Source organism: Facklamia sp. 7083-14-GEN3 (genome assembly GCF_024742075.1).
Classification (GTDB): domain Bacteria; phylum Bacillota; class Bacilli; order Lactobacillales; family Aerococcaceae; genus Facklamia.
On the sequence record NZ_JANSGD010000001.1, the window covers coordinates 230469 to 288139 of the forward strand.

General features: G+C 35.0%; 54 protein-coding genes (2 of these 54 cut by a window edge). 44 read left to right on the top strand and 10 right to left on the bottom strand.

The window, feature by feature from the left end:
* From nrdE to NW240_RS01095, 8 genes are all read left to right on the top strand, one after another.
* Positions 1–526: the final stretch of a class 1b ribonucleoside-diphosphate reductase subunit alpha gene (gene nrdE / locus NW240_RS01060; RefSeq protein ID WP_258435578.1), read on the top strand. Its footprint begins 1670 nt before the window's first position; the window shows 526 of its 2196 coding nt (coding positions 1671–2196); the start codon falls outside the window, past its left edge; its stop codon occupies positions 524–526.
* A 9-nt stretch (positions 527–535) separates the two neighbouring features.
* Positions 536–1531, top strand: coding sequence for a class 1b ribonucleoside-diphosphate reductase subunit beta (gene nrdF, locus NW240_RS01065; protein WP_258435579.1), 996 nt, complete (start codon positions 536–538; stop codon positions 1529–1531).
* Positions 1532–1550: 19 nt separating this feature from the next.
* Positions 1551–3716, top strand: coding sequence for an anaerobic ribonucleoside-triphosphate reductase (nrdD, locus tag NW240_RS01070; protein WP_258435580.1), 2166 nt, complete (start codon positions 1551–1553; stop codon positions 3714–3716).
* On the top strand, positions 3716–4288 hold the full coding sequence (nrdG, locus tag NW240_RS01075; protein WP_258436257.1) for an anaerobic ribonucleoside-triphosphate reductase activating protein: 573 nt from the start codon (positions 3716–3718) through the stop codon (positions 4286–4288). Before nrdD ends, nrdG begins: the two co-directional genes overlap by 1 nt.
* Before the next feature lie 198 nt (positions 4289–4486).
* Positions 4487–5551 carry a DUF871 domain-containing protein gene (locus NW240_RS01080; protein WP_258435581.1) on the top strand — a complete coding sequence of 355 codons (1065 nt, stop codon included), beginning with the start codon at positions 4487–4489 and terminating at the stop codon, positions 5549–5551.
* Between the two features lies 1 nt (position 5552).
* Positions 5553–6455, top strand: a complete 903-nt coding sequence (gene murQ / locus NW240_RS01085) for an N-acetylmuramic acid 6-phosphate etherase (RefSeq protein ID WP_258435582.1) — start codon at positions 5553–5555, stop codon at positions 6453–6455.
* The gene (locus NW240_RS01090; protein WP_258435583.1) at positions 6455–7951 is read left to right on the top strand and encodes a PTS transporter subunit EIIC; all 1497 of its coding nucleotides are present in this window, start codon (positions 6455–6457) and stop codon (positions 7949–7951) included. The genes murQ and NW240_RS01090 overlap by 1 nt, the downstream gene beginning before the upstream one ends.
* Positions 7952–8010: 59 nt before the next feature.
* The gene (locus NW240_RS01095; protein WP_258435584.1) at positions 8011–8865 is read left to right on the top strand and encodes a MurR/RpiR family transcriptional regulator; all 855 of its coding nucleotides are present in this window, start codon (positions 8011–8013) and stop codon (positions 8863–8865) included.
* 67 nt (positions 8866–8932) lie between these two features.
* On the opposite strand, the gene NW240_RS01100 is transcribed toward NW240_RS01095, so the two are convergent.
* Positions 8933–9112, bottom strand: a complete 180-nt coding sequence (locus NW240_RS01100) for a hypothetical protein (RefSeq protein WP_258435585.1) — start codon at positions 9110–9112, stop codon at positions 8933–8935.
* Positions 9113–9718: a methyltransferase domain-containing protein gene (locus NW240_RS01105; RefSeq protein WP_258435586.1), complete on the bottom strand. Its 606-nt coding sequence runs from the start codon at positions 9716–9718 to the stop codon at positions 9113–9115. It lies immediately after the preceding gene.
* 164 nt (positions 9719–9882) lie between these two features.
* Between NW240_RS01105 and NW240_RS01110 the strand changes: the two genes are divergently transcribed.
* The 5 genes from NW240_RS01110 to selA all read left to right on the top strand — a co-directional run bounded on the left by NW240_RS01110 (position 9883) and on the right by selA (position 15252).
* Positions 9883–10389, top strand: a complete 507-nt coding sequence (locus tag NW240_RS01110; protein ID WP_258435587.1) for a hypothetical protein — start codon at positions 9883–9885, stop codon at positions 10387–10389.
* A 199-nt stretch (positions 10390–10588) separates the two neighbouring features.
* Entirely contained in the window at positions 10589–11566 is a 978-nt protein-coding gene (gene selD, locus NW240_RS01115; RefSeq protein WP_258436258.1) for a selenide, water dikinase SelD, read from the top strand.
* 22 nt (positions 11567–11588) lie between these two features.
* Positions 11589–11927 carry a sulfurtransferase-like selenium metabolism protein YedF gene (gene yedF, locus NW240_RS01120; RefSeq protein ID WP_258435588.1) on the top strand — a complete coding sequence of 113 codons (339 nt, stop codon included), beginning with the start codon at positions 11589–11591 and terminating at the stop codon, positions 11925–11927.
* A 26-nt stretch (positions 11928–11953) separates the two neighbouring features.
* Positions 11954–13867 carry a selenocysteine-specific translation elongation factor gene (gene selB / locus NW240_RS01125; RefSeq protein ID WP_258435589.1) on the top strand — a complete coding sequence of 638 codons (1914 nt, stop codon included), beginning with the start codon at positions 11954–11956 and terminating at the stop codon, positions 13865–13867.
* Positions 13867–15252, top strand: coding sequence for an L-seryl-tRNA(Sec) selenium transferase (gene selA / locus NW240_RS01130; protein ID WP_258435590.1), 1386 nt, complete (start codon positions 13867–13869; stop codon positions 15250–15252). The genes selB and selA overlap by 1 nt, the downstream gene beginning before the upstream one ends.
* A gap of 13 nt (positions 15253–15265) precedes the next feature.
* Here the strand turns inward: selA and NW240_RS01135 are convergent, their stop codons facing one another.
* Positions 15266–16513 (bottom strand): glycosyltransferase, encoded by a 1248-nt coding sequence (locus NW240_RS01135; protein WP_258435591.1) that lies wholly within the window; start codon positions 16511–16513, stop codon positions 15266–15268.
* A 267-nt stretch (positions 16514–16780) separates the two neighbouring features.
* On the opposite strand from NW240_RS01135, the gene grdA reads away from it, so the two are divergent.
* From grdA to grdD, 3 genes are all read left to right on the top strand, one after another.
* A complete protein-coding gene (gene grdA / locus NW240_RS01140; RefSeq protein WP_258435592.1) occupies positions 16781–17254 on the top strand; it encodes a glycine/sarcosine/betaine reductase complex selenoprotein A in 474 nt (157 codons plus the stop codon).
* 145 nt (positions 17255–17399) lie between these two features.
* Positions 17400–18947 carry a glycine/sarcosine/betaine reductase complex component C subunit beta gene (gene grdC / locus NW240_RS01145; RefSeq protein WP_258435593.1) on the top strand — a complete coding sequence of 516 codons (1548 nt, stop codon included), beginning with the start codon at positions 17400–17402 and terminating at the stop codon, positions 18945–18947.
* 15 nt (positions 18948–18962) lie between these two features.
* Positions 18963–20117, top strand: a complete 1155-nt coding sequence (grdD, locus tag NW240_RS01150; protein WP_258435594.1) for a glycine/sarcosine/betaine reductase complex component C subunit alpha — start codon at positions 18963–18965, stop codon at positions 20115–20117.
* 57 nt (positions 20118–20174) lie between these two features.
* Here the strand turns inward: grdD and NW240_RS01155 are convergent, their stop codons facing one another.
* Positions 20175–20705 carry a hypothetical protein gene (locus NW240_RS01155; RefSeq protein ID WP_258435596.1) on the bottom strand — a complete coding sequence of 177 codons (531 nt, stop codon included), beginning with the start codon at positions 20703–20705 and terminating at the stop codon, positions 20175–20177.
* A gap of 112 nt (positions 20706–20817) precedes the next feature.
* Positions 20818–21045, bottom strand: coding sequence for a DUF3343 domain-containing protein (locus NW240_RS01160; protein ID WP_258435597.1), 228 nt, complete (start codon positions 21043–21045; stop codon positions 20818–20820).
* A gap of 218 nt (positions 21046–21263) precedes the next feature.
* On the opposite strand from NW240_RS01160, the gene NW240_RS01165 reads away from it, so the two are divergent.
* From NW240_RS01165 to nagE, 9 genes are all read left to right on the top strand, one after another.
* The gene (locus tag NW240_RS01165; protein ID WP_258435598.1) at positions 21264–21782 is read left to right on the top strand and encodes a GDSL-type esterase/lipase family protein; all 519 of its coding nucleotides are present in this window, start codon (positions 21264–21266) and stop codon (positions 21780–21782) included.
* Positions 21783–22078: 296 nt separating this feature from the next.
* Positions 22079–22477, top strand: a complete 399-nt coding sequence (locus tag NW240_RS01170; protein ID WP_258435599.1) for a GrdX family protein — start codon at positions 22079–22081, stop codon at positions 22475–22477.
* Positions 22478–22513: 36 nt separating this feature from the next.
* Positions 22514–23800 carry a glycine/sarcosine/betaine reductase component B subunit gene (locus tag NW240_RS01175; RefSeq protein WP_258435600.1) on the top strand — a complete coding sequence of 429 codons (1287 nt, stop codon included), beginning with the start codon at positions 22514–22516 and terminating at the stop codon, positions 23798–23800.
* A 23-nt stretch (positions 23801–23823) separates the two neighbouring features.
* A complete protein-coding gene (gene grdB / locus NW240_RS01180) occupies positions 23824–25125 on the top strand; it encodes a glycine reductase complex selenoprotein B (protein ID WP_258435601.1) in 1302 nt (433 codons plus the stop codon).
* Between the two features lie 96 nt (positions 25126–25221).
* Positions 25222–25671 carry a YaiI/YqxD family protein gene (locus NW240_RS01185; protein WP_258435602.1) on the top strand — a complete coding sequence of 150 codons (450 nt, stop codon included), beginning with the start codon at positions 25222–25224 and terminating at the stop codon, positions 25669–25671.
* A gap of 50 nt (positions 25672–25721) precedes the next feature.
* Complete coding sequence (locus tag NW240_RS01190) at positions 25722–26576, top strand: glutathione S-transferase C-terminal domain-containing protein (RefSeq protein ID WP_258435603.1); 855 nt, start codon at positions 25722–25724, stop codon at positions 26574–26576.
* Between the two features lie 114 nt (positions 26577–26690).
* Entirely contained in the window at positions 26691–27221 is a 531-nt protein-coding gene (locus NW240_RS01195) for an NADPH-dependent FMN reductase (RefSeq protein WP_258435604.1), read from the top strand.
* Between the two features lie 173 nt (positions 27222–27394).
* Positions 27395–27598 (top strand): cold-shock protein, encoded by a 204-nt coding sequence (locus NW240_RS01200; RefSeq protein WP_258435605.1) that lies wholly within the window; start codon positions 27395–27397, stop codon positions 27596–27598.
* A 143-nt stretch (positions 27599–27741) separates the two neighbouring features.
* Entirely contained in the window at positions 27742–29241 is a 1500-nt protein-coding gene (nagE, locus tag NW240_RS01205) for an N-acetylglucosamine-specific PTS transporter subunit IIBC (protein WP_258435606.1), read from the top strand.
* Between the two features lie 54 nt (positions 29242–29295).
* Here nagE and NW240_RS01210 read toward each other — a convergent pair whose 3' ends face one another.
* Both NW240_RS01210 and NW240_RS01215 read right to left on the bottom strand, forming a co-directional pair.
* Positions 29296–29931 (bottom strand): response regulator, encoded by a 636-nt coding sequence (locus NW240_RS01210; protein ID WP_258435607.1) that lies wholly within the window; start codon positions 29929–29931, stop codon positions 29296–29298.
* Positions 29912–31048 (bottom strand): sensor histidine kinase, encoded by a 1137-nt coding sequence (locus NW240_RS01215; RefSeq protein ID WP_258435608.1) that lies wholly within the window; start codon positions 31046–31048, stop codon positions 29912–29914. Before NW240_RS01215 ends, NW240_RS01210 begins: the two co-directional genes overlap by 20 nt.
* 150 nt (positions 31049–31198) lie before the next feature.
* Here NW240_RS01215 and NW240_RS01220 point away from each other — a divergent pair, with 150 nt between their 5' ends.
* The 5 genes from NW240_RS01220 (at position 31199) to NW240_RS01240 (ending at position 36294) form a co-directional block, all read left to right on the top strand.
* Positions 31199–32137, top strand: coding sequence for an ABC transporter ATP-binding protein (locus NW240_RS01220; protein ID WP_258435609.1), 939 nt, complete (start codon positions 31199–31201; stop codon positions 32135–32137).
* Positions 32130–33359: an ABC transporter permease gene (locus tag NW240_RS01225; RefSeq protein ID WP_258435610.1), complete on the top strand. Its 1230-nt coding sequence runs from the start codon at positions 32130–32132 to the stop codon at positions 33357–33359. Before NW240_RS01220 ends, NW240_RS01225 begins: the two co-directional genes overlap by 8 nt.
* Positions 33346–34551, top strand: coding sequence for an ABC transporter permease (locus tag NW240_RS01230; protein ID WP_258435611.1), 1206 nt, complete (start codon positions 33346–33348; stop codon positions 34549–34551). Before NW240_RS01225 ends, NW240_RS01230 begins: the two co-directional genes overlap by 14 nt.
* Before the next feature lie 134 nt (positions 34552–34685).
* The gene (locus tag NW240_RS01235; protein WP_258435612.1) at positions 34686–35636 is read left to right on the top strand and encodes an AEC family transporter; all 951 of its coding nucleotides are present in this window, start codon (positions 34686–34688) and stop codon (positions 35634–35636) included.
* On the top strand, positions 35629–36294 hold the full coding sequence (locus tag NW240_RS01240; protein WP_258435613.1) for a YggS family pyridoxal phosphate-dependent enzyme: 666 nt from the start codon (positions 35629–35631) through the stop codon (positions 36292–36294). The genes NW240_RS01235 and NW240_RS01240 overlap by 8 nt, the downstream gene beginning before the upstream one ends.
* Positions 36295–36376: 82 nt before the next feature.
* Here the strand turns inward: NW240_RS01240 and lepB are convergent, their stop codons facing one another.
* The 3 genes from lepB to NW240_RS01255 all read right to left on the bottom strand — a co-directional run bounded on the left by lepB (position 36377) and on the right by NW240_RS01255 (position 40432).
* Positions 36377–36883 (bottom strand): signal peptidase I, encoded by a 507-nt coding sequence (gene lepB / locus NW240_RS01245; RefSeq protein ID WP_258435614.1) that lies wholly within the window; start codon positions 36881–36883, stop codon positions 36377–36379.
* A gap of 245 nt (positions 36884–37128) precedes the next feature.
* Positions 37129–39414: a glycogen/starch/alpha-glucan family phosphorylase gene (gene glgP, locus NW240_RS01250; RefSeq protein WP_258435615.1), complete on the bottom strand. Its 2286-nt coding sequence runs from the start codon at positions 39412–39414 to the stop codon at positions 37129–37131.
* Positions 39415–39598: 184 nt separating this feature from the next.
* Positions 39599–40432: a DUF368 domain-containing protein gene (locus NW240_RS01255; protein ID WP_258435616.1), complete on the bottom strand. Its 834-nt coding sequence runs from the start codon at positions 40430–40432 to the stop codon at positions 39599–39601.
* A 139-nt stretch (positions 40433–40571) separates the two neighbouring features.
* On the opposite strand from NW240_RS01255, the gene NW240_RS01260 reads away from it, so the two are divergent.
* From NW240_RS01260 to NW240_RS01325, 14 genes are all read left to right on the top strand, one after another.
* Entirely contained in the window at positions 40572–40820 is a 249-nt protein-coding gene (locus tag NW240_RS01260; RefSeq protein WP_258435617.1) for a hypothetical protein, read from the top strand.
* Positions 40810–42099 (top strand): hypothetical protein, encoded by a 1290-nt coding sequence (locus tag NW240_RS01265; RefSeq protein WP_258435618.1) that lies wholly within the window; start codon positions 40810–40812, stop codon positions 42097–42099. Before NW240_RS01260 ends, NW240_RS01265 begins: the two co-directional genes overlap by 11 nt.
* Before the next feature lie 27 nt (positions 42100–42126).
* Positions 42127–42534, top strand: coding sequence for a cytidine deaminase (locus tag NW240_RS01270; protein WP_258435619.1), 408 nt, complete (start codon positions 42127–42129; stop codon positions 42532–42534).
* 21 nt (positions 42535–42555) lie between these two features.
* The gene (locus NW240_RS01275; protein WP_258435620.1) at positions 42556–42948 is read left to right on the top strand and encodes a VOC family protein; all 393 of its coding nucleotides are present in this window, start codon (positions 42556–42558) and stop codon (positions 42946–42948) included.
* Positions 42949–43426: 478 nt separating this feature from the next.
* Positions 43427–45310: a 1,4-alpha-glucan branching protein GlgB gene (gene glgB / locus NW240_RS01280; protein WP_258435621.1), complete on the top strand. Its 1884-nt coding sequence runs from the start codon at positions 43427–43429 to the stop codon at positions 45308–45310.
* Positions 45311–45362: 52 nt separating this feature from the next.
* Positions 45363–46499: a glucose-1-phosphate adenylyltransferase gene (locus NW240_RS01285; RefSeq protein WP_258435622.1), complete on the top strand. Its 1137-nt coding sequence runs from the start codon at positions 45363–45365 to the stop codon at positions 46497–46499.
* Positions 46500–47654 (top strand): glucose-1-phosphate adenylyltransferase subunit GlgD, encoded by a 1155-nt coding sequence (glgD, locus tag NW240_RS01290; RefSeq protein WP_258435623.1) that lies wholly within the window; start codon positions 46500–46502, stop codon positions 47652–47654.
* A gap of 10 nt (positions 47655–47664) precedes the next feature.
* Positions 47665–49113, top strand: coding sequence for a glycogen synthase GlgA (glgA, locus tag NW240_RS01295; protein WP_258435624.1), 1449 nt, complete (start codon positions 47665–47667; stop codon positions 49111–49113).
* A 223-nt stretch (positions 49114–49336) separates the two neighbouring features.
* Positions 49337–51460: a PBP1A family penicillin-binding protein gene (locus NW240_RS01300; RefSeq protein WP_258435625.1), complete on the top strand. Its 2124-nt coding sequence runs from the start codon at positions 49337–49339 to the stop codon at positions 51458–51460.
* Between the two features lie 92 nt (positions 51461–51552).
* Entirely contained in the window at positions 51553–51897 is a 345-nt protein-coding gene (locus tag NW240_RS01305) for a YlbF family regulator (protein ID WP_258435626.1), read from the top strand.
* A 96-nt stretch (positions 51898–51993) separates the two neighbouring features.
* Positions 51994–53262 carry a DNA repair exonuclease gene (locus NW240_RS01310; RefSeq protein WP_258435627.1) on the top strand — a complete coding sequence of 423 codons (1269 nt, stop codon included), beginning with the start codon at positions 51994–51996 and terminating at the stop codon, positions 53260–53262.
* Positions 53252–56071 carry an AAA family ATPase gene (locus NW240_RS01315; RefSeq protein WP_258435628.1) on the top strand — a complete coding sequence of 940 codons (2820 nt, stop codon included), beginning with the start codon at positions 53252–53254 and terminating at the stop codon, positions 56069–56071. Before NW240_RS01310 ends, NW240_RS01315 begins: the two co-directional genes overlap by 11 nt.
* A complete protein-coding gene (locus NW240_RS01320) occupies positions 56072–57019 on the top strand; it encodes a 3'-5' exoribonuclease YhaM family protein (RefSeq protein WP_258435629.1) in 948 nt (315 codons plus the stop codon).
* Between the two features lie 8 nt (positions 57020–57027).
* Positions 57028–57671, top strand: partial view of an SRPBCC domain-containing protein gene (locus NW240_RS01325; RefSeq protein WP_258435630.1) — the 5' portion only. The gene runs 22 nt beyond the window's last position; 644 of the gene's 666 nt are visible here — the first part of the coding sequence; it begins with the start codon at positions 57028–57030; its stop codon lies beyond the right edge, outside the window.

The following is a 57671-nucleotide window of genomic DNA, read 5'->3' on the forward strand; positions in this document are numbered from 1 at the left end:
TAAAGCTATAAAATTACCCACTCCTAAAGATTGGCAAGACTTGGCAGCTAAGGTTAAAGAATATGGCCTTTATCATCGCAATCGTTTAGCGGTTGCACCGAATGGGTCAATCTCTTACCTTAACGAAACCTCTGCCTCCTTACATCCGATTACTCATCGGATGGAATTAAGGCAAGAACAAAAGAATGGTGCCATTTATTATCCAGCTCCAGGGCTTTCAAATGAAACCCTACCTTATTATCAAACGGCTTATGAGATGGATCAAAGGAAAATTATCGATGTTTATGCTGCCGCACAAAAGCATATTGATCAGGGTATGTCGTTAACTTTATTTATGTTATCTGAGATTCCTGAAGGTCTCTATGAGTGGAAAAAAGCAGGATTTAATCAAATGACCACTCGTGATTTGAATATTTTAAGGCACTACGCCTTCTCTAAGGGTATTAAATCACTCTACTATGTACGTACACATAGTTTAGACGGCGAGGTTATTGGGGCTAATCAGTGTGAGTCATGTATGATTTAGGAGGAAATTATGACTAATTTTTTACATTATCAAGCCATTGATTGGAATCGCATTGAAGACATCGTAGATAAAATGACCTGGGAAAAATTAACTTCTCAGTTTTGGTTAGATACGCGTATTCCAGTCTCCAACGATTTAAAGGATTGGCGTTCACTGAGTGAAGTTGAAAAAGATGTGGTTAATAAAGCTTTTGTTGGATTAACCCTTTTAGATACTTTGCAGTCAGAAGAAGGAGCTAATGTCATGCGAAATGATATTCGCTCCGCTCACGAAGAAGCAGTTCTTAACAATATTTTATTTATGGAATCAGTCCATGCTAAATCTTATTCGACCATTTTTATTTCTTTAAACGATTCAGCTACCATTGATGAAATCTTTGAGTGGGGCAATAATCATCCCTCTTTGCAGTATAAAGCCAAAGTGATTGAAGATATTTATCTTTTACCTTCTGGAAAAGAGTCTAAAGAACAAGTAATTAACGGTTTAAAGAAAAAGGTAGCTAGTGTCTTTCTAGAATCTTTTCTCTTTTACAGTGGTTTCTATACTCCTTTGTACTATTTAGGGAATAATAAACTAGCTAATGTGGCTGAAATTATCAAACTAATTATTCGTGATGAGTCGGTTCATGGGACTTATTTAGGCTATAAATTTCAATTAGGTTATCAAGAGTTAAATGATCAAGAACAGGCTCAACTTAAAGAATGGGCTTATAACTTAGTATTTGATCTCTATATGAATGAATCTCAATATACCCAGGAGGTATACGCAGAGATTGGTTGGGTAGAAGAAGTGGACTGTTTTGTTAAATATAATGCCAACAAGGCATTACAAAATCTAGGATTTGAAGCAGTATTTGATGGAGCGAGTGCGCAAGATATTAATCCAATAGTCTATAACGGTTTGTCGACTGAAACAACGAATCATGACTTTTTCTCTCAAGTAGGTTCAGGTTATTTAATGGGTCAGGTAGAAGCGATGGAGGACGAAGATTACCATTATTTATAAAGGAGTGACGATTAGGCAAATGGATCATACAGCAGTGTTGAAGCAAAAAAAAGAGAATATAGTCAGCTTTAAAATAAAAAAAAGAGATGGCAGTATTGAAAAATTTATTTTGGGAAAATTAAAAAGTTCCATTGAAAAAGCTATGGATATTAAAGACTATTCATTAATTGAAGCTATAAGTAATGAGATAGAAAATCAAGTCGTTCACTTAATGAATAGCTCTGACATCAAGCGGATTGTTATAGAACAATTAAGCAAGCGAGGCTTGGAAACAGCCGCTAGCAAATATGTCGCTTTTGCTGAAGCTAAATTAGCAGACTATCAATCGCAGATGCAATTAGAAGACCGTATGGATCAATTGATTAAACGTAATCCTAGTTTGGTCAATGAGAATGCCAATAAGGATAGTCGTGTATTTAATACTTTGAGGGACCTTACCTGTGGGGTTACAGCTAAAGCCATTGGTTTAAATATGTTGCCCAAACAAGTGGCCAATGGTCACTTAAAGGGAAGCCTACATTTTCATGATTTGGATTATTCACCTTATAGTCCTATGACTAATTGCTGTTTGATTGATATTGAGAATATGCTGAAGCATGGTTTTCACATAGGGAATGCTGAGGTAGAAAGTCCGCGATCCATCAATACAGCTACTGCACAAATTGCTCAAATTATTGCCAATGTTTCTTCTTGTCAATATGGAGGATGCTCGATTGATCGAATCGATGAAGTACTAGCGCCTTATGCGGATTTAAATTTCAAAAAGAATCTTGCCTTAGCTGAAGAATTGACAGATGATCAAGAACAGGCTGAAAAATTTGCCAAGAATAAAACGCAAAAAGATATTTACGATGCTATGCAGAGTTTGGAGTATGAAATCAATACGCTTTATTCATCAAATGGTCAAACCCCATTCACTACACTTGGTTTTGGTCTAGGTACTTCTTGGTATGCACGCGAAATTCAAAAAGCTATTTTGAAAATTCGCTTAAATGGATTAGGTAAAGAACACCGCACAGCTATTTTTCCTAAATTGGTTTTCAGTTTACGCAAGGGAACTAATCTTTTGATGGAAGATCCTAACTATGACGTTAAACAATTAGCGCTTCAGTGCGCTTGTCATCGGATGTATCCAGATGTTTTGATGTATGACAAGATTAAAGAACTTACCGGAAGTTTTAAAGTGCCAATGGGATGTCGGTCTTTTCTTCAAGGTTGGAAAGATGAAAAAGGGCAGGAAGTAAACAGTGGACGAATGAATTTAGGAGTTGTAACTATAAATCTTCCACGTATCGCGATGGAATCAGATCATTCTTTTGATAACTTTTGGGAATTACTTAATGACCGCTTAGAAATTGTTGGACAAGCACTTGTCTATCGAGTAAAGCGAGTCAAACAAGCTAAGACCGAAAATGCTCCAATTTTATACCGTGAGGGGGCTTTTGGTCACTATTTGAAAGCTGAGGAGGATGTTGACCAATTATTTAAAAATAAGCGCGCGACCTTATCACTAGGTTATATTGGTCTGTATGAGATTACGGCTTATTTCTTTGGTTCAAATTGGGAACAGGATGAAGCTGCTAAAGCTTTCTCGCTAAAAGTTATCCAACGACTTAAAAAGAAGGCCGATCAATTAGCCCAACAATATGACTACCATTTCTCAGTTTATTCGACTCCGAGTGAGTCCTTAACGGATCGTTTTTGTCGCTTAGATCAAGCCAAATTTGGTGCTGTTAAAGATTTAACTGACAAAGATTATTACACCAATTCCTTTCATTATGATGTTCGTAAAAATCCCAATCCTTTTGAAAAAATTGATTTTGAAAAAGATTATGCTCCCTATACATCGGGTGGCTTTATTCATTACTGCGAGTATCCTAATCTCAGACAAAATCCTAAAGCTTTAGAAGCAGTTTGGGATTATGCTTATGATAAAATTGGCTATTTAGGCACTAATACACCCATCGATCATTGCTATGAATGTGGCTTCCAGGGAGAATTTGAGCCGACGGAAAAAGGTTTTGCGTGTCCACAATGTGATAATCGTAATCCTGAAACTTGTGATGTAGTCAAGAGGACCTGCGGTTACCTCGGTAATCCGAATATCAGACCGATGGTTAAAGGACGTCACAAGGAGATCCAGTCACGCCAAAAACATTTAAGTGAGAGAATGTGTGACCAGTGATTGAAAAATTTAAAAATCCCAAATCACAAGAGTGGTTAGCCCAAGAGTATTGTTTAGGAAAGATCGCAGACTATAAACCTTTCAATTTTGTGGACGGAGAAGGAGTACGTAATAGTCTTTACGTTAGCGGCTGTCTCTTTAATTGTAAGGGCTGTTTTAATCGTAGGGTTCAAAACTTTAATTATGGTGTGCCATATACTAAAGAACTCGAAAATCAGATTATTGAAGATTTAGCCCACGATTATGTTCAAGGCTTAACCCTTTTGGGTGGTGAACCCTTTCTTTCTACGCCAATTTTAATTCCATTAGTCAAGAAAGTGCGCTCCATATATGGAGACCGTAAAGATATATGGTCTTGGTCGGGTTATTATTGGGAAGAGCTATTAAAAGAGTCTGATGATAAGCTAGAACTCTTATCATTAGTCGATGTTCTTGTCGACGGACGGTTCGATAATGAGAAGAAAGACTTAAGTTTGCAATTTAGAGGAAGTAGCAATCAAAGAATTATTGATGTTTCTCAATCATTACGAGAAGGACATGTTAGCTTATGGAAACAAGGTTCTTATCATTAATAACGATTATTATAATTAACAAATAATTAAAACCTTCTAAGCGTTATCTTAGAAGGTTTTTTTATATGGGGTTTTAAGAAAACTTAAAAAATTGAAATTTATTTTTAGAATAAAACAAAATATGCAAATCAGATTGAAATCATATTTTAAAATTGATATACTTTCATTAAAGATAACGTTTACATTGGGGGTGGTTATTTGTTAGGCGTTTCGGTTTTTTTAGACCCAAATCAGCATCAGGAAAACTTGACTTATATAAAGGAAATGAAAAATTTGGGCATTGAAGGTGTCTTTACTTCCTTACATATTCCTGAAGACGATGCAAGTCAGTATCCTTCCTTATTAAAGGAAGTAGGTCAACTGTGCAAAGAACTTCAATTAAACTTATCTATAGATATTTCGGCAAAATCGTTAGAAAAGATTGGTTACAGTCTGCATAGAGTGGAGCAATTAAGTCGTTTAGGGGTTAGCTGTATTAGACCGGATTACGGAATTGATAATCAATTAATTGCGTCATTAACCCACAAAATCGACGTCGCTTTAAATGCTTCTACAATAGATTTGGAAGATATTATTCAACTGAAAAATTTTGGTGCAAATTTTGAGAAGTTAGAAGCTTGGCATAATTATTATCCAAGACCTGAGACAGGTTTGAATGAAGTGTTTTTTGATAATAAAAATAAATTTCTAAGAAATCAGGGTTTTAAAGTGATGGCTTTTATTCCAGGCGATAATCAGATGCGTGGCCCTATATTTGAATCATTACCCACTTTAGAAAAACATCGTAAAAAGAATCCTTTTTATGCTTTTTTGGATTTAAAAAACACATATTCTATAGATAAAATTTATCTTGGCGATCCGGGCTTATCTCCGATTGCAAAAGCTCAATTTGTTAAGTATCTGAGTGAGAATGTCATCATACTAAGGGCATTAAAAACAAATCAATCAGAAATACCCATAAGAATTAGACACACTAACCGAATGGACCCCGGAGCTTTTGCGATTCGGAGTCAAGAATCACGGATTGATTTCAAAGGGATTAAAGTAAAAGCTCAAGCTACAAGGCAACGTAAGAGGGGGGTAATCACATTAGATAATTATAAGTATCAACGTTATCAAGGTGAGTTACAAATCGTCGTTAATTCTTTGCCAGCAGACCCAAAAGTTAATGTGATTGGTGAAGTCATTGAGCAGGATATTGATTTATTAGACTTTATCAATCCAGGTCAAGAATTTGAAATTAAATGGAAAGAAGGCAGATAGTTTGGATCTTGATCGATTATCAACTGAAACACGAAACAAAGAGACTTTAAATTTAGATCAAATGGATCCCCTTGAAATCATACAAAAAATGAATCAAGAGGATAAAAATATTCCTTCAGCTATCGAAAAGCAATTACCTCAAATTGCTAAAGTTATTGAAGCTGTAATAAACTCTTTTAGACAAGGAGGGCGATTAATTTATTTTGGAGCGGGAACTAGCGGTCGATTAGGAGTGTTAGATGCAGCAGAATGTGTCCCCACTTTTGGTGTTCCAGCTGAAATGGTTGTAGGTTTAATAGCAGGAGGCGATAAAGCCATGCTTAAGGCCGTTGAAGGTGCAGAAGATTCCAAAACTCTAGCGAAGGAAGATTTACAAGCACTGAAATTGACAGCTAAAGATACCGTGGTAGGAATTGCTGCCAGTGGTAGGACGCCATATGTGATTGGTGGCTTAGAGTATGCGCGTCAAGTCGGAGCCTATCGTGCTAGTTTAGCATGTAATGAAGGAGCAGAGATTTCGAAATATAGCCAAACTGCAATCGAGGTTGTTGTAGGTCCAGAAATTTTAACAGGATCCACTCGCTTGAAGGCGGGAACCGCTCAAAAATTAATTCTAAATATGATTTCAACCGCATCAATGGTGGGGATTGGTAAAGTTTATCAAAATTTAATGGTTGATGTTCAGCCTACGAATCAAAAATTAATCGAGCGAGCTAAACGTATTATTATGCAAGCAACAGAAGTAGATTATAAAACCGCTGACCACTTCTTAAACTTATCTAATTTTAATGTAAAAACAGCAATTGTAATGATTTTAACTGACAATGACAAAGAAACAGCCGAAAAGTTACTAAAAAGTAATCAAGGTTTTGTGCGACAAGCTATATTAAAGGAGGAAAAATAATGTCTAAAGAACAGCTTATGGCGAAAAAAATCGCCTCTAAAATAGGAGGAGTGGGTAACGCCAGTAAAATTTATAATTGTATGACGCGAGTGAGGATTGACTTATTAGATTCTGATAAAGTCGAAGTAGATTCATTGAAGTCGATCGAAGGTGTCATGGGTGTGGTTGAAGATGGAAATAATCTTCAAGTAATTGTTGGTCCGGGTGCATCTAATAAAGTAGCAGCAGAGTTAAATGCTCTGGCTGGGGTTCAGCATACAGAACAAATTAATGAAAATTTAGACCCGAATTTAACCAACGGCCAAGCAGATGTTAAACAAAAAGCAGCTAGCAATAAGGCGGCTTTTAAACAACAACAAAAAGATAATCAATTTAAACGTTTTACACGAGTAATTGCTAGTATCTTTGTACCTTTGATTCCAGCTTTTGTAGGTGCTGGTATTATTGGGGGTATTGCCTCAATTCTCAATAACCTTATTGTAGCCGGGGAAATTAGTGAAGCTAACTGGGGACAAATTCTAACAGTTCTTAACATTCTAAAAAATGGACTTTTCGCTTATCTAAATATCTACGTAGGTATAAATGCCGCAAAAGTTTTTGGAGCAACAGAAGGACTTGGTGGGGTCGTGGCCGGAGTTATCTACTTAAATGGTATGAGCGCGGAAGCTCCTCTTATGAACATCTTCTCAGGTCAACCTTTATCACCTGGTCAAGGTGGAATGATTGGAGTCATTCTGGCAGTATATCTTTTAAGTATCATGGAGAAGCAGTTGCGTAAAGTAATACCTAATTCTCTGGATATTATATTAACAACATCACTCTCTCTCTTAGCAACAGGATTGATAACTATTTTCTTAATAATGCCATTAGCTGGAGTTGTTTCATCAAGTCTAGTAGGTAGTATAAATTGGGTTTTAGAAGTTGGAGGGGCCTTCGCCGGCTTTGTTTTAGGAGCTACCTTCTTGCCGTTAGTAATGTTTGGTTTGCATCAAGTATTAACTCCTGTTCATGTTGAAATGATCAGTTCAAGTGGTGCCACATATTTACTACCGATTTTAGCTATGGCGGGAGCTGGTCAAGTAGGTGCTGCACTTGCCTTATGGTTAAAAGCTCGTAAGAATAAACAATTAACTTCAATGATAAAAGGTGCTTTACCTGTTGGAATTCTTGGAATTGGTGAACCATTAATTTATGCAGTTACGTTACCTTTGGGCCGACCATTTATTACAGCTTGTCTTGGTGGTGGTGTCGGAGGTGCAGTAATTGGAGCGCTTGGTAATATTGGAGCGACAGCCATCGGTCCAAGTGGTGTAACTTTAATACCATTAATTACAGAAGGACATAGGATGGGATATATTTACGGTTTATTAGCTGCATATGCGGGTGGCTTTATTTTAACTTATCTATTTGGCGTTCCGCATGAAGCAACTCTTCCAACTGAAATTCACGGATCTTCAAGTAACCTAGATGTGAATGAAATGTTAAATAATTTATAATTATTAAGAACCAGGCTAGGCTTCGGCCTAGCTCTTTTTATTAGAAAGTGGTGGGAAACTTGCATAATATATTGTTAACTTTAAGGGATAGTTTAGACCGTCTAGCTAGTTCTGAGCGGAAGGTAGCAGACTATATTATTGCTCATCCTCATAAAGTGGTTTCAATGAGCACACAAGAACTTGGTAAATCAAGTGGGGCTTCATCTTCAGCTGTTATTCGCTTGGCTAAGACTCTCAATTTTTCTGGCTTCATCGATTTCAAAGTACAATTATCTGGTCAACTCGGACAAGCTGAACAACATCCTTTAACTGATATTTCTGAATTTGAATCGGTTTCTCAGATAAAAAATAAGTTAGCTATGAATTTGAGTCATTTTATTTCCGCTAATAATGCGAATTTATCTGAGAAATTAATAAAAACAGTGGTGAGAGAATTTGATCAAGCAGAAGTCATTTTTGTATATGGTATCGGTGCTTCACATATAGTAGCAAAAGATATTCAACAAAAATTTATGCGGTTAGGTAAAGAGGTTATATGTAGCTTGGATCATCATGAAATGATAGCTACCATCTCGCTACAAGATAAAAATGCTCTATTTGTTGGAATTTCTGCTTCTGGTGAAACAAAAGAAGTGATTCATCTCTTAGAATTATCCAAATCCTATGGTCTAAAAACTATTGCATTAACCGAAGAATCTGATAATAGGCTTTGCAAAAAAGCAGATATTGCTTTAAAAACAGTTAAGACAGATTTAACTATTCTACGCAGTGGAGCGACTCTTTCAATTATTAATCATTTATATATTGTGGGTGTTATCTATTATAATTTTCTAACCTTAAATTATCATGAAAACATTGAGCTTCTATTGAAGACGCGACAATCGACCGATTCTTTGCGCGATATAAATAATTAGTTATCAGCTAATCAATTCTTAAATATTTAAAAGCATCTGACTTTTATTAGTCAGATGCTTTATTTTCCTATTTTGGTTTATAGGCAGTGATAGTAGAGGATCTTAGATAATGCTTTAAGTCGACATCGTCAATTCCCCATTTATTAGCATATTGGTCGGAAACAACTTGGCGCTCAATATCGATCTCTGTAAAGCCAGCTTGTTGTAATATGTTTTCTAACTTATCCAAAGTGATGGCACCAGCCACTCATGTGCCGTACATTTTAGGGTTTTCATAGACAGAATCAGGTAAATCTTCATAAAGTGTGATATCTGAAATCCCAATTCGGCCACCAGGTTTTAACACTCGGAATATTTCGTCGTATACATCTTGCTTAGCAGTTGAGAGATTAATGACACAGTTTGAAATCACTAAATCAGCAGTATTATCTGCAATTGGCAAGTGTTCAATTTCACCAAGGCGAAAATCTACTTGGTCGAAATGACGTTTTTGGGCAATTTCCCTAGCCCTTTGGATCATTTGTAGAGTCATATCGACTCCGACAACATATCCTTCTTTACCAACAGCTTTAGCAGCAATAAAAGCATCAAAACCTTTACCACAACCTAAATCGACGACTGTTTCACCTAATTGAGGTTTAGCTTTTTCTTGTGGATTGCCGCAACCCAGTCCCATATTTGATTCTTCCGGTGCGGAAGCTATCTCTTCAGCTGAATATCCAATAGACTGATTTAACTCATTGGTATCTACTTGTGTTTTCTGTTTTTCTGTAGCAATATCGTGATAAAAGTCAGCGACTGACTTTTTGATATGATCAGCATTTATTTTTTCTGTTGTGTCTTTTCTTGACATCGGATTACCTCCTTTTTATAAAGTCTTTCTTATTATAAACTTATGTAAAAAAATAATCACATCTTTTGTTTATCTCTGAAAAAATTGAGTCAACCTCTTTGCAAAAAGTGAAATTTGTGATATTGTGAACACATACACATAACTAACTATATGGAGGTTTAATTATGAACGCAATTTTAGGTAAATTTGTTGAAGATGGATTATTTAATGAGAAAGTAGCAAACGCAATTGAAGAGGCTTTTGCAGAAAAATCTTCAGTAATTATTGCTGGCCACCGCTCAACTGGATCTCGTCCTTTAATGGCTAACATTATGCAATTAGCTAAAAAGACTCATGATTCTGTTCAAGTTCGTAAAGCAGAAGATCTAGAAAAAGAAGGCGACTATTATTTAATTTTCGGAGCGCCAGCTGACCAAGTAGAAGGTTTAGTTGAAGCAGCGTTGAAAAAAGGTAAAGCAATCGTTACATTAAAAGAACCTGAAACACCAATCTCTATTATGAAGGTTATGAAATCAGTTCTTAAAGAAACTGAAGGTTTTGATCATAAAGCTTTACAAGTTTCACTTCGTAAAGACGGTGTAGGAGCAGACGCAACACCTTTCACTGACCGTGTCGACTTATACTATGTTAATGAAAAAGGCCGTGTTAAATCTGAAAAAGTTGATTTCTAATCAAAATTTTAAATCAAGCAGCACAAGTCATACTTGTGCTGCTTTTATTATGAAATCTAATAAATCCAATCCTTTGATTACTGAAAATAATAATTAAAAAGGATATAATAGGACTATCATAAAAGGAAGCGGGGAGATATAAATGATAGATAAACAAAAAATGAATGAATTAGAAATATGTGGTGGATGAAACGCTAAGATTGGACCAGGCAGTTTGTCTGAAATTTTAGGGGGATTACCCAAGCAATTTGATGCCAATTTATTAGTAGGTTATGATTCTAGTGATGATGCGGCAGTTTATCAGGTCTCACCAGATGTTGCAGTGATTCAAACAACAGATTTCTTCCCTTCAATGGTCAAAGATCCGTATATTTTTGGTCAAATATCAGCAACCAATGCTTTATCTGATGTTTATTCAATGGGAGGAAAAGTGATTACGGCACTCAACATAGTAGCTTATCCTGATAACAGTCAATCGCTCGAAAATTTAGCTGAAATTCTACGTGGCGGAGCTGAAAAGGTCTTAGAAGCTGGAGGAGTTCTAGCTGGAGGACATACAATTCGTCAATCAACACCATTATATGGTTTAGCAGTCGCTGGAATCGTTCATCCTGATAAAATAATTACCAACAATGGTGCAAAAGCTGGCGATGCTATTATTGCAACAAAAAAATTAGGAGTGGGAATCGTAACAACTGCACATAACAAGGGATTAATTGATGAAAAGGCTTTTGATGAAGCAATTGAATCTATGACAACATTGAATAAGTATGCGGCTGAAGTCATGCTGGATTATCAAGCTACCGCATGTACAGATATTACTGGTTTCGGTATTTTAGGTCATTTGATTGAGATGTGTGATGATCAGTTGACGGCTGAAATAATTGCCGATAAAATACCAATTATTGAAGGTGCTTACCAAGCTGCTAAAGAAAATTTAACAACGGGTGGTGCCAAACGTAACCGTGGGCATTATGCCAAGGATATTGATTTTCAAATAAAAGATGCCGCCATGGAGGAAGTTTTATTTGATCCACAGACTTCAGGAGGCTTATTAATTACGGTTCCTGAAGAAAAATTAGAGGCCATCTTAGCTGCTTATAAAGAAAAATCAATTCAAGCGGCTCATATTGGTTATATGGTTGATAAAAAAGACAAGTCAATTGTGGTAAAATAACCTGAGTTTAGGAGGAATTAATTTGACTGATTATATCGTTGTCATTGCAAGTGATAAACTAGGAGAAGGCAATAATGATTTAGGCCGAACTTTAATGAAATCATTTGTTAGCGTATTAGCCCAAGAAGAGGAACTACCAAAAGAAATTTTATTATATAATGGCGGAGTAACTTTAGCGGCAGAAGGGGCTGATACCGTCGAAGATTTACAAACACTCCTTGATAAAGGGGTTGCAGTTAAAGCTTGTGGAACTTGTGTTTCATTCTATGAATTAAAAGACAAGCTTGCAGTCGGTGAGGAAACCAATATGCGCTATATTCTTGAACAATTAAGATCTTATGACCGAGTTGTAAGACCTTAGTTAGTCAATATGAAAGGAATTAGTTAATGAAAAATGTCGTTTTAGGAACGGCAGGCCATATTGATCATGGAAAGACCACGCTCATCAAAGCCTTAACGGGTATCGAAACTGATACTTCTAAGGAAGAGAAGCAGCGTGGCCTTTCTATCAATTTAGGCTTTGCTTATATTGATTTAAATAATGGGGAACGTGTCGGGATAGTAGATGTTCCCGGACACGAAAAGTTTATTAAAAACATGTTAGCTGGTGCAGCTGGTATTGATTTGGTAATGCTAGTGATTGATGTAAATGAAGGCATAATGCCGCAAACCAAAGAACACGTTTCTGTCCTTAATTTGTTAGGAATCGAAGATTTTATCATTGTTTTAACAAAAGTAGCCGAGGTAGATGAAGAGCTTAAATTGCTGGTTTACGAAGATATTCGTGAACAATTTGAAGGTACTCCATTGGAAGAGGCACCTATAGTTGAAACAGACGCGATTTCAGGCATTGGTATTGAAGAATTGAAGGATTTATTGACTGAGAAAGTTGAGAAGATTCATCGAGATAACGAATCCTTGCCAGCACGCTTAAATGTTGATCGTGCCTTTTCTGTAAAGGGATTTGGGACTGTCGTAACAGGGACTTTGATTGATGGATCTATTCGTGTAGGTGACGATTTAACGATCTATCCATCGGGTATACCGACTCGAATTCGTACGATTCAAATTCATGAACAAGATCAAGAGGTGGCTCATGCCGGAAACCGGACTGCTATTAACTTAACAAAGGTTGATCTTGATCAAATTGGTCGTGGCGATGTCCTAAGTGCAGCGCCATTAGAGTCTTCTTATATGTTGGATACCAAAGTGCACTGTCTTAAGGATGCTGGTCAACCGATGGAACTTTGGGACAGGGTACATGTACATATTGGAACGCGTGAAGTCATAGGTAGACTTGTACCCTTAGGTGTTGAAAATGTTCAACCAGGACAGACAGCATTCATGCAGCTACGTTTAGAAGAAGAAATTGCTGTTAAGAAAGGTGATCGTTTTATTTTAAGAAATTATTCGCCTGTGATAACGATTGGAGGGGGCGAGGTCCTCGATCCGACCCCTAAGAAACATAAGCGTTACAATCAAGATGTCATTGAGTCATTAGAAGTACTAGAATCAGGCACCATGTCAGATGTGTTATTAGACTTTTTATCTCATCGTTCTGCTGGTTTTACATCTATCAAAGAAATGGCTGATTATCTTAATGAAGAGATGCGTACGATTGAAGGCTATGTCAAAGAGATGGTCGAAGCAGGTGATCTAATGAAATTCGGCCAGTTCTATATGGCTCAAATTTCATTTGATGCCATTCAAAAAGAAATGGAAGAGACATTATCAGAATTTCACCAAGTAAATAATATGATTGCTGGTATGTCCTTAGAAGAATTCCGTTCTCGCTTCAATAAGATCGCACCTAAGGAGCTAAATGCCATCATTCAAACGATAGTTGCTCAGGGACGATTTGTGATTGAGGGTGATTTAATCCGTCTAGCTGATCACTCAATTGCAATTACGCCAGCTCAAGCAAAAGCAAGAAAGGCTATTGAAGCAAAATTAGCTGAAAATCCATTCGCACCGCCACTTTTTGAAGAAGTGGTTGGTAAGGACAAAACTATGCGTGAAGTTTATATGTTGATGCGCAAGCAAAACGAATTTTATCGTTTGGATAAGCAAACAGAGATTCACGTTTCTTACTATAACCAAGCGCTCAAAATGTTAAGAGATTTTCTTGAAGAAAAAGATTCAATTGCCTTGGCAGATTTTAGAAATCTTTTAGGAACCAGTCGTAAATACACTCTCTTACTTTTAGAGGATTTCGATAAGCGTGGCATAACCACCAGAAATGACGATGTGCGTGTAATGAATCCTAAGTATCTGCAAAAGATTGAGGAGGCTTTCATGTAATGAAAAATTTATTATCATCACTACCAAAAGTTGATAGAGTTTTGCAAGATGAACGTATTAAAAAATGGACCGAAAAATTAGATGCAACTTATGTTAAAGAAAGTATTCAAAACCAAATTGATCATATCCGTCAAGGAGTCTTAAATGGCGAGATTACAGAGATTAGCTCTTTAGAGTTCGAAAGTGTGATCAATCTGATTGAAGAGGCTTTAGCTAAAAGGCTGAATCCCTCACTAAAACCTGTAATTAATGCCACTGGTACAGTCTTACATACTAATTTAGGCCGAGCACCTTTGTCTCAAACAGTTATTGAGGCTTTAGTTGATTTAGGCCCCAACTATTCTAACTTAGAGTATGATTTAGAAGCAGGCAAACGCGGCTCTAGATACAATCACCTAAAAGATGTCTTGAAACAAATAACAGGTGCAGAAGATGCATTAGTGGTTAATAACAATGCTGCAGCTGTACTGTTAATGCTTTCGGCTTTAACAGAAGCCAAAGAAGTGGTCATATCTCGTGGTGAGTTGGTAGAAATAGGAGGTTCATTTAGAATTCCTGATGTGATAACCCGCGGAGGAGCTCTTCTTCATGAAGTGGGAGCCACTAATAAAACACATATTAGTGATTATGAAGCTGCTATTAATGAAGAGACTGGTGCTTTATTAAGAGTTCATACATCTAATTATCATTTAGTTGGTTTTACTGAAAAGGTGGATGATCAAGAATTAGTAGATTTGGCTCATAAAAATAAGCTTCTTGCATTAAACGATTTAGGTTCAGGCTTATTTATAGATATGCAAAGCTTTGGTCTACCTTATGAACCAACGGTTCAAGAAGCCATTCAAGCAGGGTATGATGTGGTAACCTTTTCTGGTGATAAACTATTAGGCGGACCTCAAGCAGGCATAATAGTAGGAAAAAAAGAGTTATTAGACAAGATGCGTGCTCATCCATTGACTCGGGCCTTGAGAACTGACAAGCTAACGCTCGCAGCCTTGGAAGTGACGATGCGTCAATATTTAAATCCAGATTTAGCCTTTAGTAAAATACCAGTCTTACAAATGATTAGTCAAAATCATGAACAATTACTTAAAAAAGCTCAAAAATTCCAACAAACCATTGATGAGTTAGGCGCATCTTGGCAAGTAGAATTGGTAGACGGACAATCGCAAGTAGGGGGAGGCTCTTACCCTGGAGCAACACTTCCAACTATCTTGGTTCAAATTCAACACCAAAAGATACCAACAGCTCATATTGAATCCTATTTAAGAAGTCAGGATAAACCAGTTATTGCACGTGTGCAGCAAAATCATGTTCAATTTGATGTTCGGACACTTTCCACAGCAGATATGGAGCAAATCATTCTTTATTTAAAACAATTGTAAAAAAAGATAAAGCTTAAGCTTTATCTTTTTTTTCTTCAAATAAGAAGTTTATATAATGAAATTGTTTATCGATTAAACGTTCCCAGGAGTATTCCATTATTAAATCATATATGTGAGGATCTATGGCTTGGTGTGATTGTAATCGATCCATTTGTAAAATAATAGATTGACTTAAGTTGGCGATAAACTCTGGAATATCTTCACGATGAGCTTTGTCTTGGTCTATAATACGGGGAAGTGGAACATATTCAATCCATTGGGATTGGTTTATCTCATTGTTCAAGTAATTTTTTAATGGAGCTAGGTCGGACACAACCGCACGTAAACCACAAGCCATGGCTTCTAAGCAAACAGTAGCTAGGCCTTCATAATAAGAAGGTAATACAAATATATCCGATTGTTTCATCCATTTTGCTAATTCGAATTGAGGAAGTGCTGAAAGAAAATGAATATCTTCTATTCCATGAGAAGAGACTATTGTTTTTAATTCTTTAAGTTCAGTAGAGTCGCCATTACCGATTAGAAATAGTTTGCTTTGAGGAGACTTTTTTTTGACTTGTTCAAAAGCTAGAAGCAATTCAAATACACCTTTAGATCGAGTAATTTTACCAGCATACATTATTTTTTTTGAAGAATGCTTTAATTTTTGAGAATTTTCTAAATTAAAAATTGAAGAATTAAAGCCATTACCGATTACTTTTATTTTGTTTGCATCAATATTAAACTCATTGATTAAATTATCACGGTCATCTTTAGTCAAGGAAAAAATTAAAGCAAAACGATTCATATTACCAAGATATCTATTTTTTAGATGAGGGTGTCGTCTTGCTTGACGAATATCAGTTCCATGACTGATACCAATTACTGGTATTTTAGGAAAAATATCCAGGACTAAAGAAGATAAATACCAGAGATGATGCGTTAAAATAATATCAGGTTGGAATTCTTTTTTGGCTTTAATTAGTCTTTTAATAAAAGCTTGCTGCCATTGTTTCGTTTGTTGATCGGATAATTGAGAATATATAGAACTTTGATAAGGCATACTATCTGACATACCAACGATTGAAAAAGGGAGTTCATTTGATTCAAAATGAACTGGATAACAATAATCATTTTGCAAGATTTCTTTAAAAGGGGGTTGAGTGGCGTAGATAACACCATTATCTACCCCTTTGGTTTTTAAGCCATTGAGCAAATTATGAAAATAAACGCCAGAACCTGTTTGAGCAGGTAACTGCGCTAATACATGTAAAACTTTCATAAAACAAACCTCCTAAAACATATTGTTATTATAACTTAAAAAATGTAGAGATGCCTGGATAACATTTTATTTATTATAATTTTATATAATTCTACAAACGTTGGTAATATAGTTTTTTCGGAAGTATAAATAAAATAAAATTGATAAAAGCGCAATCATTTATAATTAGATTTGACAAATAAATTAACGGGGGTTATACTACATGCATAGTAGTGATATATTGTTGTTGCGAACAATTTTATTTCGAAATTCTTAGGAGGTAACATTATGTCAATGGATAATAAAAAATTATTGATCATTGGAGACCGTGACGGTATTCCAGGACAAGCAATCGAAGCTAGTTTAGAAGGTAAACCAGTTGAGATTTTAATGTCATCAACAGAGTGCTTCGTTTGAACGGCTGCAGGTGCCATGGATTTGGAAAACCAACGTCGTATTAAAGAAGCTGCTGAAAAACACGGTGCAGAAAATCTTGTTGTAATCTTAGGTGGGGCTGAAGCGGAATCTGCTGGTCTAGCAGCTGAAACAGTTACCAACGGAGACCCAACTTATGCGGGTGCATTAACAAACACACCTCTAGGTTTAGCTGTATACCATGCAACTGAACCTGAGTTCAAAGAATACGCTGATCCAGACATTTACGATGAACAAATCGGAATGATGGAAATGGTATTAGATGTTGATTCAATCGCTGAAGAAATGAAATCAATTCGCGATCAATTTTCTAAATATTCAGTATAATTTAAAAATTATATCTAAAAGGAGGGCCAGTAAAAGCATTTTGCTTATGCTGGCTTTTTTATTCAGAGAGTTCCAAGGCTTGCTTTTTTAACAGATATGTGAAATAATATACAATATAAACTAACCATAAAAAAGGAGAATGCAAATGACTCTTCCAGTAATTAAAGGTGCAGCTTACACTTTAGCTCATACACCTAATATGTTAATTCATAATGGTACTACTCAAACAACTGAGCGTATCACTACTCCAGATTCTGAATACCTTAAGAATCTAGATAAACATTTACGTAGTTATGAAGAGGTTTTAACTGACCCCAATAACCAAACATATATTAACAACATGCATTATTCTGAATTGAAAAAGATTGAAGAACCACGTTTCAAAACAAAAGCTGAAGGTGGACGTTATTCTAAACGTGGCGAAATTATGCCAGAAATCGAATTCTACGGTTTACTTTCAATCGTTGACGTATTTGACTTAGTATATCTTGAAGAAGGATTTGCTGCTAAAGTAAAAGAAATTATGGCAGAAAATGATATTTTCAAAGATGACGTAGATAAGATTAAAAATACTGAGTCAGCTGAATGGTTACAAAAACATATCGATGAGTATGAAGCTGAAGGATTATATTATGAGGGCGAATTAGTCGGCGTGGTTTCACGTGCTCATGATATTGACCCTAACTTAAATGCTCATATTATGTTAGAAAACTTAGTAAATAAGGCTTCAGGTGTTTTATCTCTTCGTCACTTATTACGTGATACAGAAGATATTAATGCTGAAGACATTGAATATGTAATTGAAGCTTCAGAAGAAGCAATTGGTGATATGAACCAACGTGGTGGCGGTAACATGGCTAAAGCTATTGCCGAACTATGTGGTCTTACAAACGCTTCAGGTTCAGACTTACGTGCTTTCTGTGGGGCACCAACTCACGCATTAATCAGTGCAGCTTCTCTAGTTAGAGCAGGAACTTATAAGGCTGTGGCAGTTGTTGCTGGTGGCTCTACTGCAAAATTAGGTATGAATGGTAAATCTCACTATGAAAAAGATATGCCTTTATTAGAAGACTCTGTAGCTGGTGTAGCTTACTTAATTTCTCAAAATGACGGAAAGAGCCCAGTTATCCGTACAGATGTTACTGGACGTCATACTGTTTCTTCTGGTTCTTCACCTCAAGCTGTCATGACTGCATTAGTCGGAGATCCTTTAGATAAAGCAGGCTTAACTATTCCAGATGTTGATATTTTCTCTGTTGAAATGCAAAATCCAGATATTACTAAATCTGCTGGTGCTGGTGATGTACCAACTGCTAACCTTAAAATGATTGGTGCTGTTGGTGTTCTTCGTAAAGAACTAGAACGTGCTGACTTAGCAAACTTTGTAGCAGAAAAAGGAATCCCTGGTTGGGCACCAACTCAAGGACATATTCCTTCAGGAGCTCCTTACTTAGGTTTTGCTTATGACGACATGACTACAGATTCCGGTATTAACCGTGCAATGATTGTTGGTAAAGGTTCATTGTTCTTAGGTCGTATGACAAACTTGTTCGATGGTGTATCTGTAATTATTGAACGTAACTCAGGAGAAGTTGAAACGGCTGTTGATGGAGACTTGAAAGAAGTTGTTAAAGCAGAAGTTGCAAAAGCTTTACGTCAATTTGCTGAAAACTTTTCATCAGAAGAAGAATAGGGGTGAGCAATACGCATGTCTAACCAAGTGAATCAAGCAATTAAAGATGTTTTAAACGAATTAGCTCATACGTTAGAGAGCGGTCAAGTTGGACCATCAATTAAGATTGGTCTAACCATCAATGGCTCTGAACTAGGGTTTGATGTTATGCGTGAAGCAGCTGCTCTTGCTAAATCAGAAGGTTTATTTGAAGTTGTTCTAATTGGTGAAAAATTAGATTGGACTGAAGAATACGAACATTATGAAGCTAATGATGAATCAGCGGTTGAAAAAACTCTTGAAAAATTATTAAATGATGGAACTATTCATGGTGCAGTGACACTTCACCATACTTTCCCAATTGGTGTATCAACAGTAGGTCGTGTTATCTCTCCTGCTCTAGGGCGTGAAATGTTTATCGCAACTACAACTGGTACAACTGCAACTGTACGTACAGAAGCTATGGTATTAAATGCTATTAATGGTATTGCTGTAGCTAAAGCTAAAGGAATTCAAAATCCAACTGTTGGAATTGTGAACGTTGACGGAGCTAATACTGTTGAACGTGCTTTAAGACAATTGCAAGAAAAAGGGTATAATATCACATTTGGCGAATCTGCTCGTTCAGATGGTGGAGTTGTATTACGTGGTAATGACTTGTTATTAGGTTCTGCAGACGTAATGGTTTGTGATTCATTAACAGGAAATATCTTAATGAAGTTATTCGGCTCATATACTTCAGGCGGTACTTATGAAACAACTGGTTTTGGTTATGGACCTGGTGTAGGTGATGGATACGATCATATTATTAATATTGTATCTCGTGCTTCAGGTGCGCCAGTTATCGCCAATGCTTTAAAATATGCTTTCCAAATGGCTAAAGGAAATTTAGTTTCCGTAGCTAAGCAGGAATATGAAGCTGCTAAAAAAGCAGGTCTTAAGGATGTTCGTGAAGGACTTCAACCAAAAGCTGCTGTTGTTGAAGAAGAAGTTAAAGCACCAGCTAAAGAAGTAGTTACAGCTCAGATCAATGGTATTGATGTATTAGACCTTGAAGATGCTGTAAAAGCTTTATGGAAAGAAGGAATTTACGCTGAATCAGGAATGGGATGTTCAGGTCCTATTGTAATGATTAGCGGCGCGAATGCTAAGAAAGCTAATGAAATTGTTAAAGAAAAAGGTTATATGTAATTCCTTTTGAAATTAATTAAAACCCCCCCTTACTTTTAGTAGGGGGGAGTTTTTATATTAAAAGAGTAATTCTTTAAGTTTTTCTTCTAAGTATTCTTTAAGTGTTTTGCCTTCAATAAGAACAGTTTCAAAATCTGTAAAATCAATGCCGAGTTTAAAGAAATTAATTGTTAGTGTATCGCCATCAATTTTATCGACCATGTCGTAAGCAGGTACAAAATTAATTTTTACTTCTTCATATTTAGTATCACCTGAAAAAGTTTCTTTCATCTCATCAACATTTAAAGTCTTAACAGTAGGTAAGGTAAGTTCAACATTACCTGGATCATCAGCAAAGAATTTATTCGATTGATAGAATTCCAGTTCTTTATCACTTGCTTCATTAACAGGTTCATAGTTAATAACAGCAGATAATACTTTCCTTACAGAATTTGAATCGAACTCTTCTGTATAAATAGCTTCCATTTCCTGACGATTGGCTATATCTAAAAAGTAAGAATCAGTTAGTTTCTCACGACGAGCCGCTGTTTGCCAAAAGAAATCCATTAATTCGATGGTCTCAAAATTAATTTTAATTGTTTTTAACATTTTCATTCTCCTTAATTAATAAATTACACTTATAATTATAACAGATATGAAGATTGATTAAATAGATGATGACAGAAAAACAATATAATTTATGAAAGTAAAAAGTATAAATCTAAAGGACTTCAACCTGTTTTAAATTAATACTATTTTCACTAGCAACCGTTAGCAAGTCTTCTTTTAAATGAGGTTCGGATCTCCAAGACATGCCACAACCGGCAGAAAGTTCGCGAGGTATAATAACAAGACGGCCTTTAATATTAGCAGCTTTAAATTGAGCTTCAGCAGCTATAGCATCTGTTGTTGAATCAAATGTTAAATACAAATATTCTTTTTTAAACATATTGAACCTTCTTTCTATAAAAAATAACTATAGATTACCATCCATACTTCAGTAAATCCAATTAATAACTAATAATTATTATAACAATCTAAGTTTAAGATTACTATGTGAAGCTAAACGAGAAAATGTGATCTTGTTCACAAACTCAAAGCAGTGTTATAATCGTTTATAAGAGAAAAACCGATAAAAACTTAGAAATTAACCAAAACGGAGGAATTATGAAAAAGATTATTTTTTTAGGACACTCCATTCTATCACTTTACAAGAAAGAAAGTATAGGGGAATGGAAGATTCTAAACGTATCTAAACAAGGTATTATCGCTAAGGAGGGTCTTCAAATTGCTGAAAATATAGCTGATGATTTAATTGTCAGCGATGCTGTGCTTATTATGTTTGGAATTAATGAACTTTACTATCAAATGAAGAAGGAGACTATTATAAATTATCTAGATCAATTATTAGTTTATATAAGTAATATGAATCCTAGAATAAGAATAATCCTTTCTGAAATTATTCAGACGGATGAAACAACAAGGTTAAAACCAGAAAAGATTCTCTGGGTAAATCAAGAACTTCAAGAACTATCAAAAAAATTTCAAACAAAAATCTTAACATGGGAGCAAGTTTACAATTCCGACGGTAAAATTTCTGATCAAAATACTATTGACGGTATTCATCTATCTAAAGATGGATATACGATATTTGAAGACTGCTTACTTGAATTATTAGATAAATAGTATAGCTTAAATTACTCATGTTTTATAAGCTTATATATAAATTATTGTTTTTTAACATTATTTAATTTGTTTATTATTTCTTTATAAAAATCAGGTGATATATATATTGTACTTCCATACTTGGAAAATATACTTTATTTGGGAATTTTGTTGTAAACATTTTAAGTTTTTGTTATAATGTTCACAAGAACTAAGGAGAGTGCGGCCAATTTTTGGCTTTGTTCTTAACATTTAGAAAAGTCCGATGTTAATCGTTCTTAGTTAAATGGCAAGCACTAGCGTCTAGAGGTGAAACCATGAAAATCATATCGAACAATCCAAAAGTGAAAGAAACAATCGACCAATGTCCCATTATTTTTATAGATGGAAACTATGGAGATGTTCTTTACGAGACTAAAAATCTCATTGTAAACGAACATTATGTGTTGTTAACTCATCCACTGAGTGGTTCAATCAAGCCAAACGAAACTTTCTACAAATCAATAATTATCACTACTACTAAACAATCACAAATCGATCTAGAAAGTCTCGAGATAATTGAACAAGCCATTGCAGTGTATGAAAAATTCATTAAGGATCGAGCAACTCCAAATTGGCTGGATTCAGTCTTGGAGGATTTTGCGACAATCGATTTAGATTTAATGGAGAGTACTCTTCAGCGTATTCGTTTTTCACCAGAATTACGCTTTAACTAACTCCTGAATTTAGAAAATAACAATAGAGGTGATTGAATGAAACTTGAATTAGGAAAAATTCAAATTAACGATGTAAAGCTTGCTGATTCATCGAAAGTTGAAGGCAATGTTTTATACATCAATGAAGAAGAAATTAAAAACATCGTTTTAGAAGACGATCATATCGCTAAGGTTTCAATCGAAATTGCAAAACCTGGTGAGTCAGTACGTATTACACCTATCAAAGACGTTATCGAGCCACGTGGTAAAGTAGATTCAACATCAGAAGTTTTCCCAGGCGTTGTCAGCAAAGTTGATCGCGTTGGAGAAGGCCGTACTCATGCCTTAAAGGGTTGTGCAGTAGCTACAGTTGGTAAAATTGTAGGGTTCCAAGAAGGAATTGTTGATATGCAAGGACCTGGTGCCGAATTAACACCTTTCTCTCAATTAATTAATATCTGTCTAGTTGTAGAACCAGCTGAAGGCGTAAAAACATACGCTTATGAGCAAGCTGTTCGTGAAGCTGGATTAAAAGTAGCTAAGCACTTAGGTACATTAGCTGCTGCAACTGAACCAGACGAAGTTGTAACTTACGAAACTAAGCCATTATTGGAACAAATTTCAGAATATCCTGACCTTCCAAAAGTTGGTTATGTATACATGTTACAAACTCAAGGATTGTTACATGACACTTATGTATATGGAACTGATGCTAAACATATTGTTCCATCAATCTTATATCCTACAGAAGTAATGGACGGAGCAGTTATTTCTGGTAACTGTGTGTCTGCATGTGATAAGAACACTACTTACCACCACTTAAACAATCCAATCATTGAAGATCTTTATGAGCGTCATGGTAAAGATATCAACTTCATGGGTGTAATCATCACAAATGAAGCTGTATATTTAAATGATAAGAAACGTTCATCTGATTGGACATCTAAATTATGTTCATTCTTAGGTTTAGATGGTGTAATTGTTTCTCAAGAAGGATTTGGTAACCCAGATACTGACTTGATTATGAATACTAAGAAGATCGAAGCTGAAGGCGTTAAAACTGTAATTGTTACTGATGAGTACGCTGGACGTGATGGAGCTTCTCAAGGATTAGCAGACGCTGATAAATCTGCAAACGCAGTTGTAACAGGCGGAAATGCTAACGAAGTAGTCGTTTTACCTCCAATGGACAAAGTAATCGGAACATTAGATTATGTTGATACAATTGCCGGCGGATTTGACGGAAGCTTACGTGAAAATGGCGAAATTGAAGTTGAAATTCAAGCGATTACAGGTGCTACAAACGAATTAGGCTTCAACAAGCGCACAGCTCGTGGCGTTTAATAATTTAATAAGGAGGTAAAACCATGACAAAAAAACGTATCGTTCATTATATTAACCAATTCTACGCTGGTATCGGTGGAGAAGAAAAAGCTGATACAAAACCTTTCAAACAAGAAGGCGTTGTAGGACCAGGTGTTGGAATCAATGGTGCAATTGCTGAAAATGGAGAAATCGTTGGAACTGTAGTGTGTGGAGACTCATACTTTAACGAAAATCCAGAGGCTATTAATGAAGTAATCGAAATGATTAAATCATTCGAACCAGATTTAGTAATCACAGGACCTGCATTTAACGCTGGTCGTTACGGTGTAGCTGCTGGTGCTGTTGCAACTGCTGTTATGCAAGAATTGAATGTACCTGCTGTTGCTGGTATGTACGAAGAGAACCCAGGTGTTGACATGTATAAGAAAGTTCCTTACATTGTTAAGACTGGTAACTCTGCTGCAACAATGCGTAAAGCAATTCCTGCAATTGCAAATGTTGTTAACAAAATCTTGACAGACCAAGAATTAGATCCAACTACTGATGAATACTTTGAGCGTCACCGTAGAAACTTCTTTACAGAAGAGCGCGGATCTAAACGTGCAGTTAATATGTTAGTTAAGAAATTAGCAGGTGAAGAGTTCACTACTGAATTCCCAATGCCTGACTTTGACAATGTTGAACCAGGAAAAGCAATTAAAGACTTATCTAAAGCTAAAATTGCTATTGTTACTTCAGGTGGTATTGTTCCATTTGGTAACCCTGACCACATTGAATCATCTTCAGCATCTAAATACGGTCGTTATGACATCACTGGTGTTCAAGACCTTAAAGAAGGCGAATATGAAACTGCTCACGGTGGTTATGACCCAGTTTACGCTAACCAAGACTCAGACCGTGTTATTCCTGTAGATGTATTACGTGAAAAAGAACGCAATGGTGAAATTGGCGAATTACATAACTATTTCTACACAACGGTAGGTAATGGTACTTCAGTTGCATCCTCTAAAGCTTTTGCTTCTGAAATCGCTAAGGACTTATTAGACCACAATGTAGATGCAGTTATTCTAACCTCTACTTGAGGTACTTGTACTCGTTGCGGAGCAACAATGGTAAAAGAAATCGAAAAAACTGGTCTACCTGTAGTACACATGGCAACTGTTACACCTATCTCATTAACAGTAGGTGCTAACCGTATCGTTCCTGCAATTGCTATTCCTCACCCATTAGGTAATCCTTCATTATCAATGGAAGAAGAATACAAATTACGTACTCATTTAGTAGATAAAGCTTTGAAAGCATTAACTACTGAAGTTACAGAACAAACTGTATTTGAAGACTAATAAGCTTCAAACAAAAGATTATAAAATAATTAAACTCACTAACCTTGTGTTGGTGAGTTTTTTGCGTTAAAATTTTTTCAATATAGGAGTGATTTTATGAGAATTTTAATAGATGCGGATGCCTGTCCTGTGAAAGATGAAGCCATTAAAATAGCTTCATTTTATAAAATGAAAGCTATTATTATATCAACAATTGATCATTTTTCTAGTAAGACTTATAATTCTGATTTGGTAGAAACAATCTATATTGAACCAGGTGCAGACGCAGTTGATTATCATATCCTTTCCATAGCTAAAAAGGGTGATATTATAATTACTCAAGATTATGGATTGGCTTCTTTATTATTCTCAAAATATCGTGTGATTCATCACTCTGGAATGTTATACACTGAATATAATATAGAACAACTTTTATTCGAAAGGCATTTAGGTCAAAAAATGCGAAAAGCGGGACTAAGAACTGTAGGGCCTAATAAGTTTAGTCAAACGGATCGTAAAAAATTTATGTATAATCTTGAAAAGTTAATTGAAGATGGTGAGCAATAAATTCTAAAGAATACTAAGAGACTGATATAATAAGATAAAGGAGTGATTTTATGCCAAAAGTATATAAAGAAGATTTTGCTTATCCAGTAGAGGCAGATCGTTACCGTCTTGTTTTTAGTTTCCCATGTCCCTATGCTCAAAGAGCTGACATTGCCAGAAGATTATTAGGTTTAGATAATGTAGTTAGTTTAGCTGTCGCTAGTCCAATAAAGACTAGCAAAGTATGGGATTTTTCTAATGATACCGGAGGAAAGGATCCGATCCTTGACGTTGAATATGTCTCAGAACTATATAAAAATACTGATCCAGAGTATGAAGGTCCTTTTTCAGTACCAGCTTTAGTTGATATTAAGACAAAGACTGTGGTTAATTCAGAGTCATTGGATATCTTAAGAGATTTCACGACACGATTTAAACCTTTTCATGCTGATAATGCTCCAGATCTTTATCCAGAGAATTTGAGACCAGAGATTGACCGTTGGATCAAAAAAATAATTGATGACGTATTGGGTGGAGCAAATCGTGCAGGATATACTCGCTCTCAAGAAGAGTTTGATCAAAATGCAGAGGCTTACTTCAAAGTATTAGCTGATTTAGATCAACACTTCGCTGAGAATCAGTTTCTATTAGGTGATCAATTGACTGAAGCCGATTTAGTATTATATACACCTCTAATCCGCCATGATTTACTATACATGCCAATCTATGGCTTATTCCACCATTCATTGCGTGATTACCCTAATTTATGGCGCTATATGAAACAACTTTATCAAATGCCAGCCTTTAAAGCTGCTACTAACTTCAGAGAATACCAAGTAGGACAATATTCTGGAAGAACAGGCCGTATATTTTTCCGTAGAGAAGTAGTACCAATGCTACCAGACCTTTCACACTGGGAAAAATAAAAAATTATAAAAAAATTAACTATTTCTCTTGCTTTTATTCCGAATTCGAGATAAAATACAGATGTTCAGTAAATTAAGTACTGAAACAAATACATATAAAAAGGATGATTAAATATGACTAAACTAGGTGTAATTGTAGGATCAACTCGTAAAAATTCTTTCTCTAAACAATGGGCAGATAATATTGTTACTTTATATCCTGAAGGAACAGAAGTAGAATTTTTAGATATTGCGAACTTACCTCTTTATAATCAAGACTTAGATGAAAATTCACCACAAGCTTACACAGATTTCCGTGAAGCAGTTAAGCGTCAGGATTTAATCTTATTCGTAACGCCTGAACATAATCGTACAATTTCAGCTGCTTTAAAAAATGCATTAGACGTTGCATCTCGTCCTTGGGGACAATCAGTATGGAATGGTAAACCAGCTTTAATTGCTTCTCAATCTATTTCTGGAATTGCCGGATCTAATGCTAATAAAGATATGCTAAAAATCTTAGGATTCTTAAATATGCCAGTTGCAGGACAACCAGAAGTTATGCTTGGTAATTCTCAAGAACTTCTAAAAGATGGAAAAGCTCCTCAAGGAACTTTAGACTTCTTACAAACTGCAGTAGATGCTCACGTAGCTTTATTAAAATAATAAAATGTAAGTCAACGATTAATACGTTGACAAATGATTAATAAATCTGTATACTCTATTAAGTAGAGTAATAAAATATTTAAAAGTTTAATTCATTATCATAATTAATCCTTTTCTTTATCTTATGTAACATCTGCAAAATAATAGCGCTAAGCGCAAGGAGGATTTCATTTATGAATAATGGAACAGTAAAATGGTTTAACTCAGAAAAAGGTTTTGGTTTTATTGAACAAGAAAACGGGGAAGATGTATTCGTACATTTCTCTGCTATCAATAACGAAGGCTTTAAAACATTAGAAGAAGGTCAAAAAGTGACTTTCGATGTTGAATCTGGTGAACGTGGATTACAAGCTAGCAACGTATCTGTTGTAGCTTAATCTCAGTTAAATATAAGCAAAAGACAAACCAATGGTTTGTCTTTTTTTTTTCAAAAATTATAGCGTATTTATCGACAGAATAGCTTTATTTTGTAAATTTACATTCGGTATTGAAAACGCTTCGAAATTGAGGTATATTATATATGACAAATAAAAAAGGAGTGAATAATATGTATCCGTATTTACAAAGACTGGGACGTTCATTAATGTTACCAGTTGCAGTATTACCCGTTGCTGCTTTAATGTTAGGGATTGGTTATGCAATAGACCCTCAAGGTTGGGGTGGGAATAATCAGTTAAGTGCCTTATTGGTAACTGCTGGAGATACAATTCTCAGTAACCTAGGTATTCTTTTCGCATTAGGGGTTGCCTTAGGTATGTCGAATGACAGGGATGGATCAAGTGCCCTGTCTGGTATGGTGGCTTTCCTAATGGTAACAACCTTACTAAATCCTGACAAGTTGACTAATATTGTAGGAATTCCAGTCGAGGAATTTTCATCTGCTTTCACCAAAATCAATAATCCTTTTATTGGAATGATTTCAGGTCTGACAGCAGCATCTGTATACAATAAGTTTTCCAAAACCCGCTTACCTGATGCTTTTGCATTCTTTGCTGGTAGGCGATTGGTTCCGATTATCACATCCTTAGTGATGGTATTAGTCTCTGGTATCTTATACTTTGTTTGGCCTCTAGTCTATGATGGATTAGTTTCATTTGGTACTTGGATTTCAGGTATGGGTTGGTTTGGAGCGGCTTTATATGGTTTCTTCAACCGCTTATTGATACCTACTGGTTTACACCATGCCTTGAATGCGGTATTCTGGTTCGACTTAATTGGTATTAATGACATTGGGAATTTTTGGCAATCTGCAGGTGTTAAAGGTGTAACTGGTATGTATCAAGCTGGGTTCTTCCCAGTAATGATGTTTGGTTTACCGGCTGCATGTTTAGCCATGTACCGTAAAGCAGATCCTAAATACCGCAAGCAAGTAGGTTCACTTTATCTTGCAGCGGCTGTGACAGCCTTTGTAACTGGTGTTACAGAGCCAATTGAATTCACATTCATGTTTGTCGCTCCAGTATTATTCCTTGCTCACGCATTCTTAACAATGTTATCGTTAGGTTTTGCAGCGTTGATGCAGTGGACAGCTGGTTTTGGTTTTTCTGCAGGTGCAATTGACTTTGCCCTATCTTCACAAGTTCCAATAGCTAACAAACCGTTTATGTTGTTACTACAAGGTTTGGTTTTTGCTGGGCTATATTATGTAGTCTTCTCATTCTTAATTGAAAAAATGGACCTCGCTTCACCAGGTCGTAAGGGACCTCTTGCAGGTGAGGGTGTAATTGAATCTAATGAGAGTGTAGAAAGTACAACTTCTGAAAAAGAATACCAACAAGCTCGTAAAATTTTAGAGGGCCTTGGTGGTAAAAATAATATCGATAATTTAACCAACTGTGCAACTCGCTTGCGCTTAAATGTTAAGAATACTGATATTATTGATCAAGAAAAAATTCAAAATGCTGGTGCAGCTGGTGTTAAGATTATGGGTAAAAATTCTGCACACGTTATTATTGGAACAAACGTTCAATTTGTGGCAGATGCCTTACAAGATGTTCTTGATGAGGAAAATAAAGACTAATATTTATTAATATATTAAAAGAACCATTGAATGCATTCAATGGTTCTTTTTTACTTAATCTAGATGTTTATAATAATAAATTACTAACTGAGTGCGATCGCGTAAATCTAATTTTTCAAGGATTGCAGACAAATAATTACGAATAGTGCCTTGTGAAAAATGCATTTTATCAGCAATTTCTTTGTTACTGAGTCCCTGAGCTAACCAATGAACTAATTGACTTTCTGTTTCTGTGAGGTTTTCAAAATGAGCATCATTTTTTGAAGTATCAATAAATTGAGGAAGTTTATCTATAATTTCATCGCCGAAAACCCTATGACCTTGGTGAACGGCTTGAATTGCTGGAATAAGACTTGAATAATCAGTTTTTAGCAAATAGCCTTTTGAGCCAATTCTTAGAGCTTCAATTATATATTCATCCTCTTGAAATGTAGTTAAATAAATTATTTTTGCAAATGGATCAGATTTAAGAATCGCTTCTCCGGCTACTAAACCATTCATAATCGGCATTCGAATATCCATAAGAATTATATCAACCTTTTGATTGTTGTAAAGGTTAATTGCTTCTTGTCCGTTTTGACCAATTGCAATGATTTCAATCGGATTTTCTAAATCTTTACTACCCATTTCAATTATGGTTTTGAGGCCCGATGTTACTAAAGCATCATCGTCAACTATCATTAATTTCATTTTTTAGCTCCTTAGGAAGTTTAATAAATATGCGAAAACCATCATTAGTTGTAATATGTAGTCTGCCTCCTAATTTTTGAACACGTTCCTCCATCGTAATTAAACCAATCCCTTGATCAAATCTTTTTTTAGTTAAATTTTTGCCGTTATCAGCGATTAAAAGAGTTACATAATGATTAGATTCCTGAACAGAAAGGTTTACTTGAGTGGCATTGGAATGTTTGTTGATATTGGTCAATGCCTCTTTGAAAATGCTTAGAATTGAATGACTAGCATGGTTGGAGAAAGTGACTTTATTCATATAAGAGAAATTAATCTTACATTTATTAAATTGATCCACTAAGAATTGGATTTCTGATTTTAGATCGATTGATTTTTCTTTTTCTAAATGAATGACAGAACGCACGTTATTCATAGAGGTATCCAGAGTGTTTTTTACAGCTTGTAATTCTTTTTTTAACAAAGGATCAGCTACCTTGAACTCTAAAGCAGCAATTTGAATAATTGCAGAAGATAATTGGTGCCCTAAAATATCATGAATTTCTCCCACAATACGTCGACGTTCATTTAGTATAGAATTAGCAATCAAATTATCTTGTAGTTTGATTAACTTCTCTTGTTCATCTTTACTCTGTTCATTGATATATCTTAAGTGATCAATTTCTCGGTAAGAATTTTTTTCAATTTGAAGATTATTTATGTAGAAAGTATAAATTAAGCTGGCAATAAGTGCCTGGCCAAGCACAAAAAGAAATTGATAGAAAGAGGCATTTACCACTAAGGCAAATATTGGAATTAAGATAAAATATAGATAGGAAGTTTTATGTTTTAATTCAAGTGATAAGTAGAAAACAGGAAGGAAGACAAAAAAGATTGGTTTAACTATTAAAAGAGCTCCTATAATTACACTAAAAAAAATTGTTTTCATATAAGAAGCAGGTATAAATAAAGTGTTTTTAATATTTTTAAAATAAGCGATTGATATTTTTTGTAAAGAGACGAGAATGACACAAAGAGTCAATTCTATAATTGGAAAATCATTTTTGGAAAGGTCCGTTTGGTAACTGTATAAGGATAATATAAAAATAAATAATCCAATTAAATAATGCTTCGACATAAAACTTGCCTCCCTTTAAAATATCTTACCATAGATTCATTTAATTCGGGATGACATTTGTCATTTAAAATAAGGTGACATTTCTCTCTTACAAACAATGAGTAAATGGGAGATAATATAAATGAATAATAGGTTAAAGGGGGAATATTTATGTTGGTAGAAATTGATCAATTAGTTAAACGTTATAAAGAAATCGTTGCAGTAGATCACCTATCATTATCTGTAGCTGAGGGTGAAATATACGGCTTGTTAGGTCCCAACGGATCAGGGAAGACGACGGTCATAAATTGCATGTTGAGCCTTCTAACTTATGATTCTGGCAAAGTTTATCTTTTTGGAAAAGAAATGACCTCGACCAATTACGAATTAAAAAAAAGGATTGGTCTCGTTATGCAAAATATTGGTGTTTACAATGAACTGACAGTCGAAGAAAATATTGATTATTTCTGTGGCCTCTATTTAACAAATAAACAGAAGCGAAAAGAGGCTGTTAATGAAGCCTTAAAATTTGTTGAATTAGATGATTTTCGGAAATTTTTTCCTAAAAAGTTATCAGGGGGATTATTAAGACGTTTAAATTTAGCTTGTGGTATTGCACATCGACCTGATCTTATTATTTTAGATGAACCTACCGTTGCGGTGGATCCTCAATCGAGAAGTAAAATATTAGAAGGAATTAAAACACTTTCTAAAGAAGGCAAAACGATTATATATACCACTCATTATATGGAAGAAGTAGAGTTTCTTTGTGATCGGTTAACGATTATTGATCGCGGTAAAGAACTCATAACAGGTAACTCAGAAGAAATTAAGAACATTTCTTCTTCTGGAGAGTTGGTTACGTTGGATGTTTTTGATTTAAGTCAGGAAGCCAAAAATAAACTTAATGAATTACCTGATCTTCTATCATTTAATTATGAACACGGTAGAGCTCAGTTTGTTTTTGCAAAAGGTCAGAGTCACTTAATTCAATTATTGAACATTTTAAATGAATCCCAAGTAGATGTGCTTAATTTATCTGTTAAAAGACCGAGTTTAAATGACGTCTTTCTTGAAATAACAGGGAAGGAGTTAAGGGACAATGTTTAAACATCTTTTATCTTATTCTCCTAAATTATTTTATCGTAGTAGGGATGGCGCACTCTATGGTATTCTATTTCCAATTGCTTTTGCTTTAGTATTTATGATAGCTTCTTCTAATATTATGAATAATAATTCTGATTTTGAACTTATTCCTGTTGCATTAATAATTGAAGGAAATGAAAGTGAGCGTCAACTAGCAAAAGAATCTTTTGATCACTTTTCGATAGAGGGTTTAGGAAACGAACAGATTGAAAATGATAAAGAAAAGAATAAAGCGAATAAATTTATCGCTTACCGTCTTGTGGATAACTTAGAAGAAGGTCGAAATCTATTTCAAACGGACCAAATACTAGCGAGTATTCAGATTGATAATCGTGAAATGGCCAATAAAATTAGCCTTGAAATATCGCCGGCTTTTGTTAACTCTTATCGTTCATCCGTATTATATACTCTATTAGAATCTTATGGTCTTATCACTCAAGGAATAAATAATAATTATAGGTATATGAGTATGGAGGAGAAAAAGCCAAATTATAAAGAAGCAATCGATAAAAAAATGAATAAGTTATTTACTAATAAAGTACTCGAGGAAGCATCTTCAAAAAAGAATACTTCTGCTAACAGTGTCTACTATTATGCGATATTTGGCTATCTATGCATCTTTTTTATGTCAATGGGGGAAGCTGTTGTTGAAGAAAACGAAGCTTTTACTTCTGCCCAAGCTTTAAGAATGACCCTAGCACCTGTGAATAAATTTAAACGTTTCTTAGCAGCTTTTCTTGGCAGTGGAATACCTAGTATATTGGTTATATATGCTGTTTTGTTAATTTTTATAGGTTTTGATACGCCCATAGGCAGTGATTATTGGAGAATTATTCTGCTACTAACATTAGGTGTCATTCTAGGTCTAGTTTTAGGAACAAGCGTTTCAGCATTGTTTAAAAGAAATCAAAACCTTTCAAGTGTTATATCGATTATTTTACCTCTTTTATTTTCATTTATGGCGGGAATGATGTCCGAACATATGAAAATATATGTTAATCAAGAAGCTCCATGGCTAAATAAGATTAATCCTGTTAGCTTAATATCAGATAGTTTCTATTATTTAAATAATTATCCAACTTATCAACAATTCAATCAAAATATAATGATCATAATTCTTATGATATCAGTTTGCCTATTGGTGACCTATTTAGGGTTAAGGAGGACCGATTATGCCAGTCTTTAAACTCTTTTTTAAAATTATTAAAGCTAACTTTCCGCGTTTTATTGTTTCACTGTTTATCTTTATATTATTAGCTACATTAATTAATCAAACAACTAAAGAGCAGTTTACAGACCAATTTGAAATAAAAAAGGCTAAAATAACTATTTTTGATAAAGACCATTCTTCAAGAGCTAGTCAGAGTCTGATTCATTATCTTGGGGAACGGACTGAAATAATTGAAATTGAAAACAGTCCAGAAGCCATATCTGATGCGTTTTTTGACCGTAGAATTAACTATGCGCTAACGATACCTGAAGGGTTTGAAGAACACCTTTTAAATCCTGACTTTACAGCAATTACCTTAAAAAAAGAAAGTCATAATTCTATAATGGATGAGATTCGAGTGGATTCTTTAATTGAATCATTTATGTTCAATGCTTCGACTTTGGCCGCTAGCTTACCAACAACGCTTAATCAAAATGCTTTAAATCAATATTTTATGGATCTAGAAAAAAATTTAGATCAAGAGATTGAGATTATTTCGGGTCATAATGTTATTGAAACCTCCAAAATAATTTCTTTTGGATTGTTATTTCTCCCAATGATTTTGTACTTTACAATGATGAATTTTATTAATAATTTTGGTTACGTAGAAATGGCTATGCGTCAAGAAGATATAATTAGACGTGAGCGAAATTCTTTATTAAAAGAGTCAAGTCGATTAAAACAAACAGTTCTAGCAACCTCCTGTTATACAATTGGCTTTTGGATCATCCTTATTTGCTTGGCATATTTATTCTACGGCTCTGAAGCTTTCTCTTCGCAACGATCACTCCTTTTCTTATTATCAAGCTTTGTTGCGACTTTAGGTATTCAAGCAATGGCTTATTTTATTGGAGTACTTGCTCCAAATAAAGGAGTTGTCAATTTCCTTGGTAATTTGCTCAGTTTAGTCTTAGCTTATGGGTCTGGGATATTTATTGATATAAGTTTGATACCGAAAGAGCTTCAATTTATTGCTTCGATTGCTACTCCTATTTGGTCAGTTAAAGCAAATTATATCATTGCAGAGTCTACTTATTTAAGTGATGCAATTATGGATGATTATTGGGAAATTATCGGTATTCAATTATTAATTACGATTGCATATTGGTCAATGGCTCTACTGATTAAAAAATTCACGCAAGAAAAAAATTATTTAATTACTACTTAAATAATCAATTTAACAAAAGCTTTCTCAAATTTTATTACTAATTTGAGAAAGCTTTTCTCATATATGGTAAACTTTCTTATAATCTTACTTTGAGCTATAATGAGGGTATCTTATAGAGAAAGTTTGAGGATGACATGGATTTAGCAATTATTATTTTTCAACAATTGATCATACTTATTTCGATTGCCATGATTGGTTTTTGGTTAGTTAAAAAGGACCATTTTTCTCAAAATACAGTCAGTCAAATTAATAAAGTAATAGTAAAGTATCTGACACCTTTAATTATAATAGAAGCTTTTTTCAAACCGATTGAATCAGAACTTATTATTCAACTGTTACTTGCAATGATAATCTATACAATTTTTTTACTCATTAGAATTTATGTTGGTCATTGGTACTTTGGATTAAATGAAAATGGTGTTGCAAAATTTGCGACAGTTTTTGGGAATGTCGGCTTTATAGGGATTCCTTTAACTTTAGCGGTGTTTGATCCTTCTTTTGTGATGATAACAACAGGACTCTTTCTAATAACAAATTTCTTTTCATGGACATTGGGTTTAAAAATGATTAGTGTAAAAAATCAAGAACCTAAAGTTAAATTTACAGCTCGTCCCATTCTAGTAGCCTTTTTGATTGGAGCAATGATTCAAGTGACGAGTCTGCCTATTCCTTCTGTTTTATCTAAAGGAATTCATCAATTGAATCAAGTCTATTCACCTTTAGCGATGATCATACTAGGTGCTTATTTTGTCGATATTGCTAAGGTATCAGATTATCTTGATTGGAAATTATGGCAAACCGCTGCTATCAAATTACTTATATGGCCGCTTATTAACTTATTTATGCTCTTATTAATACCGGGCTTAAGCTTTGAAACTTTCTTTATTTTAGTTATGATTCTTGCCGGCCCTTCTGCAATGATGACAGCACTATTGAGTCAGTTAATAGGTGGTGATTATTTAAAAGGGGCTAAAATTGTTCTACTAACAACCGTAGGCTCACTTTTGACAATTCCACTTATTTTAAATTTGGCAACTTGGCTATATGAAAACTATTATTTATTAGGAGGATTTATTAATGGATAAAGAGAAAATGGCTAAGAATTTAGCGAAAGTACAGTCAGATATTGCGCCTTATTCGACTAAGATGGTGGCGGTGACAAAGTTTGTTGATGCTAAAACGACTAGAGACCTATATGATTTAGGTGTTCGTGAAATGGGAGAAAATCGATCAGATAAATTTCTAGCAAAACTTGAAGCACTGGAGGATATCCAATCGGATATTACTTGGCACTTTATCGGTCATCTGCAATCAAGGCAAGTCAAATTGATTATCAATCAAGTAGATTATTTACATTCTTTAGACCGTCTATCTTTAGCTAAAGAAATACAAAAGCGAGCGGAACATCCTGTAAAATGCTTTCTACAAGTTAATGTTTCAGGAGAGGAGACTAAAGGAGGGTTTGATCCTGACCGAGTGATGGAGGCAGTAGAAGCTATTGAGGTCTATGATAAGGTCCAAATTGTTGGATTAATGACCATGGCACCCATCGATGCAGGTGAAACAGAGCTTCATTCATATTTTTCAGAATTAAAAGAGCTTCAAGAAAAGGTAGCAAGTAAAAATTATGCTTGGGCCCCTTGTAAAGATATAAGTATGGGAATGTCACGGGACTATCATGTAGCTTTAGAAGAAGGGGCCAGCTATATCCGTGTGGGTAGTGCATTGTTCGATCCTAAATAATTGAATATTAAAAAGAAGTCACTGTAATGTGACTTCTTTTTAATATTCAATAAACTAATGAAAGGCTTATCTTATCAGCCTTCTATAGGGTGGAAAATTTATTGAAAGGGAAGAAAATCATTTTTACTTCTGACAAAAGATTGTCTTCAGAAATTAAACCCATCTTTCTAGAATCGACTGAGTTTTTCCGATTATCTCCTAAGCAATAAAAATAACCTTCTGAAATGGTATCGACCTCAAGATCTTGAGTAATTTGATTGGTTAAATATGGTTCATCCATTTTCTCACCATTCACATAGAGAACATTGTCCATATATTTAATAGCATCTCCAGGCACACCGATGACACGTTTAATGTAACGCTTTTTCTGTTCAGGCACTTTAAAAACAATGACATCAAAACGTTCAACTTTTGAAAAGTTACTAGCTATAACAAGGTCATTATGTTGAAAGGTATTCATCATAGAGCTTCCATCCACCCTATAAACACTGAAAATAACAAATCGTAAGATCATTAATAATAAGAATAGGGTTAGTAACCATTTATTATTTTTGGAAAAATTTTTAATGGTATCTGTGTCTACGTTCATTTGAAGCTACCTTTCATTTTAATCATTGAGTTAAGCCTATTATAGCAATTATCAATAGATTATCTATAGCTAACTAGACATTGAATATTAATGTCCTCTTTAATTATCAAAAGTGAGTAAGGATAAGTTATTGTGATTGAATGAAAAGAAAAAGCGTTCAAGTAATAATAAAATATAGAAAAGACCCTTAAGTGGGATGTTGTTTCCAATTAAGGGTCTTTTAGAACTAATATAAATAAGTAGTTTTATTCCTCACCGTGAGATACCGGCAAATGCCAAATGGCATCATTATAGTCCCCAATGGTACGATCACTTGAGAAAAAACCAGAATTAGCAATATTGACAACTGATTTTTGATACCAAGTTTCAATATTCTCATAATCTCTCAGCATCTGTTCTTTAGTAGCGATATAGTCTTCTAAATCAATCAAAGTCATAAAATAGTCTTTATTGATTAATTCTTGGTGCAAACGGGTTAGACGCTCTTCATTACCAAAATACAACATTCCATGGGATACAATAAAGTCTACCAAGGGTTTGATGGTGCCTTTTTCATAGAGGTCTTTAGCTATATAACCATTACTTTCATAGAGATGAATAATTTCTTTACTTTCTTTCCCAAAAATATAGATATTTTCTTGCCCAACTTTTTCAAGAATCTCAACATTGGCTCCATCTAGCGTTCCAATTGTTAGTGCTCCATTAGCCATGAACTTCATATTTCCTGTTCCAGAAGCTTCTTTTGAAGCTAAGGAAATCTGTTCAGAAATATCAGCTGCTGGAATAAGGTAAGAAGCATTGGTGACATTATAGTTTCCAACCATGATAACTTGTAAGTGAGGAGCGACCTCCTTATCTAAACTGATTAATTGTGACAGAGTTAAGATTAGGTGAATAATATCTTGTGCAATAGTATAAGCAGGGGCTGCTTTTCCTCCAAAAATAACGGTAATAGGCGTTTCGGGGATATTCCCTTTTTTAATATCTAGATATTTATGAATCACCCATAAAGCGTTCATCTGTTGACGTTTATATTCGTGGAATCGTTTGATTTGAATATCAATGATAGAGTGTTCATTAATTGTAACCTTCATTCGATCTTGTAATCTTTTCTTCAACCGCATCTTGTTATTGTGTTTGATGGCTCTCAATTTACTTAATGTGCGCTCATCGTCTTTAAAATTTATAAATTGTGAAAGATCGGCATTTCGATGCCAAAGCGTTCCGATTTTAAGATCTAGGTATTCTGAAAGTTCCTTATTTGCATCCATTACCCAACGGCGGAAGGTGATACCATTGGTCATATTGTGGAACTTGTCTGGATAGATTTCATAAAAGGGTTTTAAAGCCGTTGTTTTTAGAATTTCAGTATGCAATTCTGCAACACCATTGACAGAAAAACCAAAGTGAATAGCTAAATGAGCCATATGGACATAATTGGAACTGTCAATAATCCAAACTTCAGCTTGATTTGGATAGCGTTTTCTAATCATTTGGTCGAGACGTTGAATAATATTGGCAATTTCCGGCATGATTAATTGTATATCACTAAAAGGCCAAGTTTCTAAAGCTTCAGCTAAGATAGTATGATTGGTAAAAGCCGTTATTTTAGTCACAATTTGATAAGCTTCTTCAAAGTCAATGCCCTCTTTCATTAAAAGGCGCACCAATTCAGGAATTATAAAACTTGGATGGGTATCATTGATTTGAATAACAGCATAATCAGCTAAGTCATGTAAATTGCTACCTTTTTCTTTAGCTTCATGTAGAACAAGTTGTGCTCCATTTGAAACCATAAAATATTGTTGATAAATCCGCAGCAATCTTCCTTCATGGTCTGAATCATCAGGATAGAGGAAGAGTGTAAGGTTTTCTTTAATATTTGTCTTATCAAAATCAATAGAGTTTTCAGAAACGATAGACTCATTGACAGTGTCTAAATCAAACAGGCGCAAGCGATTACGATGAGTTTGTTTATAACCTAAAATATCTAGGTCATAAAGAGTTGATTTGAGTGTGAAAGAAGCGTAGGGAACTTCGAAGGTGAGATGCGATTTTTTAATCCAGTCTTGACCAGTTAACCATGCATCCGGTACGGTATGCTGTTGGTTATCAAAAAACTCTTGCTTAAATAAACCAAAATGATAATTTAAACCAATTCCATCTCCATTAATTCCCATCTTGGTGATAGAATCAACAAAACAAGCAGCCAGTCTACCGAGACCACCGTTTCCTAAGGAAGGTTCATTCTCAGCATGTTCTATATCCATTAAGTTCTTTCCATTGGCGATTAATTCGTTATTAATTTGATTATAAATGCCCAAATTAATTAAATTGTTACTTAAAACTTTTCCAATTAAGAATTCTGCAGAAAAGTAATAAAGTTTTCTCTTTTGGTCTTGGTCCCGATAAGGTAGTCGACGAGACTCATCTTTTACTACTTCCATTAATACGGTATATAGTTCTTTATTATCACAATCATAAACTTTTTTTTGAAAGAGGTCTTGAGTATAACGCTCTAGTAAAGTCATAAATTTCTCCTTTATAGTGATCAATTGAAAAAAGCATTTCATAACAAAATTTAAATATACTTTTGTCTTCTTTATTATAGGTTAAAGGATAGTGTCCTGCAATTTAATCTACTATTGAATGGGACTTAAAAAGCCCTATCCATCATTTAAAGCTGATGAATAGGGTGTGATGAAGCAATTATAACTAATTAATCTTTTTATACTTTTCCTCTAAGCGTGCCATCCACCAACCTAAAGCACTTCCTAATAAGAGCATGAGGCCGCAGATTGCATAGCCACTTATTTGAATGCCTGTATAATCGGTTGGAATTATCATAAAAGTAGATGCCAGGACAACACCAAAAATAAAGTGGAAGAACTTTGCATAGTAGTGGTCAAAAATCCCCTCAATGAGTTTAGACAAGAGCAGTACAGTCAAAATACCACCCACTCCAATCGGAATAATCACAGCGAGGTCTAAGCTTTTAAACCCATCAGACATTAGCTTATACATGCCCATGTAAAGAATAAAATTTGAAGGGCTCAATCCTGGAATGAGTACTCCTAAGGCAATCAAAGCTCCTGCAATCATCCAAGTGAAAAAGTTTGCTGAAACTTGTCCGCCAAACCATGATTGTCCAAATATAAGTAAACATAAGGCCGCAATAAACGAAAGGACCATTATAATCAAATCTGACTGAATGCGTCCCTCTTGGCCAGCTTCTTTCCACAGTGAAGGGATCATACCCACTATGCATCCAACAAAAAACCACATGACATAAGTTTCATAATTTTCGAGCACATGACTAACACCGAATGATAAAATCACTATTCCAGCCAAGGCACCTAAGCCGACAGGTATGAAGAATATGACATTTTCGACAAAGTCCTTAGTCATATTAGCTAGAAAACGAATAATACGCTCATATAAACCAAAAATTGCTGCTAGAGCACCACCAGAAACGCCAGGTAAAATGAAGCCTGACCCAATGAACATACCTTTGACAAAGCGCCAAATCCAATCAATTGTTTTTTCCATAATTGCCCTCCAAAGTTAAATACTTGTTTAGTTTAGTCCTTCTTGGTAAAATTTTCAATTAAAGTTAATCTTATGCAAGAGTAGGTCTTTTAATGAATCTATTGTATAATATTATTAGTATGAAAAAGGAGCGATAGGAATGAATAAAGTTTATTTTTCTGATAAATGTCCGGATACAGAGGGGTTTATTAGTCGTTTAGATAAAATGCAAGTGAGCTACGAAGCAGTTAACATAACTGAATCAATGAAGAACTTAAAAGATTTTCTTAAATTAAGAGATAGTCGCAGTGAATTCGATGAGGCTAAAAAGAATGGCTATGTAGGTATTCCTATTTTATATTCTAATGACCAGTTAATCTACGATTTGGATACAATTAATGAAAAATAAGAAACAGTTATTCAAAAGTATCGTAATTGGAATTCTCTTCCTTATTTTTAGTCAATCTTTTAAACTTCCGATTAGTCATGCCCAAACAGCCTCTGATTATTATAAAATGTCTATTGATATAGTAAATGACTTATCAACTGAAGCTAGTGATCAAGAAGGTGATCAGTTTAGAACGTTTAATGATTCCTTAACGGAATTTGATGTGGAATATACAGTCGAACAGCTGGCCAAAGAATATGATATAGAACCTAAAAGAACTACCATCGATCTCGAAGAGGATTACCGTATGGAGTCCTTGCTTTTAAAAGAAGATGATTCATATGGTATGGAAATAATTGCTATCTACAAAATCGATCAGTTAGTTTATCTGGCTAGTCAATATTATGGTCCCATCGATTTTATTGAAGAGCAAGAGGAGCCGGTTCAAATAGCTCGTGCTATTGCTAAAGATTTGCAAATAAGGGCCAGTCTCAAAGGCGATATTATGGAAGAGGACGGTCTGTTAGTAGAAGTATCTTCTAAAGAAAAGCAAGAAGACTATCATTTGGCTTATTTTAGGGAGCAAGCGGTCTTATCGGACTATCTGGTCAATGAATTTTTAACAAAGCAAAATATAGAAGGGATTAATTCCCAACTGACGCTAGCATTGGCAGAAACGAAAGAGATTCCTGAACCAAAGGATAAAAAGTCAGATGATTTAGAAGCCGATAATCGTTCATTAGAAGAACAATTAAAGGGGCTGGTACCCGCTTCTTTAAATGAGTCTGAAATATTAGATTTAAAAGATTATGAAGAAAGTATTATAGAACTTGAGGATCAAATCAAGCTCTATCAATCAAAAACACAGACAGAGATTACAGCGGATAATTTTTCTCTTAATTCTATTAACGATCAGTTGGGACCAGCTATTAGAAGTGAAGAGAAGGATGACTTTAGGTTAGAAGAATATTATTTTCTTTCAACTAATAAGTTAGTCTATCTTGGCTTCATCTACAGTGATGAACAATTGCTACAAGCTAATTTCCATCATTTTGATGAAAATAGCTTTGAAGAAGGTGAGGACTACCAGTCTCTTCTAACAGATTATGAAAACAATGGGTACATCACACTAGCAGAAATTGAAGAAGCTCTCGGATCAGCTGACAGCGCGGCTTATTATATGATGACTGGCTTTTCTTATTATTCATGGGTAAGTATTTCAGATAACATCCGCCAATTAACTGCAAGTGTACAACAAGATCAAATTATAAATCTTCAAATTAATGAATCAAATGACTAATTATTACACACAGGAAGAAGGATCAAAGTGGACCAAACAGCAATTAATTCTTTGATGGAACAAGCTCGTGAAGCAGTAAAAAGAGCTTATTGTCCCTATTCAGATTTCCCTGTAGGAGCAGCATTACGAACTAAGGACGGCAAAGTTTATACAGGTGTTAATATTGAAAATGTGTCCTTTGGGGCTACCAATTGTGCAGAACGCTCCGCAATCTTTACAGCTGTATCCGAGGGATACCGTCCGGGCTTTATTGAGGCGATTGCGGTAGCAGGAGATACTGAAAATTTTCTAATGCCATGCTCAATTTGCCGTCAAGTTTTGGTAGAAATGGCAGAGCCTGATACTCCAGTTTTTTTAACACGTAAGGATCAATCAATTTATCAAACCACGGTCAGTGAACTGGTACCAATGGCTTTTCAAAGCCTAGATATGTAAAACATAAAAGGAGGAATTACAATGACACAAAAATTATTACATACTTGCTATCGAATTAAAGACAGAGAAGCGAGCTTAAAGTTTTATACGGAAGTTTTTGATTTTAAAGTGATGCGCGATCGTCGTTTCCCAAATCATCAGTTTGACTTGTTATATTTACAAGTTCCAGGATCTGATTTTGAATTAGAATTAACTTATAATTATGACTCTGATGGCTACACTATTGGAGATGGATTCTCCCATATGGCCATTGGCGTGGATGATCTTCAAGCACAACATCAAAAATGCAAAGAAGCTGGTTATGAAACAACAGAGCTAAAAGGACTTCCAGGTCAAAAAGCTTCTTACTTCTTTGTATCTGATCCTGATGGTTATAGACTTGAAGTGATGGAAAATAAAAACTTAGCGGTATAAGCTTGTCTATACTCTTTGTTTATGGTAAGATTTGTGCTTGCGATGAGTCGAATACAATCTGGTAGATTGGAAGCAAGCTGTCTAGAGCTAAGAGCTCAAGCCAGGAAGGTGACAGAGCAAGTTGGAGCTGTGAACTGCAACTTGCAATATCTTAAGATATTTTGCGATTCGTGAGTACTAGTTACTCGCTGACACCCTTTTAGGGTGTCTTTTATAAAAGCCTTTAACTTTCTGTATTTCAGTCAGTTAGAGGCTTTTTTACTATATTTTATTATTTCTAGAATAAACTTATTTAATCATTTTGATAAAAAAGTTTTGAATATATAGATGTATCATTTTGTGTTTAAAATAGGCTTTATCATGGGATTATTCTTTCAAAATAGTGGGGATTCCGTTACAATATTGGTAATTGAACAAGTTAACTAATTCACTTAATAATCCGTCTCATGCCTATCAATTATAAGAATGGAAGGTTACTATGAAATTTTCCTTGGATCGAAGTAGCTTAAACAATGAAATCAAAAAATTTTCATCTCAATTGCATGACCAAGTCTATCGGTTTTTAGGTGCCAAGCGAGTTCAGTCAACTTATACAGGTTATCAGTTCAGTGTATGGGCACCCAATGCATGGAAGGTATATTTACAAGGAGATTTTTCTAATTGGGAGAATCTACTCATGGAGAAACTTGATGGAGGTGTGTGGAGTCTATATATTGAGAATGCTCAAGCGGGGCAATGTTATAAATATGGAATTGATCATGGAAATAATCATATTGAATATAAAATTGATCCCTATGCCCTGCGGTTTGAAAAACCTCCCCAAGATGCATCAATTGTTGAAGATCTCTCACCATTTTCATGGAATGATCGAGAGTGGTTACAAACACGTAAGACTAAAGATAAATATGCTAATCCCTTACAAATCTATGAGGTTCATCAAAGTTCATGGCGACAGCATCCTGATGGAAGACCTTATTCTTTTAAGGAATTAGCCCATAGTCTAGTTCCTTATGTTAAAGAAATGGGCTATAACTACATAGAATTCATGCCTTTAACAGCCTTTCCTTATGCACCTTCTTGGGGCTACCAAGTAACTGGATACTATGCAGTGGCTAGTCAATATGGTCGAAATGAAGATTTTAAATATTTTGTTAATTATGCCCACCAAGAAGGTATTGGCGTAATTCTTGATTGGGTTCCAGGCCACTTTAATCAAAATGCTAATGCTTTGGCTTATTTTGATGGTCAAGCTTGTTATGAGTATGCAGATCCTCAACGAGCTAAAAATGTTAGCTGGGGCAGTTTAAATTTTGACCTTGGAAAGTTACAGGTACAATCTTTTTTAATATCTAATTTAAATTATTGGCTATCTGAATTTCATTTGGATGGCATTCGAGCAGATGCTATTTCAAATGTTCTTTATCTTGATTTTGATCAAGGTCCTTGGACGCCTAATAAATATGGTGGAAATGATAACCTTGAAGGCTATCATTTCTTACGCACAATGAACCAATGGGTTCAAAATCATTATCCTGAGATTTATATGATAGCTGAAGAAGCTACTTCATCGAGCGGAGTAACCTTGGATATTGCTCACGGAGGATTGGGATTTGATTATAAATGGAATATGGGATGGATGAATGATGTTCTAAGATTTTTCCAACTTCCTCACGATCAAAGGCCAGCTCAATTACGCCTCATTACTTTTGTTTTTATGTATCAATTTAAAGAACGTTATTTATTACCCTTTTCTCACGATGAGGTTGTTCATGGGAAAAAATCACTTTTAGCTAAGATGCCAGGCAATCGTTACGATCAATTTGCTGATTTAAGGTTGGTTCACGCCTACATGCTAGCTCAACCCGGCAAGAAGCTTCATTTCATGGGTAATGAGCTTGGGCAATTTATTGAGTGGCGTTACTATGAGGAATTAGATTGGCAAGGGCTGAAACAAGAATATAACACTGAGTATCAAGATTTTATGCGGACTATTAATAAGATTGGGTTAGCAAGACCAGAGTTTTATCAATTAGACCATCAATCAGAAGGGATTACAGTCTTAGATGCAGATGATTTAGAGAGAGGTCTACTAAGTTTTATACGTTGGTCAAAAAATAAACAGTCTTATTCAGTCATAATGATTAATTTTTCGAAGAATCATTATTATGATGTGGAGCTAGGTGTCCCTGAAAGTGGAAATTATCTTGTCTATCTCAATAGTCAAGCTGATCAATTTGCCGGTTATCAAAAAAGTTGGCAAAAGTTTTACCGAGCAAAAAAGAAACCCTGTCATAATCAAGATCATTGTTGTTTAATTGAAGTTCCAGCTTTATCCGTTCAATTTATTGAACATAAAAGTTAGCATCAAGATAGAAAGGAGAAGGATGCTAAGGACTTAGCATCCAAAAGCTAAAATGAAAGATGAAATGGTTGCTATGATACTAGCCGGAGGTCAAGGGAGTAGGCTGGGCGTTTTGACTAAGCAAATAGCTAAGCCAGCTGTACCGTTTGGTGGAAGATATCGTATTATTGACTTTGCTTTAAGTAACTGTGCGAATTCAAATATACATAAAGTGGGGGTCATTACTCAATATCAACCCTTAGAATTAAATGCTCACATTGCTAATGGAGAAGCTTGGGGGTTTAATGCGAGTGGCGGAGGTACAACTATTTTACAACCTTATTCATCCACGGATGGAGAAAAATGGTTTAAAGGAACATCAAATGCCATCTATCAGAACCTAGCCTATATTGATTCCGTCGATCCAGAATATGTTTTAATTTTGTCTGGAGATCATATATATAAAATGGATTATTCAAAGATGTTAGATTTTCATAAAGAAAAAGGCGCTTCATTAACTGTTGCTGTTAAGCCGGTCCCTATCAAAGAAGCTACACGCTTTGGAATTATGAATACAGATGAGTATGATCGTATCGTTGAATTTGAAGAAAAACCTGATCAGCCCCAGTCGAATTTAGCTTCAATGGGAATCTATATTTTTAATTGGAAGAAATTACGTAACTATTTAATTGAAGATCAAGATAAAGATAATCAATTGGAAGATTTTGGTAAACATGTTATTCCACTCTACTTAGCAAATGATGAAGGATGTTATGCTTATGCCTTTGATGGTTACTGGAAAGATGTGGGAACTATTTCATCTTTATGGGAAGCAAATATGGAAATATTGAATCAAGACCATCCACTCTATCACTCTAATCCAGAGTGGCGAGTTTATTCTAATAATCCTGTTCTACCTCCTCAAGTGGTGACGGACCATGCTGCTATCTATGATTCCTTTGTAACCGATGGGTGTTATGTGTCTGGAGAAATTCATCATTCGATTCTTTCCGAAAACGTCAAAGTTGGTCTCGACTCCCAAATCACCGATTCGGTGATTATGGCCAATGCTAGAATTGGAGCATCCTGCCGAATTGAATATGCAATTGTTGGTGAGAATGCGCGAATAGTAGATGGAGCAATGGTGATTGGAACAGAAAGAGACATTGCTGTTGTTGGTTTTGGCGATCAGATAGAAAGGAAGAATTAAATGGTTCACCATAAGACTTGTGCTATTTTAAATTTAACAGAAGACAATCAGCCTCTATATCCTTTAACTTATAATCGTCCTATCGCAGCTTTGCCATTTGCGAGCCGTTATCGTATTATTGATTTTATTTTATCCTCTCTTTCTTATGCTGAAGTTCAGTCTGTTGCTATGTTCATTGGTGAGTCAGGACGTTCTCTATATGATCACATCCGCTCAGGAGCCTCCTGGAATCTTGATTCACGAATTGGAGGGGGGATTTTCACCTTCTCTCAACAAAATTGGAAGGCGCGTTATCATCGAGAGAATGAACATGAAGATTACTACTATAATCACCGAATATTCTTAGAAAGATCGAAAGCAAACTATGTTTTTGTATCGGGATCGAAGATTATCGCGAATATCAATATTAATGACTTGCGTCAATCACATATCGATAGTGAAAAAGATGTAACCCTAGTTTATAAAAACGTGATAGCCTCAACCATTGGAATGGATCATCCCAATGAACGAATTGTTGCATTTGATGAAGAAAAAAACATAGTCGACTTATTACCTAATTCTGAAAAGCCAGCTCTTGCTTCTGTTAGTACTAGTTTGGACATGTATTTTCTATCAGTAGATATTCTTTTAAACTTGATTGATCGTGCTGAACAAGAAGAACAGTACCTTGAAATAGATGATCTTATTCAGTTTTATTTATTGGATTATAGCATTCATCCTTATGAATATACTGGCTATACGGCTAATATTAATTCGGTAGAAGCCTATTATCAAGCCAACATGGATATGCTAAACCATTTATCTTATGCAGCTTTATTCCATACCAATCAACCTGTTCGTACAAAATCCAAAAACGGAATCCCAACATATTATCATGAGCGTTCTTATGTGCGAAATGCAATTCTAGCAACTGGAACGACCGTCTACGGAGAAGTAATTGATTCTTTAATTAATCGTAGAGTTCAGATTGGTGAGAATGCAAGCGTTAGAAATTCAATCATTCAACAAGGCGTTGAAATTGGAGAAGGTGCAACAGTAGAATACGCCATTCTCGATAAAAATGTGGTGGTTAAGCCCGGTACAGTGATTCGCGGACGTCCAGATAAATTAATTGTAAAAGCTAAAAATGAAATTGTTGATGCAAGAGTAAACTAGGAGGGGTTAAATGAAAGTACTTTATGCCTCAGCTGAAGCAGCTCCTTTCTTTAAGACAGGAGGTTTAGGAGATGTTGCATATGCTTTGCCAAAAGAGTTAGCGAAAGACCCTGAAATTGATATTCGTGTAGTTCTCCCTTTTTATAGTCAAATGGCTAATGAATATGCTCAGCAGCTAAAAGAAATTGCTCATTTTCGTTTCCAATTGGGTCAACGAAATGTTTATTGTGGAATCAAGCAACTGAACTATCAAGGGGTGACTTACTACTTCATTGATAATTTGGCTTATTTTGATCGGGCAACTTTATATGGCGAATGGGATGATGGAGAACGCTTTGCTTATTTTTCAACCGCTATCATTGAAATGTTGGAAGTAATTAATTGGATACCAGAAATTATTCATTGTAACGATTGGCAAACGGCTATGATACCCGCTCTTTTAATTGATCGTTATCATTGGAAGGAATCATTAAAAAACATTCGAAAAGTGCTTACCATTCATAACATTCGCTTCCAAGGAGTTTATGATGCCTCAATGCTTCCAAATGTCTTTGGAACAGGATTTAATACCTTTACCGAAGATGGGTTGAAGGAGAAGAATCATATTAATTACTTAAAGGGTGGGATTAACTTTTCTGACCGGGTAACGACTGTCAGTCCGACATACGCTGAAGAAATATTAACTCCAGAATTTGGTGAAGGTTTAGATGCGGTATTAAGGCTAAATAAATGGAAACTTAATGGAATTATTAACGGAATCGATTTAGATATTAATAACCCTAAGACAGACAATTATTTACCCTATCACTATGATCAAAAAGATCTTTCAAATAAAGTTAAATTAAAAAGCCATCTGCAAAAACAACTCTTCCTTGAACAAGATAGTCAGATTCCTTTAATTGGAATTGTCAGCCGACTAACTGATCAAAAAGGCTTACAATTGGTTGAGCAAATTATGGATGATTTATTACAACAAAATGTTCAACTAGTTATCTTAGGTACTGGAGACCAACGCTTTGAAGATTCGTTCCGCTATTTTGAGCAAAAATACCCTGATCAACTGAGAGCGTGTATTCAATTTAATCTTGAACTGGCTCAACAAATATATGCTGCCAGCGATATCTTTTTAATGCCGTCTGCTTTTGAACCTTGCGGACTCTCACAAATGATTGCCATGCGTTATGGAACACTACCTTTAGTACATGAGACGGGCGGCTTAAAAGATACTGTAGAGGCCTATAATAAATATACAGGTCAGGGAACTGGTTTTTCATTTAATGGTTTTAACCGAGATAATTTACTTTTTACCATTAAAATGGCGTTGGATGTTTATTTTAACCAAAAGAAAGCTTGGCAGAAATTAGTGAAACAAGCCATGAGTAAAGATTTTTCTTGGTCAGAACCTGCGCAAGCTTATAAAGCTATTTATATTGATCTTTTAAAAGAATCCGTTAACTGATTCTGTTAAAAAGCGTATATGAAATTTAAATTATTTGCCTTCTAAACTGTTTAATTAAGACATGAGTTAGAAGGCTATTTTAATACTTAGGCAAAAGTCATACAATCTTTCATAAAATTTCTTAATCAGGTAGTATAATTTGAGAAAAAGACCAGCCTTTAGTTGGAAGGCAGTAGATATAATTCTATCTATGATAGAATTAATAAAGTAGGTGAATGATTAAATGAAGAAAATAAAAGTGAAATCAAATAAGCATAAACTATTTCAAGGATTCAAAAATATCTGGCGCTATTACCGAGGATGGAAGTGGTTGGTTTTTATTTTTCTATCACTGACCTTTTTCTTAACTTCTTATTTAGTTTTTATCGCGAAAACGACTGACGTTAAACAACTTCAAGACTCCTTACAAACAAAAACAGAAATTTATGATTACCAAGACCAATTTGCAGGTACGCTTTTATCTCAAAAAGGGAGCTATGTGACCCTAGATGAGATATCTCCCCTTATGCAAGAAACAGTGATTAAAACTGAAGATAAGCGTTTTTATGATCATAACGGATTTGATACAATCGGAATTGGTCGAGCTTTCATACGCTTAGTTATCAATCGCAATACATCTGGAGGAGGGGGTTCCACTCTAACGCAGCAATTAGCTAAGAATGCTTTTCTCACTCTAGATCAAACTTTCCAACGTAAATTGAAAGAATTGTTTTTGGCACTTGAAATTGAAAAAACGTATTCAAAAGATCAAATTCTTGAGATGTATTTAAACAATTCCTACTTTGGTAATGGAGTCTGGGGCATTCAAGATGCTGCTCAAAAATATTTTGGCATTAATGCTTATCAATTAGATCAAAATCAGTCAATGGTTTTAACAGGTATTCTAAAAGGACCTTCTTTATATAATCCAATAGATGATTATCAAGCAGCTATTGACCGACGAAATGTTATTGCAGATCTTTTAGCTGATGAAGGCGTTATCTCATTTTCTAATGCAGAAGATTTCAAAACAATGGGCATAGCTCTTTTAGACAATTATGTTCCAGCCAGTTCAGGTCATGAATATCCATTTTACTTTGATGCGGTGATAAATGAAGCTATTCGCAGGGTGAATATTCCTGAAGAAGATCTTATGTCTAAGGGGTATCGAATTTATACCAATTTGGATATCAATGCCCAGCAAGGTCTTAATAACGCATATCAAGAAAATGCTTATTTATTTAATGATGGAGTATATGATGCACCAATTGTTCAAAGCGCAAGTGCGGTAGTTGATACTCGAACAGGAGGAATCAGAGCCATATATGGCGGTAGGGGAGAATATATTTATCGCGGGTTTAACCGTGCTAGTGACATGTATCGAGCTCCTGGATCGACGATTAAACCTTTAGCCGTATATTTACCAGCTCTTGAGAATGGATTTAATATGCATTCGATGGTTCCTGATGTTGTTAAGGCTTATGGTAATGATCAATTTTCTCCAGAGAACTTTAATCGACAAACAGATCCAAGAGGAGAAGTTCCTTTATATTATGCCTTATCACAAAGTAAAAATACATCCGCTGTTTATTTGCTAGATAAATTAGGCGTTCAAACTGCAGTCGATAAGCTTCAACAATTTGGTATTGAAGTTCCCCAACAAGACCAGCAGTTGACTTTGGCCTTAGGGGCATTTTCTACAGGAGTAAGTCCTGTGCAATTAGCCTCAGCTTATGCAACTTTTGCTAATAAGGGAATAAGAAATGAATCTTACTTTATTCGACGAATTGAAGATATTTCTGGGAAAGTTGTTTACGATAATGAAAAACCAAAGCGGCATTTAATCATGACCAAAACGATTGCCGCAGATATGACAAGCATGATGTTAGATACTTATGGTGGCAATGGCACGGGTTATGGTGCAGGCCCTAATACAGGATTAATTGCTGGTAAAACAGGAACAACCGAAGTTTCGGATGGTTCAACCCAAACAAGAGACCATTGGATGGTTGGTTATACACCAGATTTTGCTATAGCTACATGGATTGGTCTAGATGACGTTGAAAGTGCCAATTTAGATGAAATTATGCCTAATGGCATGGGGAGGCTATTTAATAGTCAGACTTCTTATATGATGGCATACTCGCCACAAACACCATTTGATGTCGATTACGCTTCGCAAATGGAAGCAGATACGAATGGTAAAATGGGTGGTGATTTGTTGGAAAATGTTGATTTCAATTTTGATGAAGAACTTTCAATGCTTAAAGAAAATGGAAGTAATCTATGGGAAAAGGTTAAATCTTTTAGTAGTGAAAAAACACAAGAGGTCATCAATTGGATTGATAGTTTAGATTTACCCATTTAAAAATTAGCCAATAAAATTGATTACTTTTACCCCGGTTTAATTGAAAAAAAGACTATAAATTGATACTATTAGCTTATAGAAATGAGGTTATTATGAACATTAATATTTATGATACAGCTAACACTTTAGAACGTGAATTACGCCAGTTGCCCGCTTATTTGAATGTAAAATCTGCACTCGAAGAAATAAAAAAAGATTCTGAGAGCAACCAGTTGTTTGAAGAATTTCGTCAGGTTTCACAGTCACTTCAGACAATGACAGAACAACCGAGTGAAGATAAAATCACAGAAGTTCAAAACTTGTATGCAAAAGTAATGGAAAATCCTTCTATTAAAAAGCTAATGGAAAACGAACAACAACTTGGTCTTCTAATGGAAGAAATCAATCAAATCATTACCAAACCACTACAAGACTTATATCAAGCGCCAACTGAATAACTTTGAATTTGGCAACTGGAAGACATCGAATAATTATCTTTCGAGGTTCTTTCAGTTGCTTTTATCAACCAATTATTTTGGAGAGAGGAGACCTAGATGCGTTTCATGCATTTTGCTGACCTACATTTAGATAGCCCCTTTGCTGGAATGCAAAAACAATATCCTAGCTTACAAGAAGTCTTAATCCAAGCCCCATATAAGGCATTCCATCGAGGCGTTTCATACGCTATCAAAGAAAGTGTAGACGCTGTTGTTATTGCAGGAGATATTTATGACACTCAAAAACAAACAATTTATGCTCAACATGCTTTTTTAAAAGAATTAGAACGACTGAAGGCAGCAGAAATTCCAGTCGTTATTTGTCATGGGAATCATGATTATTTGAATAATAAACGTTTTCTTATGCAGTATCCAGAAAATGTTTATGTCTTCAAAGAAGAATCTGTTGATTATATAGATATAAAGACCATTAATGATCAAACTTGTCGCTTTTATGGTTTTTCCTATAATCAACGTTGGATTCATGAATCAAAGGCCCAAGAATTCCCTTCAAATAATAGAGAAACTGACTTTACAGTGGGCTTATACCATGGGGAATTATTAAGTGCGACGCAAGTCGGAAATTATGCTCCTTTTACATTGGAGCAATTGATTTCAAAAAATTATGATTATTGGGCCTTAGGGCATATCCATCAAGCAAACACCTTATCTACAATCCCACTGATTCAATATGCAGGCAGTCCTCAAGGAAGAAATCGTCTGGAAATTGGCGAAAAAGGAGGCTACTTAGTCACTTTAGATTCCAACCAAAATGTGAAATCTGAATTTATTCATTTGGCTGAAATTGAATGGAGAGATGAAATTATTGAGTGTCAGGAAAACTGGCAGGTCAATGATTTATTATGGGCGATTGAATCTTTAGTTACTAACTTTAAGGAAGAGGTTGATAAGGGCTTACCTTCTAAGATTATCTCCTTAACTTTAACAAATGCTCAACGCTTGCCAATTGATTTACAAGAACAAATAGAAAAAGGTGAGGTTGAGTCGATCCTTACTGAACCTCAGTCCATCGAAAAATTTGCTATCATTGTCAGAGTAAATCTTGAGCGTCAAATGGTTTTGGATGCCTTTGAATATGACAAAACGTTAAAAAACAGTTTTCAAGCGGCTTGTCAAGATATGATAGAGGGTCAAGCTTATCAAGAAAGTCTAGCCGAATTGTTTGATCATCCAATTATTAAGAAAAGATTGTCAGATTTATTGTCTGATGATGAGTTAAAAAAAGAATCAATTCAATCAGCGCAAGAATTGATGATTCAGGCGATTGGATTTGAATTTAAGGAGGCGATTGATAGTGAAGATTAGTACCCTAGATATCTATGGATATGGTAAATGGGTCAATCAACGCTTTGATTTAGATGATCAATTACAATTGATTTTTGGTCAAAACGAAGCTGGAAAATCGACACTCCAATCCTTTATTCGCAGTATTCTTTTCGGATTTCCCTCTAAACATCGACGTGTTAATCAAATTAATCGCTATGAACCCAAACTTAGTGAAGTTTATGGGGGAAGAATTCTCTTAAGAGAAACTAGCTATGGAGATATTTGGGTTGAGAGAACGAATAAAGGTCTTTCTTTGACAGATACTCAAGGACGTGAGCTTGATCAGCAAGTGTTAGATCAGATTCTCGGTGGATTAGATGAAAATCTCTTTGATTCTTTTTATGCCTTTTCATTACAAAATTTACAAGAATTATCTAATGTAGATGCCGAAAAGCTTGGTGATTATTTTCTATCCATTGGTACAGTTGGGTCGGATAAGTTTCTCTCTGTGGCAAAGTATTTTGAAAAAGATCTGGGACAACTTTATAAGTTAAAGGGAAAAAACCCTAAACTTAATCAAGCGTTATTGGACTACGAAGAGCTTAGTCAATCCATTGAAAAAATGAAGCAGAATATGTCTAAATATGACGAATTGTTCGATCAACAGCAAGCTGAAATGGACCAAATTGAAGCTCTTAATCATACCATTCAATCTTTAGAAGAAAAACAAAGACAGTTGGATCAATTGATGACACGCTTTGATATTTATCAAAAAGATATAGTTGCTCAAAGAGAACTTGAGCAATTAGTTTATACTAAAATGGAAGAAGATTTACCAGAAAAACTAGAGGAAGCTATACGTGTAAAAGCTGAAAGTCAAAAGACCATACAGCAAATGGAAGAACGTATTCGGAATTTAAACCATGAAATGAGTGCACTAACTCGTTTAAACTGGGGTAAAAACCATGAAGATCAAAGAAGGCAATGGTCAATTGCCACAGCCCATATTAAAGAGGTGAATTTACGTTTAGAACATGTTTTAGAAAGCATTCAAGAACAAACTAATACAATGGCTAGATTAGCTCGTGAAGGCCAATTTTATCCGGAAAAAGTGAAAAAGTCTTCCGAATTTGACCGTGAAATTGAGCAAGGTTACGAGATTCAAGCGATGATTGATGATTTAGAAGGTCAAAAAGAGGCGCTTCAAGCTGAAAGAAAAGTTTTTTTAGACCAGCGAAAAGAATTACAAACCTATTCTGTCACAGTAAGGCAGCAGCATGCAAAATTAGAAAGTATGCGAATGAATGAAAAAGCTCAGCTACAACAAGTTACAAATATTAGACATTATTTTGTAGGAGCTCTTTCAATTGTTTTAGGATTTGCAATAGGAGGGTATCATCTACTTAATCAAACTGGAATAAACTTCCGTTGGATTGCTTTAATTTTAATAGGGGTAGGGATATTATCAAGCGCCTATGTCTTCTTTGAACATCAAAAATATAAAAAGCAATTTCACTCTTCGCCAGCAATCGAGAAAATGGCTGAATTGCAAAGGAAAGAGCGACAGTATCAAGAAAGAAGTCAAGAATTAGGTCAAGATATTAATCAAAGAGAAGCCAATCTACGTTCGATTGAAGAAGAATTAGTCAGAAAAAAACAAGAGCAACAGCGATGGTTAGTTGCCTTAGGTTTTTATCCTACAGCGGATGCAGAAATGGTTCTTAAATCCAATCCAGTTAAAGAATATTTTCAAGCAGAAACGATTCGTCAACAATATGAAGAAGAGCGAAACAATCTTAATCTAGAGATTGCTAAATGGCGCAAACAAATCGTACCATTATTAGAACGTTTTCCGCTTGGAGATCAAAGTATAAAAGTACTTATACATCACATTGAAGAAACTGAAGTTTCGATTGCTCGTCAAGTAGAACGTGGGAAGGCGATGGAAGAACGGATTAACAATGCTCAAGATATCATTTCTCAAGAGGAAAAAAATCTAGAGCAACAGAATGAAACCATTAAATCTGTTTATCAATCAACAAACTCATTTGATGAAGTTGATTTTAGACAAAAAGTTCAAGCAAATAATCAAATTCAGCAACTTAAAGAAAAACGTGATTTATATAGTGAGCAGATTAAAGGCTATGAAAATGAGATGTCAGCTATTGATAGCAAACAGTCACTGATTAATCAATATAATAAGGTTCAAAATGAATTAACACTTAATAAAAGTCGTGTTCAGCCCCATCAATATCAGCGTGCAAATATTGAAGTGGCTTTAAATCAGCTTGAGCAAGATGGAAGCTATCAAGTTTTACAACAAAAATTGGAAGATAAAAAAGCTGAAATCATTAAATATGTCCAAGAATGGAGTAAGAAAAAAATTGCCGTCGATTTAATCTATCAAACATTAAGACAGGGAATGGATAACCCGATTCCTGAAATGAATAAAATGGCTAATGAAATTTTTTCTAAATTAACATACGGACGCTATGATCAAATTAAACTGAATAAAACTGGCATCAAAGTTAAACAGTTTTCAGATGTGCTTTTTTCTCCCCATGAATTGTCACAAGGAACACTGGAACAATTATATGTTGCTTTGCGTTTAGCCTTTATAGCAAATGCTTCGTCAATGGTATCAATGCCTATCATAATCGATGATGCATTTGTAAATTTTGATGAAATACGTAAAGCAAGTATGTATAAAGTTTTAGAGACAATCAGTCAAGATCATCAAGTTTTATTTTTTACTTTTGATCAAATGGCTGCGGAAACATTAGCGATTGATTCGATGATAAATTTGGATGAGCTGATAGAAATGAATTCAACTGAGGAGGAGAGCTAAATGAGTTTATTATACGAGGTTAAAGATGGAGACGAATTTGGAATTTATGTTCTCATTAAAGCAGCAGATGTGAGAACCGCTCGAAATGGTAAGCCATTTATTGCCTTCCGCTTTCAAGACCGTTCCGGATCAATGGATGGCATGTATTGGTCAGCCACTGAGGATGAAATTAATAAATTTCAGGTAGGTAAAGTCGTTTTTTTAAGAGGCGATCGTGATACTTATCAAGGCAGTCCTCAAGTAAAGATAAAAGCACTTCGTTTGGCAGAAGAAGGAGAACCTAACGATCCAACCCTTTACGTTGAACGAATTTCTATGAAGATTGAGGATATCAAAGAACAAATTAATGACGCTTTATTTCTCATTCATGAACCGAATATTAGTCGAATAGTGCGAAAAATTTTGAGTGAACATGAAGAGGCTTTTTATAGCTATCCAGCTGCTAAAAGAAACCATCATGCTATGGCAGGTGGCTTGAGCTATCATACTGTTTCTATGTTGAAGATAGCTAGAGCACTTTTGGATATCTATCCACAAATAAATTCTAGTCTACTTATTGGTGGCTTGATTCTTCATGATATTGGCAAAACAATCGAACTCTCCGGAGCTATCTCAACAGAATATACTTTTAAAGGTAAGATGCTAGGTCATATCGTCATTATGTCTGAAATGATTGAGCAAGTATGCCAACAAATTGGTATTGATCCTAATCAAGAAGCAGTTGTTTTATTAAAACACGTTGTGTTAGCGCATCATGGTAAGTTGGAATATGGTAGTCCAGTTCAGCCACGTATTCTTGAAGCAGAAATTCTTCATCATATCGATAATTTAGATGCGACTATTAATATGATTTTATCAGTTTTAGACAAAACTCAAGATGGTCAGGAAAGTGCTCAAATTTATCCACTGGATCGTCGCAGTTTTTATAAACCCAATTTCAGAAAGTAGGAAAATGAATGACTGAAAATAGTAATCAAAAGAAATGTAATTGTCAAAACCATGACCACCATCATGAATCTAATCATGAATGTCAATGCCAAGCTAATCAATCAAAATCGGACTCTGGACACTCATGTGGATGCCATCATCATTCAGAACATAATCACCATCATGGATGTGGTTGTCACCATCAACAAGTAGATAATCTACAAACAGATCTTGGATTTTCTCTATTTTTTGAAGGGGAAATTAATGCGACTCCGGAAGAAGTGTGGAATCATCTAACTGATAATGAATATTTATCTAAATGGAAGCCAGATATAAGAATGATTGATTGCAAACCAGGTGGGTCATTTATAGTAACAAGAGATGGTCAAGAACATCATTTGATGTTAACAGATGTTGAAGAAGGTCATTTATTAGCTTATTTATGGGGAAATGACGATATGGTAGTAACAATTGATCCTGGAGAAAAAGAAACGACGCTCTTTACTTTTGAATATTGGTTCGGCGATAAAGAAGAAGCGAATGCTGAGGCTGTAGTTCCATGGATTATAAATCTTTATGAACTTGAACACTTTATTGTTCATAATGAATTAATGGATCCTAAAGACTTGCCGAAAGCGTTTATGGCAGAAGTTAATAACTTGATTAAAGAACA

Excerpts from the sequence above, each read along its gene's own strand:
- nrdF (WP_258435579.1), top strand. The coding sequence starts at position 536 with ATGACTAATTTTTTACATTATCAAGCCATTGATTGGAATCGCATTGAA.
- nrdD (WP_258435580.1), top strand. The coding sequence starts at position 1,551 with ATGGATCATACAGCAGTGTTGAAGCAAAAAAAAGAGAATATAGTCAGC.
- NW240_RS01090 (WP_258435583.1), top strand. The coding sequence starts at position 6,455 with ATGTCTAAAGAACAGCTTATGGCGAAAAAAATCGCCTCTAAAATAGGA.
- NW240_RS01105 (WP_258435586.1), bottom strand. The coding sequence starts at position 9,718 with ATGTCAAGAAAAGACACAACAGAAAAAATAAATGCTGATCATATCAAA.
- NW240_RS01110 (WP_258435587.1), top strand. The coding sequence starts at position 9,883 with ATGAACGCAATTTTAGGTAAATTTGTTGAAGATGGATTATTTAATGAG.
- selB (WP_258435589.1), top strand. The coding sequence starts at position 11,954 with ATGAAAAATGTCGTTTTAGGAACGGCAGGCCATATTGATCATGGAAAG.
- selA (WP_258435590.1), top strand. The coding sequence starts at position 13,867 with ATGAAAAATTTATTATCATCACTACCAAAAGTTGATAGAGTTTTGCAA.
- NW240_RS01135 (WP_258435591.1), bottom strand. The coding sequence starts at position 16,513 with ATGAAAGTTTTACATGTATTAGCGCAGTTACCTGCTCAAACAGGTTCT.
- grdC (WP_258435593.1), top strand. The coding sequence starts at position 17,400 with ATGACTCTTCCAGTAATTAAAGGTGCAGCTTACACTTTAGCTCATACA.
- grdD (WP_258435594.1), top strand. The coding sequence starts at position 18,963 with ATGTCTAACCAAGTGAATCAAGCAATTAAAGATGTTTTAAACGAATTA.
- NW240_RS01155 (WP_258435596.1), bottom strand. The coding sequence starts at position 20,705 with ATGTTAAAAACAATTAAAATTAATTTTGAGACCATCGAATTAATGGAT.
- NW240_RS01160 (WP_258435597.1), bottom strand. The coding sequence starts at position 21,045 with ATGTTTAAAAAAGAATATTTGTATTTAACATTTGATTCAACAACAGAT.
- NW240_RS01165 (WP_258435598.1), top strand. The coding sequence starts at position 21,264 with ATGAAAAAGATTATTTTTTTAGGACACTCCATTCTATCACTTTACAAG.
- NW240_RS01170 (WP_258435599.1), top strand. The coding sequence starts at position 22,079 with ATGAAAATCATATCGAACAATCCAAAAGTGAAAGAAACAATCGACCAA.
- NW240_RS01175 (WP_258435600.1), top strand. The coding sequence starts at position 22,514 with ATGAAACTTGAATTAGGAAAAATTCAAATTAACGATGTAAAGCTTGCT.
- NW240_RS01185 (WP_258435602.1), top strand. The coding sequence starts at position 25,222 with ATGAGAATTTTAATAGATGCGGATGCCTGTCCTGTGAAAGATGAAGCC.
- NW240_RS01190 (WP_258435603.1), top strand. The coding sequence starts at position 25,722 with ATGCCAAAAGTATATAAAGAAGATTTTGCTTATCCAGTAGAGGCAGAT.
- NW240_RS01195 (WP_258435604.1), top strand. The coding sequence starts at position 26,691 with ATGACTAAACTAGGTGTAATTGTAGGATCAACTCGTAAAAATTCTTTC.
- NW240_RS01200 (WP_258435605.1), top strand. The coding sequence starts at position 27,395 with ATGAATAATGGAACAGTAAAATGGTTTAACTCAGAAAAAGGTTTTGGT.
- nagE (WP_258435606.1), top strand. The coding sequence starts at position 27,742 with ATGACAAATAAAAAAGGAGTGAATAATATGTATCCGTATTTACAAAGA.
- NW240_RS01210 (WP_258435607.1), bottom strand. The coding sequence starts at position 29,931 with ATGAAATTAATGATAGTTGACGATGATGCTTTAGTAACATCGGGCCTC.
- NW240_RS01215 (WP_258435608.1), bottom strand. The coding sequence starts at position 31,048 with ATGTCGAAGCATTATTTAATTGGATTATTTATTTTTATATTATCCTTA.
- NW240_RS01220 (WP_258435609.1), top strand. The coding sequence starts at position 31,199 with ATGTTGGTAGAAATTGATCAATTAGTTAAACGTTATAAAGAAATCGTT.
- NW240_RS01225 (WP_258435610.1), top strand. The coding sequence starts at position 32,130 with ATGTTTAAACATCTTTTATCTTATTCTCCTAAATTATTTTATCGTAGT.
- NW240_RS01230 (WP_258435611.1), top strand. The coding sequence starts at position 33,346 with ATGCCAGTCTTTAAACTCTTTTTTAAAATTATTAAAGCTAACTTTCCG.
- NW240_RS01235 (WP_258435612.1), top strand. The coding sequence starts at position 34,686 with ATGGATTTAGCAATTATTATTTTTCAACAATTGATCATACTTATTTCG.
- NW240_RS01240 (WP_258435613.1), top strand. The coding sequence starts at position 35,629 with ATGGATAAAGAGAAAATGGCTAAGAATTTAGCGAAAGTACAGTCAGAT.
- lepB (WP_258435614.1), bottom strand. The coding sequence starts at position 36,883 with ATGAACGTAGACACAGATACCATTAAAAATTTTTCCAAAAATAATAAA.
- glgP (WP_258435615.1), bottom strand. The coding sequence starts at position 39,414 with ATGACTTTACTAGAGCGTTATACTCAAGACCTCTTTCAAAAAAAAGTT.
- NW240_RS01255 (WP_258435616.1), bottom strand. The coding sequence starts at position 40,432 with ATGGAAAAAACAATTGATTGGATTTGGCGCTTTGTCAAAGGTATGTTC.
- NW240_RS01260 (WP_258435617.1), top strand. The coding sequence starts at position 40,572 with ATGAATAAAGTTTATTTTTCTGATAAATGTCCGGATACAGAGGGGTTT.
- NW240_RS01265 (WP_258435618.1), top strand. The coding sequence starts at position 40,810 with ATGAAAAATAAGAAACAGTTATTCAAAAGTATCGTAATTGGAATTCTC.
- NW240_RS01275 (WP_258435620.1), top strand. The coding sequence starts at position 42,556 with ATGACACAAAAATTATTACATACTTGCTATCGAATTAAAGACAGAGAA.
- glgB (WP_258435621.1), top strand. The coding sequence starts at position 43,427 with ATGAAATTTTCCTTGGATCGAAGTAGCTTAAACAATGAAATCAAAAAA.
- NW240_RS01285 (WP_258435622.1), top strand. The coding sequence starts at position 45,363 with ATGAAAGATGAAATGGTTGCTATGATACTAGCCGGAGGTCAAGGGAGT.
- glgD (WP_258435623.1), top strand. The coding sequence starts at position 46,500 with ATGGTTCACCATAAGACTTGTGCTATTTTAAATTTAACAGAAGACAAT.
- glgA (WP_258435624.1), top strand. The coding sequence starts at position 47,665 with ATGAAAGTACTTTATGCCTCAGCTGAAGCAGCTCCTTTCTTTAAGACA.
- NW240_RS01300 (WP_258435625.1), top strand. The coding sequence starts at position 49,337 with ATGAAGAAAATAAAAGTGAAATCAAATAAGCATAAACTATTTCAAGGA.
- NW240_RS01305 (WP_258435626.1), top strand. The coding sequence starts at position 51,553 with ATGAACATTAATATTTATGATACAGCTAACACTTTAGAACGTGAATTA.
- NW240_RS01310 (WP_258435627.1), top strand. The coding sequence starts at position 51,994 with ATGCGTTTCATGCATTTTGCTGACCTACATTTAGATAGCCCCTTTGCT.
- NW240_RS01320 (WP_258435629.1), top strand. The coding sequence starts at position 56,072 with ATGAGTTTATTATACGAGGTTAAAGATGGAGACGAATTTGGAATTTAT.